General features: G+C 71.7%; 55 protein-coding genes (1 of these 55 running past the window's edge). 22 read left to right on the forward strand and 33 right to left on the reverse strand.

Annotated features, from left to right (window positions below):
* Nucleotides 1-844: NHL domain-containing protein (locus ACZ3HQ_RS07220; RefSeq protein WP_467508708.1), on the forward strand; the 844-nt coding region annotated here is incomplete at its 5' end.
* Between the two features lie 51 nt (nucleotides 845-895).
* On the opposite strand, the gene ACZ3HQ_RS07225 is transcribed toward ACZ3HQ_RS07220, so the two are convergent.
* Entirely contained in the window at nucleotides 896-1402 is a 507-nt protein-coding gene (locus ACZ3HQ_RS07225; protein WP_467508709.1) for a hypothetical protein, read from the reverse strand.
* A gap of 40 nt (nucleotides 1403-1442) precedes the next feature.
* Nucleotides 1443-2537: a hypothetical protein gene (locus ACZ3HQ_RS07230; RefSeq protein ID WP_467508710.1), complete on the reverse strand. Its 1095-nt coding sequence runs from the start codon at nucleotides 2535-2537 to the stop codon at nucleotides 1443-1445.
* 321 nt (nucleotides 2538-2858) lie between these two features.
* Between ACZ3HQ_RS07230 and ACZ3HQ_RS07235 the strand changes: the two genes are divergently transcribed.
* Both ACZ3HQ_RS07235 and ACZ3HQ_RS07240 read left to right on the forward strand, forming a co-directional pair.
* Nucleotides 2859-3578: a hypothetical protein gene (locus tag ACZ3HQ_RS07235; RefSeq protein ID WP_467508711.1), complete on the forward strand. Its 720-nt coding sequence runs from the start codon at nucleotides 2859-2861 to the stop codon at nucleotides 3576-3578.
* Between the two features lie 67 nt (nucleotides 3579-3645).
* On the forward strand, nucleotides 3646-5478 hold the full coding sequence (locus ACZ3HQ_RS07240; RefSeq protein WP_467508712.1) for an FG-GAP-like repeat-containing protein: 1833 nt from the start codon (nucleotides 3646-3648) through the stop codon (nucleotides 5476-5478).
* 247 nt (nucleotides 5479-5725) lie between these two features.
* Here the strand turns inward: ACZ3HQ_RS07240 and ACZ3HQ_RS07245 are convergent, their stop codons facing one another.
* Nucleotides 5726-6583 carry an EamA family transporter gene (locus ACZ3HQ_RS07245; protein ID WP_467508713.1) on the reverse strand — a complete coding sequence of 286 codons (858 nt, stop codon included), beginning with the start codon at nucleotides 6581-6583 and terminating at the stop codon, nucleotides 5726-5728.
* A 103-nt stretch (nucleotides 6584-6686) separates the two neighbouring features.
* Between ACZ3HQ_RS07245 and ACZ3HQ_RS07250 the strand changes: the two genes are divergently transcribed.
* Complete coding sequence (locus tag ACZ3HQ_RS07250; RefSeq protein WP_467508714.1) at nucleotides 6687-7259, forward strand: helix-turn-helix domain-containing protein; 573 nt, start codon at nucleotides 6687-6689, stop codon at nucleotides 7257-7259.
* 67 nt (nucleotides 7260-7326) lie between these two features.
* Here ACZ3HQ_RS07250 and ACZ3HQ_RS07255 read toward each other — a convergent pair whose 3' ends face one another.
* Both ACZ3HQ_RS07255 and pdxR read right to left on the reverse strand, forming a co-directional pair.
* Nucleotides 7327-7551 carry a hypothetical protein gene (locus ACZ3HQ_RS07255; protein ID WP_467508715.1) on the reverse strand — a complete coding sequence of 75 codons (225 nt, stop codon included), beginning with the start codon at nucleotides 7549-7551 and terminating at the stop codon, nucleotides 7327-7329.
* A 147-nt stretch (nucleotides 7552-7698) separates the two neighbouring features.
* A complete protein-coding gene (gene pdxR, locus ACZ3HQ_RS07260; protein WP_467508716.1) occupies nucleotides 7699-9084 on the reverse strand; it encodes a MocR-like pyridoxine biosynthesis transcription factor PdxR in 1386 nt (461 codons plus the stop codon).
* A gap of 48 nt (nucleotides 9085-9132) precedes the next feature.
* On the opposite strand from pdxR, the gene ACZ3HQ_RS07265 reads away from it, so the two are divergent.
* The 3 genes from ACZ3HQ_RS07265 to ACZ3HQ_RS07275 all read left to right on the forward strand — a co-directional run bounded on the left by ACZ3HQ_RS07265 (nucleotide 9133) and on the right by ACZ3HQ_RS07275 (nucleotide 12592).
* Nucleotides 9133-10332: an MFS transporter gene (locus ACZ3HQ_RS07265; RefSeq protein ID WP_467508717.1), complete on the forward strand. Its 1200-nt coding sequence runs from the start codon at nucleotides 9133-9135 to the stop codon at nucleotides 10330-10332.
* A 538-nt stretch (nucleotides 10333-10870) separates the two neighbouring features.
* A complete protein-coding gene (locus ACZ3HQ_RS07270) occupies nucleotides 10871-12094 on the forward strand; it encodes a thioesterase domain-containing protein (protein WP_467508718.1) in 1224 nt (407 codons plus the stop codon).
* Between the two features lie 282 nt (nucleotides 12095-12376).
* A complete protein-coding gene (locus ACZ3HQ_RS07275) occupies nucleotides 12377-12592 on the forward strand; it encodes a hypothetical protein (protein ID WP_467508719.1) in 216 nt (71 codons plus the stop codon).
* Here the strand turns inward: ACZ3HQ_RS07275 and ACZ3HQ_RS07280 are convergent.
* From ACZ3HQ_RS07280 to ACZ3HQ_RS07300, 5 genes are all read right to left on the reverse strand, one after another.
* Nucleotides 12577-13347 carry an SDR family NAD(P)-dependent oxidoreductase gene (locus tag ACZ3HQ_RS07280; RefSeq protein ID WP_467508720.1) on the reverse strand — a complete coding sequence of 257 codons (771 nt, stop codon included), beginning with the start codon at nucleotides 13345-13347 and terminating at the stop codon, nucleotides 12577-12579. The two genes, ACZ3HQ_RS07275 and ACZ3HQ_RS07280, sit on opposite strands and share 16 nt — an antisense overlap.
* Nucleotides 13348-13379: 32 nt before the next feature.
* Nucleotides 13380-14147 carry a glucose 1-dehydrogenase gene (locus ACZ3HQ_RS07285; RefSeq protein WP_467508721.1) on the reverse strand — a complete coding sequence of 256 codons (768 nt, stop codon included), beginning with the start codon at nucleotides 14145-14147 and terminating at the stop codon, nucleotides 13380-13382.
* 287 nt (nucleotides 14148-14434) lie between these two features.
* Nucleotides 14435-14701, reverse strand: a complete 267-nt coding sequence (locus ACZ3HQ_RS07290; protein ID WP_467508722.1) for an SDR family NAD(P)-dependent oxidoreductase — start codon at nucleotides 14699-14701, stop codon at nucleotides 14435-14437.
* 99 nt (nucleotides 14702-14800) lie between these two features.
* Nucleotides 14801-15211: a (R)-mandelonitrile lyase gene (locus tag ACZ3HQ_RS07295; protein WP_467508723.1), complete on the reverse strand. Its 411-nt coding sequence runs from the start codon at nucleotides 15209-15211 to the stop codon at nucleotides 14801-14803.
* A gap of 21 nt (nucleotides 15212-15232) precedes the next feature.
* Nucleotides 15233-16249, reverse strand: a complete 1017-nt coding sequence (locus tag ACZ3HQ_RS07300) for a zinc-dependent alcohol dehydrogenase family protein (protein WP_467508724.1) — start codon at nucleotides 16247-16249, stop codon at nucleotides 15233-15235.
* A 266-nt stretch (nucleotides 16250-16515) separates the two neighbouring features.
* Between ACZ3HQ_RS07300 and ACZ3HQ_RS07305 the strand changes: the two genes are divergently transcribed.
* The gene (locus ACZ3HQ_RS07305) at nucleotides 16516-17409 is read left to right on the forward strand and encodes a helix-turn-helix transcriptional regulator (protein WP_467508725.1); all 894 of its coding nucleotides are present in this window, start codon (nucleotides 16516-16518) and stop codon (nucleotides 17407-17409) included.
* A gap of 97 nt (nucleotides 17410-17506) precedes the next feature.
* On the opposite strand, the gene ACZ3HQ_RS07310 is transcribed toward ACZ3HQ_RS07305, so the two are convergent.
* Nucleotides 17507-18067 carry a hypothetical protein gene (locus ACZ3HQ_RS07310; RefSeq protein ID WP_467508726.1) on the reverse strand — a complete coding sequence of 187 codons (561 nt, stop codon included), beginning with the start codon at nucleotides 18065-18067 and terminating at the stop codon, nucleotides 17507-17509.
* 264 nt (nucleotides 18068-18331) lie between these two features.
* On the reverse strand, nucleotides 18332-18736 hold the full coding sequence (locus tag ACZ3HQ_RS07315; RefSeq protein WP_467508727.1) for a hypothetical protein: 405 nt from the start codon (nucleotides 18734-18736) through the stop codon (nucleotides 18332-18334).
* A 373-nt stretch (nucleotides 18737-19109) separates the two neighbouring features.
* On the opposite strand from ACZ3HQ_RS07315, the gene ACZ3HQ_RS07320 reads away from it, so the two are divergent.
* A complete protein-coding gene (locus ACZ3HQ_RS07320; RefSeq protein ID WP_467508728.1) occupies nucleotides 19110-19736 on the forward strand; it encodes an integrase in 627 nt (208 codons plus the stop codon).
* A gap of 861 nt (nucleotides 19737-20597) precedes the next feature.
* On the opposite strand, the gene ACZ3HQ_RS07325 is transcribed toward ACZ3HQ_RS07320, so the two are convergent.
* The 4 genes from ACZ3HQ_RS07325 to ACZ3HQ_RS07340 all read right to left on the reverse strand — a co-directional run bounded on the left by ACZ3HQ_RS07325 (nucleotide 20598) and on the right by ACZ3HQ_RS07340 (nucleotide 24566).
* Entirely contained in the window at nucleotides 20598-21413 is an 816-nt protein-coding gene (locus tag ACZ3HQ_RS07325; RefSeq protein ID WP_467508729.1) for a PIG-L deacetylase family protein, read from the reverse strand.
* A gap of 42 nt (nucleotides 21414-21455) precedes the next feature.
* Nucleotides 21456-22340 (reverse strand): glycosyltransferase family 2 protein, encoded by an 885-nt coding sequence (locus ACZ3HQ_RS07330; protein WP_467508730.1) that lies wholly within the window; start codon nucleotides 22338-22340, stop codon nucleotides 21456-21458.
* Between the two features lie 26 nt (nucleotides 22341-22366).
* On the reverse strand, nucleotides 22367-23233 hold the full coding sequence (locus tag ACZ3HQ_RS07335; protein ID WP_467508731.1) for a hypothetical protein: 867 nt from the start codon (nucleotides 23231-23233) through the stop codon (nucleotides 22367-22369).
* 616 nt (nucleotides 23234-23849) lie between these two features.
* Entirely contained in the window at nucleotides 23850-24566 is a 717-nt protein-coding gene (locus ACZ3HQ_RS07340; protein ID WP_467508732.1) for a TetR/AcrR family transcriptional regulator, read from the reverse strand.
* A 217-nt stretch (nucleotides 24567-24783) separates the two neighbouring features.
* Between ACZ3HQ_RS07340 and ACZ3HQ_RS07345 the strand changes: the two genes are divergently transcribed.
* From ACZ3HQ_RS07345 to ACZ3HQ_RS07355, 3 genes are all read left to right on the forward strand, one after another.
* The gene (locus ACZ3HQ_RS07345; RefSeq protein WP_467508733.1) at nucleotides 24784-25302 is read left to right on the forward strand and encodes a DUF6232 family protein; all 519 of its coding nucleotides are present in this window, start codon (nucleotides 24784-24786) and stop codon (nucleotides 25300-25302) included.
* Nucleotides 25299-25661 carry a hypothetical protein gene (locus ACZ3HQ_RS07350; RefSeq protein WP_467508734.1) on the forward strand — a complete coding sequence of 121 codons (363 nt, stop codon included), beginning with the start codon at nucleotides 25299-25301 and terminating at the stop codon, nucleotides 25659-25661. The genes ACZ3HQ_RS07345 and ACZ3HQ_RS07350 overlap by 4 nt, the downstream gene beginning before the upstream one ends.
* A gap of 329 nt (nucleotides 25662-25990) precedes the next feature.
* Nucleotides 25991-26356, forward strand: coding sequence for a hypothetical protein (locus tag ACZ3HQ_RS07355; protein WP_467508735.1), 366 nt, complete (start codon nucleotides 25991-25993; stop codon nucleotides 26354-26356).
* 289 nt (nucleotides 26357-26645) lie between these two features.
* On the opposite strand, the gene ACZ3HQ_RS07360 is transcribed toward ACZ3HQ_RS07355, so the two are convergent.
* Nucleotides 26646-27611 (reverse strand): pirin family protein, encoded by a 966-nt coding sequence (locus ACZ3HQ_RS07360; protein WP_467508736.1) that lies wholly within the window; start codon nucleotides 27609-27611, stop codon nucleotides 26646-26648.
* 631 nt (nucleotides 27612-28242) lie between these two features.
* The gene (locus ACZ3HQ_RS07365) at nucleotides 28243-29028 is read right to left on the reverse strand and encodes a pyrroline-5-carboxylate reductase family protein (RefSeq protein WP_467508737.1); all 786 of its coding nucleotides are present in this window, start codon (nucleotides 29026-29028) and stop codon (nucleotides 28243-28245) included.
* Between the two features lie 114 nt (nucleotides 29029-29142).
* Here ACZ3HQ_RS07365 and ACZ3HQ_RS07370 point away from each other — a divergent pair, with 114 nt between their 5' ends.
* The 3 genes from ACZ3HQ_RS07370 to ACZ3HQ_RS07380 all read left to right on the forward strand — a co-directional run bounded on the left by ACZ3HQ_RS07370 (nucleotide 29143) and on the right by ACZ3HQ_RS07380 (nucleotide 31663).
* Complete coding sequence (locus ACZ3HQ_RS07370) at nucleotides 29143-29823, forward strand: ABC transporter permease (RefSeq protein WP_467508738.1); 681 nt, start codon at nucleotides 29143-29145, stop codon at nucleotides 29821-29823.
* Nucleotides 29820-30491: an ABC transporter permease gene (locus tag ACZ3HQ_RS07375; RefSeq protein WP_467508739.1), complete on the forward strand. Its 672-nt coding sequence runs from the start codon at nucleotides 29820-29822 to the stop codon at nucleotides 30489-30491. Before ACZ3HQ_RS07370 ends, ACZ3HQ_RS07375 begins: the two co-directional genes overlap by 4 nt.
* Before the next feature lie 260 nt (nucleotides 30492-30751).
* Complete coding sequence (locus tag ACZ3HQ_RS07380; protein ID WP_467508740.1) at nucleotides 30752-31663, forward strand: ABC transporter substrate-binding protein; 912 nt, start codon at nucleotides 30752-30754, stop codon at nucleotides 31661-31663.
* 1 nt (nucleotide 31664) lies between these two features.
* Here the strand turns inward: ACZ3HQ_RS07380 and ACZ3HQ_RS07385 are convergent, their stop codons facing one another.
* The 4 genes from ACZ3HQ_RS07385 to ACZ3HQ_RS07400 are packed head-to-tail and all read right to left on the reverse strand — an operon-like array spanning nucleotide 31665 to nucleotide 35745.
* A complete protein-coding gene (locus ACZ3HQ_RS07385; protein ID WP_467508741.1) occupies nucleotides 31665-32819 on the reverse strand; it encodes a betaine/proline/choline family ABC transporter ATP-binding protein in 1155 nt (384 codons plus the stop codon).
* Between the two features lie 9 nt (nucleotides 32820-32828).
* A complete protein-coding gene (locus ACZ3HQ_RS07390; RefSeq protein WP_467508742.1) occupies nucleotides 32829-33518 on the reverse strand; it encodes a LutC/YkgG family protein in 690 nt (229 codons plus the stop codon).
* Entirely contained in the window at nucleotides 33515-34993 is a 1479-nt protein-coding gene (locus ACZ3HQ_RS07395; RefSeq protein ID WP_467508743.1) for a LutB/LldF family L-lactate oxidation iron-sulfur protein, read from the reverse strand. Before ACZ3HQ_RS07395 ends, ACZ3HQ_RS07390 begins: the two co-directional genes overlap by 4 nt.
* Entirely contained in the window at nucleotides 34990-35745 is a 756-nt protein-coding gene (locus ACZ3HQ_RS07400) for a (Fe-S)-binding protein (protein WP_467508744.1), read from the reverse strand. The genes ACZ3HQ_RS07395 and ACZ3HQ_RS07400 overlap by 4 nt, the downstream gene beginning before the upstream one ends.
* A 66-nt stretch (nucleotides 35746-35811) precedes the next feature.
* Between ACZ3HQ_RS07400 and ACZ3HQ_RS07405 the strand changes: the two genes are divergently transcribed.
* Nucleotides 35812-36630 carry a pentapeptide repeat-containing protein gene (locus ACZ3HQ_RS07405; protein WP_467508745.1) on the forward strand — a complete coding sequence of 273 codons (819 nt, stop codon included), beginning with the start codon at nucleotides 35812-35814 and terminating at the stop codon, nucleotides 36628-36630.
* On the opposite strand, the gene ACZ3HQ_RS07410 is transcribed toward ACZ3HQ_RS07405, so the two are convergent.
* Nucleotides 36592-38106 (reverse strand): cytochrome P450, encoded by a 1515-nt coding sequence (locus ACZ3HQ_RS07410; RefSeq protein ID WP_467508746.1) that lies wholly within the window; start codon nucleotides 38104-38106, stop codon nucleotides 36592-36594. The two genes, ACZ3HQ_RS07405 and ACZ3HQ_RS07410, sit on opposite strands and share 39 nt — an antisense overlap.
* Nucleotides 38107-38238: 132 nt before the next feature.
* Between ACZ3HQ_RS07410 and ACZ3HQ_RS07415 the strand changes: the two genes are divergently transcribed.
* Both ACZ3HQ_RS07415 and ACZ3HQ_RS07420 read left to right on the forward strand, forming a co-directional pair.
* On the forward strand, nucleotides 38239-38844 hold the full coding sequence (locus ACZ3HQ_RS07415) for a TetR/AcrR family transcriptional regulator (protein WP_467508747.1): 606 nt from the start codon (nucleotides 38239-38241) through the stop codon (nucleotides 38842-38844).
* Between the two features lie 103 nt (nucleotides 38845-38947).
* On the forward strand, nucleotides 38948-39673 hold the full coding sequence (locus ACZ3HQ_RS07420; protein WP_467508748.1) for a DUF2470 domain-containing protein: 726 nt from the start codon (nucleotides 38948-38950) through the stop codon (nucleotides 39671-39673).
* On the opposite strand, the gene ACZ3HQ_RS07425 is transcribed toward ACZ3HQ_RS07420, so the two are convergent.
* The 4 genes from ACZ3HQ_RS07425 to ACZ3HQ_RS07440 all read right to left on the reverse strand — a co-directional run bounded on the left by ACZ3HQ_RS07425 (nucleotide 39641) and on the right by ACZ3HQ_RS07440 (nucleotide 43478).
* A complete protein-coding gene (locus ACZ3HQ_RS07425) occupies nucleotides 39641-40819 on the reverse strand; it encodes a lactonase family protein (protein WP_467508749.1) in 1179 nt (392 codons plus the stop codon). The genes ACZ3HQ_RS07420 and ACZ3HQ_RS07425 overlap by 33 nt on opposite strands.
* A 111-nt stretch (nucleotides 40820-40930) precedes the next feature.
* Nucleotides 40931-42190 carry an aromatic acid exporter family protein gene (locus ACZ3HQ_RS07430; protein ID WP_467509056.1) on the reverse strand — a complete coding sequence of 420 codons (1260 nt, stop codon included), beginning with the start codon at nucleotides 42188-42190 and terminating at the stop codon, nucleotides 40931-40933.
* A gap of 96 nt (nucleotides 42191-42286) precedes the next feature.
* Nucleotides 42287-42781, reverse strand: a complete 495-nt coding sequence (locus ACZ3HQ_RS07435; protein ID WP_467508750.1) for an FBP domain-containing protein — start codon at nucleotides 42779-42781, stop codon at nucleotides 42287-42289.
* A gap of 100 nt (nucleotides 42782-42881) precedes the next feature.
* A complete protein-coding gene (locus ACZ3HQ_RS07440; RefSeq protein WP_467509057.1) occupies nucleotides 42882-43478 on the reverse strand; it encodes a response regulator transcription factor in 597 nt (198 codons plus the stop codon).
* Nucleotides 43479-43755: 277 nt separating this feature from the next.
* Between ACZ3HQ_RS07440 and ACZ3HQ_RS07445 the strand changes: the two genes are divergently transcribed.
* Together ACZ3HQ_RS07445 and ACZ3HQ_RS07450 are read left to right on the forward strand one after the other, a co-directional pair.
* The gene (locus ACZ3HQ_RS07445) at nucleotides 43756-46929 is read left to right on the forward strand and encodes a cytochrome P450 (protein WP_467508751.1); all 3174 of its coding nucleotides are present in this window, start codon (nucleotides 43756-43758) and stop codon (nucleotides 46927-46929) included.
* A 115-nt stretch (nucleotides 46930-47044) separates the two neighbouring features.
* Complete coding sequence (locus ACZ3HQ_RS07450) at nucleotides 47045-48334, forward strand: ROK family transcriptional regulator (RefSeq protein ID WP_467508752.1); 1290 nt, start codon at nucleotides 47045-47047, stop codon at nucleotides 48332-48334.
* Between the two features lie 152 nt (nucleotides 48335-48486).
* Here the strand turns inward: ACZ3HQ_RS07450 and ACZ3HQ_RS07455 are convergent, their stop codons facing one another.
* Nucleotides 48487-49524: a PHP domain-containing protein gene (locus ACZ3HQ_RS07455; RefSeq protein ID WP_467508753.1), complete on the reverse strand. Its 1038-nt coding sequence runs from the start codon at nucleotides 49522-49524 to the stop codon at nucleotides 48487-48489.
* 123 nt (nucleotides 49525-49647) lie between these two features.
* Between ACZ3HQ_RS07455 and ACZ3HQ_RS07460 the strand changes: the two genes are divergently transcribed.
* Nucleotides 49648-49917, forward strand: a complete 270-nt coding sequence (locus ACZ3HQ_RS07460) for a hypothetical protein (RefSeq protein WP_467508754.1) — start codon at nucleotides 49648-49650, stop codon at nucleotides 49915-49917.
* On the opposite strand, the gene ACZ3HQ_RS07465 is transcribed toward ACZ3HQ_RS07460, so the two are convergent.
* From ACZ3HQ_RS07465 to ACZ3HQ_RS07475, 3 genes are all read right to left on the reverse strand, one after another.
* Nucleotides 49918-51153: a ricin-type beta-trefoil lectin domain protein gene (locus tag ACZ3HQ_RS07465; RefSeq protein WP_467508755.1), complete on the reverse strand. Its 1236-nt coding sequence runs from the start codon at nucleotides 51151-51153 to the stop codon at nucleotides 49918-49920.
* A 117-nt stretch (nucleotides 51154-51270) separates the two neighbouring features.
* Entirely contained in the window at nucleotides 51271-51870 is a 600-nt protein-coding gene (locus tag ACZ3HQ_RS07470; protein WP_467508756.1) for a VanZ family protein, read from the reverse strand.
* A gap of 84 nt (nucleotides 51871-51954) precedes the next feature.
* Nucleotides 51955-52644, reverse strand: coding sequence for a DUF4230 domain-containing protein (locus ACZ3HQ_RS07475; RefSeq protein WP_467508757.1), 690 nt, complete (start codon nucleotides 52642-52644; stop codon nucleotides 51955-51957).
* Nucleotides 52645-52835: 191 nt separating this feature from the next.
* Here ACZ3HQ_RS07475 and ACZ3HQ_RS07480 point away from each other — a divergent pair, with 191 nt between their 5' ends.
* Nucleotides 52836-53789: a ribose-phosphate diphosphokinase gene (locus tag ACZ3HQ_RS07480; protein WP_467508758.1), complete on the forward strand. Its 954-nt coding sequence runs from the start codon at nucleotides 52836-52838 to the stop codon at nucleotides 53787-53789.
* Here ACZ3HQ_RS07480 and ACZ3HQ_RS07485 read toward each other — a convergent pair.
* Nucleotides 53786-54157 carry an anti-sigma factor antagonist gene (locus ACZ3HQ_RS07485; protein ID WP_467508759.1) on the reverse strand — a complete coding sequence of 124 codons (372 nt, stop codon included), beginning with the start codon at nucleotides 54155-54157 and terminating at the stop codon, nucleotides 53786-53788. The genes ACZ3HQ_RS07480 and ACZ3HQ_RS07485 overlap by 4 nt on opposite strands.
* Nucleotides 54158-54331: 174 nt before the next feature.
* Nucleotides 54332-54624, reverse strand: the 3' portion of a protein-coding gene (locus ACZ3HQ_RS07490; RefSeq protein WP_161203795.1) for a DUF4235 domain-containing protein. It continues 25 nt past the right edge of the window; the window shows 293 of its 318 coding nt (coding positions 26-318); the start codon falls outside the window, past its right edge — the gene reads right to left on this strand; its stop codon occupies nucleotides 54332-54334.

Consider the following 54624-nt stretch of genomic DNA (forward strand, 5'->3'; position numbering starts at 1 on the left):
CGGCAACAACCGCGTCCGCAGGGTGGCGGCCGACGGGACGATCAGCACGGTCGCCGGCACGGGGGCCGCGGGCTTCGGCGGTGACGACGGCCCGGCTGCCTCGGCGAAACTGAGCGGTCCGACAGGGGTGGCGGTGGACAGCGCCGGTGACGTCTACATCGCCGACTACGGCAACAACCGCGTCCGCAGGGTGGCGGCCGACGGGACGATCAGCACGGTCGCCGGCACGGGGGCCGCGGGCTTCGGCGGTGACGACGGCCCGGCGGCCTCGGCCCAGTTGGACAAGCCGATCGCGCTCGCTGTGGACTGCGTCGACACGCTCTACATCGCTGACTTCACCAACAACCGGGTCCGCAAGATCGCGTCGGGAAAGCTGGCCGGGCTGCCCGAGTCGGGCACGGTGGTCTCCTGGGCCAACGTACGCAGCAGGCTGCGGATGGGGGTCCTGCGTGAGTCCACCAAGGACGGGGCGGAGATCCACCAGACCCTGGCCGGCCCCCGCGATCACCAGCGTTGGCGGCTGGTCGCGGCGGGCCAGGACGACGGCGACATCCTGTACAGGATCGAGAACGTGCGCAGCCGCAAGGTCCTCGAAGTCCTCGGAGCGCAGGAGATGTCCGGCGCGGTGGTCGTGCAACGGTCCTACGAGGGCGGCGCGGCACGCCATCAGCACTGGAGGCTGATCCCGGTGGGCTCCCAGGACGGTGCCCCGCGGGTGTACGAAATCGCCAACCACAAGAGCGGGTTGCTGCTGCGGGTGGACACCAACGCCCGCGCGTCGGTCAAGCAGGACGGAGCGGACGGCGACCACCGGGCGCGTCAGTGGCAGTTGCTCCCCGTATGACCGGCGAGGGGTCAGGGGCGCCATCGCCCCTGACCCCTCGGAAGCCGGGTGTCACTTGGATTGGGGCGGCTTCTCCGCGGTCGCCTTGGGCGCCTGGGGGGCGTCCGGTGCCTTCGGTGCGTCCGGTGCCTTGGGGGGCTTGCTGAAATCGCTCTTGCTGGGCCTGTCCTCCAGGTCCCCGTCCTTCTTCAGACCGAGGTCGTCGGTCACCGTCGTACTCGACTCCCGCATGCCGGCGGACGCCGCCGCTGACACCGAGCCGGGATCCCCCGCGAACCGGGCCTGCGCGCCCGCCGATTCCTGCGTGGCCTGGATGAAGGAGCCGAGGAAGCCCAGGACGGCACGCGCCTCGGGGGACTGCTCCCGCACGATGCTCGCGCGGGAGGAGGCCCCGTGGATGCCGCTGCTGAACAGGCTCGGGACCGTGTCGTCGTACGTGTCGTCGGCGGCGTCCTCGAAGTCGACGCCGGCGCCTGGCTGGGGCTTGGTGCCGTCGGTCGTCACGGAGAAGAGCCCCGTGCCCTTGCCCGCGGAGTTGAAGATGTTGTCGAACACCATGGTCGTCACCTCTGGTCGTCGTGGCGGCGGCGCCGCGCGGTCAGGGCTGCTTGTGCAGCGTCTGCTGGCTGACGGCGAGGTTCTCGCCGTCGAGCATCGTGTGGTGGACCTCCAGGGCGGAGACGACCTCGGCCAGTCCCTTCATGCGAAAGCCCCCGGGCGCCAGATCGATGTCGCCGATGTCGCGGGCGACCAGATGGTCGAGGCCGGGATAGGTCTTGCTCTGCGGGGGAGACAGGACCGCCACCGGCACGGGGTACTGCACCGCGATCAGACCGGAGAAGGTCACCGGGATCTCGTAGGTGTACTGCTTGCGGGTGCGCCGCTGCGACACCATGGTCTGCACGCGGGAGTTCGGCGGGACCTTCCCGGAGATCTGCGACTTCGACGCCCAGCTCGTGGACAGGGAGCCGCCGACGGTGGCCGCGATGCCCAGGGCGAGCTGGGCGTTGAGCGAGGCGTTGCCGGTGGCGCTGCCCGAGGTGGTGAACCCCACCGAGTTCGTCATCCCGTTCGACGAGGAGTTCGTCGCGGAGCTGCTCGCGGACGTCTCACTGGTGTTGGCGTTGTCGACCCCGACGCTGTCCTTGCTGTTCTTGTTGGTGACCGTGTTCGAGTTCCTGTTCGCCGTCCCGTTCTGGCACGACGCCTGGAGCTGCGACTGGAGGTCCAGGCGGAGCTGGTTCTGCAACTGCAGTTGCAGCGACGCTCCGACACTGCCGCCGAACGTGAGCTTCGCGTCTCCGTGGAGCGACCAGGTGACCCCGTTCGACACGGTGAAGTCGACCGAGTCGGTGAAGGTCATCTCGGCCTGGCTGCGGTTGACGTAGGTGCGTGAGGAGAACGTGTCGGGCGGAGGCTGGCCGATGTCGCCGCGCACCTCGATCAGCGGCTCTCCGAGGTTCATGTAGGCGAGCCAGCCGAGCTGGAAGGCAGTGCCGGGGAACGAGCCGAAGCTCGACTTGTTCACGGAGAAGCCGATGGGTTTGTGCTTCACGCCGGAGGGATCGACGTAGACCAGGTTGGGGTGGCCCAGGATGGACTGCCAGGTCTGTTCGATGTCGAGTTCCCGGAGGTTCTTCTTCGTCAGGGGCTGACGCTTGGCCTGCACCAGGCTGTACGCGTTGGAAGGCATCTACCCGTCCTCTGATCATTCCGGATCTGTCGTGCTCAGTGGAAAGCAAACAAAAATTCGCGCACGTTCTGGCAGGCGAAATTAGCACGGGGTTGAAATCGCCGGGAAGATGTATCTGTACATCACACTCAATCGAGTGATCCGGGCCCTGAATTACTTTTCTTCACTCGATCGATGACTTTCCGTAGTCACTGCCCGTGGGTAGTGTGACCTCGATCGTTGTCGAGGATCCAATTCTCGATTCGGCCATCCACATGCTTTCGGACGTCCGTGTGTCCGGAGCATTGTTCTCCCCGTCCAGCTTCAGGTGAGGATTCCGCGATGTACACGCAGGAACGCACAATGATGTCCAATTTGGTAGTCGGCGGCCCGGTGGCGGTGAACAGTTATGACAATGCGACCGTGGCGGCACTCGTCGAGAATCGGCCAGTCATGCTGGTGCACGCTTTCAACGGCGGCTACCTGCGGCCGGCCGAACTGAAGGAGACGAGCCACGACAAGGGGGTCAAACTGGCCACCTCGCTCGACCCGGCCGTGAAGGAGGCGCAGGGCCATCTCTGGTACATCACCCCCGCCGGCTTCTTCGGGCAACGGCCGCTGTACGTCCTCGAGAGCGCCGCGGGCCAGGTGTCGCCCAAGCCGGCCGGTGCGGCCGATGCCGACGCCGGGCGCGGCGACGACGGTGCGCCCAAGCCGCGGCGCCGGCGTATCACCGTCCACCAGGACGCCCCGAAGAGCACCGCCGACACCGTTCAGGTCGGACTGCCGGACAAGGTGGGCGAGTTGTGGCGCGGCAAGAACGGCACGCCCGAGGACACCCAGCTCTGGGTCGTCACGGTGACGCCGTGGGGCGGGATCACCTTCGTGCCGATCACCCACCCCGACACCATCCTCGGCTTCAAGGACCACGCGGTGGCGGCCGACAGCGAAGTGCGCCTCACCTACAACTGGGGCGGGGACTTCACCGGAACGGTCATCAACACCTTCTACCCGCGGCTGCCCAGCGAGTGGAACGTGCCCTACCACCACGTGTTCACGTGATCCGCGGCCGTCGTCGCTCCGCACCCGCCCCGAGTCACCGCCCGCGCCGCCTGGAAGAGGCACCACGATGCCCGTGCCCACGGAAGAACTGAAGCTCCAGATCATCAACGACGCCACGGGGAAGGCCCTTACTGTCGACACCACACGCGCGGACGGAGCCCTCGTGGTCCGCGCGTTGCCCGACGGCGGCCCGGACCCCGACCAATGGCAGCTCATCCCCGTACCGGCTCAAGGCAGCCAGGACGACCAGTCGTACGTCATCCGCGCTGTGGCCGGCGGCAAGGTACTCGAAAATCCCGCGGCCGCCGACCGTGGCGTGCGCCAGGGGAACGCCGCCGCCGGCAAGAAGAACCAGCAGTGGCGCGTGGTCCCCGTCGAGGGCGGACCGGGCCTCTACTGCATCGAGAACGCCACCGACGACACCGTGCTCGACCTCGCCGGCTCCGGCGAGGGGAACGTCCCCGTCGCCCTGCGCGAGTACGACGACAACGCGCAGAGCCAGCGCTGGCGGTTCGTGACGGCCGAGCCCGAGCGCACCAGTGACCCCGCTCTGAGCTGGTCCGCGCTGAGCCACTGGAACGGCCGTCAGTCCTGGCGGCTGGCCCGCTCCGGGGGGCTGCGTCCGGCCCCCGGCGCGACGCCATCCTTCAGCGACCTGCTGCTGGTCCTCCGCGGCTTCGGCAGCGACCAGGACGCGGGGGGCTGGAAGAGCGAAGGGTCACATCAACCTTCCGGGGGACAGCCGGGCTGGTGGGCCGGGCTCGGCGCACGGTTCCTCGCCGACACCGGGGGAGTGGGGCGGGCGGACATCGTGGGGCTGAAACCCGCGAAGGGCGCCGTGACGGCGTCCAGCCGGGGTGACGGCACGTTCGACGACGAGCGCCTCCTGCACCAGGCGGCGCAGTCCGCGAGTCCCTCGGACCTGTGGACACTTGCGGACACGACGGGCACGGGGAAGTCCGACGTCGTCGTACTGGCCGCGGACGGGGTCCGGGTGTCCACGGTGGACGAGAGCGGGACGTTCGCGCCCGCGGGCGGCAAACCTGTCCTCAAGGCGTTCGGTCACGGGGACGGGGCCGGCGGGTGGCTCGCCGACAAGCACCCCCGTTTCCTGGTCGACACCACGGGTGACGGCAGGCTCGACCTGGTCGGTTGCCACGACGACGGCGTCTGGGTCTCGCTCCAGGACGAGGACGGGAAGTTCGCGGCGCTTCCCGACGAACCTGTCCTCAAGGCGTTCGGCCATGGTGAGAAGGCGGGCGGCTGGCTGGCCGACAAGCACCCCCGTTTTCTGGTCGACATCACGGGCGACGGCCGCACCGACATCGTCGGCTGTCACGACGACGGCGTGTGGGTCTCGCTCCAGGACGAGGACGGCACGTTCGCCGAGCCGCTCTATGTCCTCGACGACTTCGGGACCGACCAGGGGTGGGAATCGGCCGAGGAGCACCCCCGGTTCTTGATGCGGACCATCGCGGCCGGAGCGGTGGACATCATCGGGTTCGGCCCGCAGGGCGTCGTGGTCGCACGCGGACTCAGCGACGGCACGTTCGAACCCCCGCGGCTCGTCCTGAACGACTTCGGGCACGCCCAGGGCTGGACGGGCGGCAAACACATCCGGTTCCTCGCCGACGTCACCGGCGACGGCAACCCGGACATCGTCGGTTTCGGCGACGAAGGGGTGTGGGTGGCGCACAACCGCGGCGACGGCCTGTTCGACCAGGCCCAGTTGGTGTGCCGTGGCTTCGGGTACAACGACGACTCGGGCGCCTGGCGGGTCGGCCGTCACCCCCGTTTCCTCGCCGACATCACCGGTGACGGGCGCGTCGACATCGTCGGGTTCGGCGGCCCGGGCGTGTACGTGGCCCGCAACCTCTTCCGCCGGTTCAGGACCCGATAACCCTCAAGGTCCGCACGGCGCCGCGCGAGCGGAACATCGCGCGGCGCCGGCGCACCGCCCGCGGGGCAGGGAAGGGCCGGATCTGAGCCGCGAGAATTCGGTGCGGCGCCCCGTCCTCCACCGACTGCGTGCGAGCGGTACGACTCGGTGGCAACAGTGCCTATCTCGTACTGGCGGCGCTGGTGGCCCTCGCCGTAGGCAGCGAGCTTGCGTGCGTGGCGGTCCGTCGCGTCGGTCGGGTTTCGGGTCATCCGGCGGCCAGGAGCACTGTTCCGGCCAGTGCCAGGCCCGCGCCGACCGCTTGCAGTCCCTGCAGCCGTTCGCGCAGGAAGCCCCGTGCGGCCAGGGCGGTCACCACTGGGTAGAGCGAGGCCAGTACAGCGGCGATCGTGACCGGGCCGTGCTGCGCGGCGATGGAATAGGTGCCGTTGGCGGCGACGTCGGCCAGGCCGACGAAGGCGAGGGCCGGCAGGGAGGCCCACGGGAAGCCGGTGTCCGGCAGCGCGGGGGTGCCGCGCCGCACGGAGACCCAGAGTGCGGCGCCGCCGGCGACCACGTTGGTGACGCGCTGGACGAACAGGGCGAGGAAGAGTGCGGGGATGGTCGTCGACGCCTCGGCGATCAGCGCGAAGACCGTGCCGAAACCGAGCGCGGCCACCAGCGCGAGCAGGACGGCCCTCCGCTGCACCGGGGCGCCCTTGAGCTGTGGTCCGCCCGCGAGCACGACGCCGGTGATGGCGATCAGGATGCCTCCGACCGCCACCGGGCCGGGGCGCTCGCCGAGGGTGAGTCCGACGCCGACGGGGACGGCCACGCCCAGGGTGCCCAGCGGTGAGACGACGCCCATGGGGCCCAGGGCCAGTGCCTGGTAGAACGCGATCATGGCGACCGGTCCCACCAGTCCGGCCGCGACGGCGAACCACAGCCGCGGTCCTGCCTCGCCCCACGCCCCGGTGGTGGCGACGATCAGGCCGAGCGTGACCGCGGAGATCACCTGCGAGACCACGACCACGGTGAGGGCGGGGATGCGGCGCGTCAGCAGCCCGCCGCCGAAGTCGGCCAGTCCGTACAGGACGCTGGTGGCCAGGGCGAACAATGCGGTCACAGCACGCCTCGCAGTGTAGTTCAATGGACGGTCAGGCTGGTTCAGTGTAGTGCAATAAAGTAACTGGACCGTCCAAAATAGTAAACTACTTTGTGGGTGGGCCGTGTCGGACCTTGATCAGTTGACCCAGTCCCTGGCGGGCAACGTCAGGCATTGGCGCAAAGAGCGCAACCTCAGCCTGGACGCGCTCGCCGCCCGGGCCGGCGTCAGCCGTAGCATGCTCGTCCAGATCGAGCAGGCCCGCACCAACCCCAGCATCGGCACCGTCGTCAAGATCGGTGACGCCCTCGGGGTCAGCATCACCACCCTGCTCGACTACGCGCAGGGGCCCGCGGTCCGCATCGTCTCCGCCGAGCAGGCCGTACGGCTGTGGCACACCGATGCCGGCAGCTACAACCGCCTCCTCGCGGGCGCCGAGGCCCCCGGCCCCCTGGAAATGTGGGACTGGCAGCTCATGCCGGGCGACAGCAGCTCCTCCGACCCCCACCCCGCGGGCACGTTCGAACTCATCCACGTCACGGCCGGCGAACTGACCCTCATGGTCGGCGGCAGGACGTTCCACGTCCCGGCCGGCTCCAGTGCCTCCTTCGAAGCCAGCACCGCCCACGCCTACAACAACGCCGGCGACACTCCCACGACGATGATGATGGCCATCTCCGTCCCGCCCTCACGCTGAGTACCCATCACTGGGCGACTCCCCGAGCTCCAGGTGACAGAAGTATTGCCAGGTCAGGCACTGGACCTCATGGCACCGGCACATCACGCTCGCCATGCTCGACCTGGCCGTCCTGGCCGTCCTGGCCGTCCTGGCTGTCCTGGCCGCTCTCGCCGCCGACGCGGCACCACAGCGGCCCGGCCATCCGCACCACCCCGCCCGCGGCAGCGACCCGATTGCGTTGACCGTCCCGGAGGTCCGCCGCCCCTTCGCCGCCCTCCTCCACGGACTTCTCCGTGGTTCCCCGCAGCATCTGGCACGGGTCTGGCACCCCCGTCATCGCTGCCCCAGACCTACGAGTCCGTCTCTCCGGCTGCTAAAGCAGATCGACTCTCCGCCCGCTCACGCATACGGCCTCGGACGAGGCGGAAGGTCACGGCGTACCCGCAAGGGGCGCGGGTCAGGGGAAGCAGGCAGTGAAGGTTGCGGTCAGGGCGTCCAGGGCAGCCGCGTAGGCGTGTTCGGGGGGACGGCCGTAGCCGATGATGACGCCCTGGGCGGTGGAGGGGAGCGCGCGGCGTTCCGACAGGTAGCCGAGGGCGAGGCCGTGTGACTCCGCGACAGTGCGGACATCGGCCTCGGTGGGCCCGTCCGGGGGAAGAACGGCCAGGGCGTGCAGACCCGCGGCGATGCCGGTCAGGGAGACGGGAAAGTCCGCGAGGCGGCTACGGAGCTCGTCACGGCGGCGCAGGTATCGCTGGCGGGAGGCGCGGATGTGCCGGTCGTAGCCATGACGGGTGATCAGGTCAGCCAGGGTCAGCTGGCCAAGATGTTCGGTGTGGTGGTCGGTGTGCAGCTTCGCGTCGACCACCGGGCCGGTCAGACGGGGCGGCAGGACCATCCAGCCGATCCGCAGCGCCGGGCCCAGGGTCTTGGACGTCGTACCCAGATAGGCCACGTCCTCGGGGCCTGCGCCCTGCAGTGCGCCGACGGGCTTGCGGTCGTAGCGGAACTCCGCGTCGTAGTCGTTCTCGACGATCAGACCGCCGCACGAGCGCGCCCAGTCCAGGAGGGTGCGCCGTCGCCCGGGATGGAGCGTCCGGCCGGTCGGGTACTGATGGGCCGGGGTGACCTCCACCGCATTCGCCGTCAGAGCGCCGACGAGATCGGTGCGGGCGCCCAGAGCGTCGACCGGCAGCGGCACCACTCGCGCCCCGGCACGGCGGACCGCCTCGGCATGCATCGGAACACCCGGGTCCTCCATGACGAACGTCCCGCCGACGGCGGCGGCCAGCAGCGTCAGACCCTGCAGATACCCGTTGGTGATCACAATCGAATCCGGATGGGCCGCCACGTCCCGTGCCCGCCCCAGATACCCGGCCAGCGCGGTCCGCAACTCGACGCGTCCCCGCGGATCGCCGTAACCGAAGGCGTCGGCCGGAGCCGAGCCGAGGGCACGCCTCGACGACTCCAGCCACGCCGACACCGGAAACGCCGATGCGTCCGGACTCCCCGGACGCAGATCATGCTGGGGCCGTATTTCCCGCGCCGGTTCGACCGTGGCCACCGGCACGACCCGCGGCAGTAGCGCCACCGCGGTGCCCGAGCCCTGCCGTGCGGTCAGATACCCCTCCGCGATGAGCTGGTCGTACGCCGCCCGCACCGTGCCCCGCGCCAGCCCCAGATCCTCCGCGAGCCTCCGCGTGGCCGGCAACCGTGTCCCGGGCGCCAGTCGCCCCGACCGCACGGCCGCTCGCAACGCCCGCTCCAGACCCGTCCGGAGCCCGTCAGAAGCGTCCAGTTCCAGATGCAGGTCCAGGCCAGAATTGGGCCACTGATCCGCCATGCGATTGGATCTTATCGGCGGCCCAATCGGCTCCCTAGGTTCATCCAGGTGACCTTGATCGAACCTCCGCAGAGCGCTTTTCCCCGGACCGGCCGGCTGCTCGCGACGGCCTACGGACTGACGATCGCGAACCTCTACTACTGCCAGCCCCTCCTCCCGCAGATCTCCCGGTCCATCGGCCCCCACGCGGCGGACCATCTCATCGCCGTCGGCCAACTCGGCTACGCCCTCGCCCTGATCCTGATCGTCCCGCTCGGCGACATCGTCCCCCGCCGCCCCCTGCTCGCCGTCCTGCTCTGCGCCGACGCCGCCGCCCTCGCCCTGACCGCCGCCGCCCGCACCACCGGCCTCCTCCTGACCGCCGGAGCACTCATCGGGCTCACCGCCGCCGCCTTCGTCAACACCCTCATCCCGTACGCCGCCACCATGGCCGCACCCCACGAACGCGGACGCGCCGTCGGGACGATGCTCACCGGCGGACTCACGGGCATCCTCCTGTCCCGCACCATCGCCGGCCTGGTCTCGCAGGCCGTCGGCTGGCGTGCCCTGTTCACCGCGGCCGCGATCAGTACCCTGCTGCTCGCCGTCGTCCTCACCCGCGCCCTTCCACCCGCCCCGCCCGACCTGCCCGCCTCGTACCGGTCCCAGCTCCACGCCACGCTTCGCCTGGCCGCCACCCACCGGCTGCTGCGCCGCCGGGCCTTCATCGGAGGCTGCTCCTTCGCCGCCTTCGGCGTCTTCTGGTCGACCGCGGCCTTCCGCCTCTCCGAACCCCCCTACGGCTACGGTCCCGCCCAGATCGGGCTGCTGGCACTGGCCGGCGCCGCCGGAGCACTCACCGTCCGCCTCATCGGCCGCGCCGCCGACCGAGCCGACCGCGTACGGCTCACCAGGACGGCACTGGTCCTCGGCGTGGCGTCCTTCGCCGCTCTCTGGGCCGGCGGCCATCACCTGGCGTGGCTCCTCATCGGGCTCTTCGCCATGGATACCGCCATCCACGCCACCCACCTGCTGAACATGAGCGTGGTCTACGACATCGACGACGCCCGCGCCCGCCTGGCCTCGGTCTACATGACCGGCTACACCCTCGGCGGCATCGCCGGCGCGGCCCTCGGACCCGCCGCCTACACGGCCGGTGGCTGGACCGCGACCTGCCTCCTCGGCGCCGCCTTCCTCGCGACCGCCCTCACCGCGACCTTCCACCGGACGGAGACTCCGGACGACAAAGTTCCACCACATACCACGTGATCAGCGGTTCATCCCAGGTCAGGGGTGTGACGAACCCTCGGGCGTCAGCAAAGGACGAGGCGTCGGTGAGGGGGGCCGAGCGCCTGGGGGTTCGCGCCGCGTCGCGAGGACGAACTGCAAGGCCGCCCGCCAGCGAGCGCCGCCGCGCTGGGGCGTCATCATGGTCCGCAGTGGCATGGTCGCCAGGCGGCCTTGGGGTTGTTCGACGAGTACGTCGTTGTCGAGCAAGTGCCATCCATCTCGTGGGTGAGAAACGGCTGCCGAGCGCGGCATCGGCGTTCGTGCAGCTCCGAGGGGCCCCGGTGTGCGCGGGCGGAGTGGGATGACTCCGATGGAGGCGGACCGCGTGTCCGCAGCTCAAACGGTTGCTCGACGCGCATAGCCGGAAGGGATATTCACTCTTCGAACTCGATACGATACGGAGAGTGACTGGCGTGTCTTGTTGTCCCGCTGGGAAAAGACGCGACGCCACAAGCCCCGGCCCGGCATGCGATCCGGAAAAGGGCGCCCCGCCCCGTCCTCAGGAAGGGATTCCCCCATGAGCATCACCGAACAGCAGGCCGCCGACGCCTTCGACGCCGGCCCCCCGATCATCCTGGCGCCCGGTCCCCGCACGACGGATCGCATCCCGCCCCCGCCCAACGACGTCTGGGACCTCCCCTACGGCACCGCCTGGGTCTACCACGGCGAGGGCAACGGCCAGCTCACCCGCCCGGTTCTGCTGGCGGACGGCTTCAGCGTCGGCCCCACCGACCTCAGCCTCACCTGGGAACTCCTGGAGTACGGCCCGTTCCCTCTTCTGAGCGAACTCCGTCGCCGGGGCCGCGACGTGGTCCTGGTCGGCTACCACGAGCGCAGCGCGTCGATCCTGCAGAACGCCGAGGCGGTGATGGCGGCCGTCGCCGAGGCGATCGACCGCCGTACCGGCGACCACCCGCTGACCGTCGGCGGCTTCAGCATGGGCGGCCTGGTCACCCGCTACGCCCTCGCCAAGCTGGAGACGGCCGGCATCGAGCACCAGGCGCAGCTCTACTACTCCTGGGACAGCCCGCACACCGGCGCCTCGATCCCCATCGCCCTCCAGGCGTTCGCGCACTACATCAAGAAGCTCAACTCCCGCTTCTCGGACCAGATCAACAGCCCGGCGGCCCAGGAGCTGCTCTTCAAGCACATCGCGAACTGGGACGACACGCCCGCCACCAGTGAGCGGCGCCTGGCGTTCCTGCGCGCGCTGGAGGAGGTCGGCAACTGGCCCCGGTCGAGGCAGCTCCGGCTGATCGCCCTCGCCAACGGCCCCGACACCGGCGCCGGCAACGGCGTGGCTCCCGGCGTCGAAGCCGTCACCGGCAAGGGGCTGGCCGTCACCGGCACCGAGCTGCGGACCCAGTCCGAGGGCAACGACCAACTGGTCGCCAAGCTCCGGGTAGTCACCGTCCCCACCCGCGAGGTCCGCACCAGCGACCTGCCCGACATCGACGGCGCGCCCGGCGGCACTCTCCCCGGCTTCGGCATCCTCGCCGACGCGCTCAACGACATCCAGGGCTTCGGCGTCGTCAACCCGATCCGCGAGCACTGCTTCGTCCCGGCCGTGAGCGCCATCTCCGTACGGGAGCCGGCCACCCACTCCGACCTCTACACCCCGATCAGCGACGAGGAACTGGAGGAGTCGCCCTTCCACGCCGTCAAGCTCGCCTCGCAGAGCGAAACCCACACCCTGATCACTGAGGAACTCTCCACCTGGTTCCTGGACCAACTGCCATAACCCACTGCCGTCAACCGGCGGCTGTCCGAACCCGGTCGCCTCGCTCTCGCACGGCTTGCCGGTGGTCACGGTTGCTTCCGGGCCCGCGGTGGTGGCTCCACGCCTCCGTCGGCGGGCCCGGCACTCCGCGCTGATCAAGCTAGGTGGAGGTCGTCGGGGGCGGAGGGGCCGCCCATGCGGGGTGGGGACCCATCCGGGGTCGACGGCGGTGACGAACAGCTTGCTGTCCGGGTAGGCCGCGGGGGTGTCCTGGTTCCGCGAGGTGATGAGGCCGGCGTCGGCGTGGCCGCCGGTGACGGGGACGGCACCCCGGTTCAGCAGGTCGCGTACGTCGGTGAGCCGGTCGTGACGGCGGGTGTGGAAGACGGCTTCGTGGCCGTCATCGAGCAGAGCCGCGACGGTGTCACGGCCCAGCCCCGTAGCGGCGCCGGTGACCAGTACGCGTGCCACGGGATTTCTCCTCCTCGTTCGGCCGGGGTGGTTCAGCGGGCCACGTAGCCACCGTCGACGGGCAGGGCCACGCCGACGACGTAGGAGGCGGCGGGGCTGTTGAGCCACAGGACGGCTTCTGCGATCTCTTCTGCTGTGCCCAGGCGGCCGATGGGGGCGTCCGCTGCGGCGGCCGCGGGGTCGAGTTCCCCCTTGGCGATCATGTCGGCGACCATCGGGGTCTCGATCGTGCCGGGGCAGACGGCGTTGATCCGGATGCCGCGCGGGGCGTACTCGAGGGCGGCGCTGCTGGTCAGGCCGATGACGCCGTGCTTGGTGGCGTGGTAGGAGGCGCGACCGGGGTTGCCGACCAGGCCGCCGAGGGAGGAGCAGTTGACGATCGCACCGCCCTCGGCCTGGGTGCGCATCTGGCGCAGTTCGTGCTTCATGCACGCCCACACGCCGCGCAGGTTGATCGCGTTGACCCGGTCGAAGGCGGAAGCGTCCTCCTCGGCGGCGTCGGCCAGGGGGATCATGATGCCGGCGTTGTTGAAGGCCATGTCGAGGCGGCCGAAGGAGGCCACGGTCTGATCGATGAGGGCGGCTACCTGGTCCTCGTCGGTGACGTCGCAGGGGACTGCGAGAGCCTGGTGGCCGGCGGAGGTCAGTTCCTCGGTCACCTTGGTCAGGGCGTCTTCGCTGAGGTCGGCCAGGACGACGGCGGCACCGGAACGGGCGTAGGCGCGGGCGGTGGCCAGGCCCATGCCGCCGGCGGCGCCGGTGACGAGGGCGACCTTGCCGGTGAAGTCGTAGGTGGGGTTCATGCGTACGGTTCCTTTCGCGGGCCGCCGGTGAGTCAGACGGTCTGGCCGCCGTCGATGACGAGGGCGGTGCCGGTGGTGAAGGCGGCGTCGTCCGAGCAGAGCCAGAGCACGGCGGAGGCGACCTCCTCGGGCCTGCCGAGGCGGCCGACGGGTTCGTCGGCGATGAGCCCTTCGCGGCCGCCGGGGCGGGTGTCGCCGAAGCGGCGGATCATCTCGGTGTCGATGATTCCGGGGCAGACGGCGTTGATACGGATTCCGTCGGCGGCGTGGTCGAGGGCGGCGGAGCGGGTGAAGCCGATGACGCCGTGCTTGGCGGCGGCGTAGGCGGCCTGCCCCTTGAAGCCCTTGACGCCCGCGCCGGAGGAGACGTTGACGATCGCACCACCACCGTCTTGCCGGAGCATCTGGCGGATCTCGGCGCGGGCGCAGAGGAACATACCGGTCAGGCTGACGCCGAGGATGCGGTCCCAGTCGTCCTTGCCTGTGTCGGCGGCCGACTGGACGGGCTGCTCGACGCCGGCGTTGTTGAACGCGGCGTCCAGCCGTCCGAACCGGTCCACCGTGGTGTCGACAGCCGCCTGCACCTCGTCCTCGCGGGTGACGTCGCAGACGAGGGCGACGGCCTGGCCGCCGGCGTCGGTGACGAGCCGGGCGGTCTCCTTCAGTCCGTCGGCGTCGCGGTCGGCGACGGCTACCCGGGCGCCCGCGCGGGCGAAGGCGAGAGCGGTGGCCCGGCCGATGCCGGAGGCGGCGCCGGTGACGAAGGCGACCTTGCCGGTGAAGTCGTACGTGGTGTTCACGCAGTGCCTCCAAGAGAGAGCGAGTACGGGTGGGTGTCAGCGCCTGGCCGCAGGCTGCTCGCCCCTGGCCTCGGTCGCAGGGGGCGCTGGGCGACGAAGCGCGGCGGGGTGGAGGTGCCAGGCGCGGCGAGCAAGATCAGCGGGACCACGGTCAGCACCGGCGAGCGCCGATCCGGCGGCGACGCCGGTCTCGTAGGCCGAAGTGGTCAGCGACGCGGTCAACGTGGGCGCGTCGCCCGCGAACCGGACGGCGAGGGAGGTGACGATCGGGTTCAGCGTGAACCCGGTCAGCGCCATGAGGAAGAACAGCCGCCTGGGGGACGGGGCTGTACTGCAGGGCCTCGGTCCAGGGCCGCGGTCAGGGCCTGGGGGTCGCGCACGTCGGCGGCGAAGCCGTGAGCACGGACACCGTCCCGGTCCAGCTCGGCGGCCAGAGCGTCGAGGTGGTCCTGGCTGCGGGAGACGAGGGCGATGTCGAAGCCTTCGCGGCCGAAGCGGCGGGCGGTCGCCAGCCCCAGTCCGGAGCCGGCACCGACAAGGGCAAGAGTGGTCACGGTGCGCCTTTCACAAGGGAGATATGAGCGAGGGGACGGCCCAGTGACAGGCACGCTGCGTGCGGCGCGCCGTTCGCGGCGGCGGGCCGGGCCGGGATGTCAGCTCGTGGCCGGCGCGGCGGCGTATTCCTCGTCGGTGACGGGGTTCAGCCAGTGCACGACGTCGTGGTCGGCGTCCGCCTCGTTGATGGCCAGGTGGACCATCAGCCGGTTCGGCGCGGCGCCGTGCCAGTGCTCCTCGTCGGCCCCGAACAGAACGCGGTCGCCCGGCCGGATGACTTCGACCGGGCCGCCGCGGCGCTGACACAGGCCGACGCCTTCGGTGACGAACACGGTCTGGCTCAGCGGGTGTCGGTGCCAGTGGGTGCGGGCGCCGGGCATGAAGTGCACCAGGTTGGCGCTGACGCGGGAGGGCTCCGGGGCTGCGGCGACGGCGTCGATGTAGACATCGCCGGTGAACCAGTCGGCGGGCCCCTTGGCGGTGGCGAGGGAGCTGCGGGTGATCTGCATGAGCGTTCCTTCCGGGGCGTGTCAGGGGGTGAGGAGCGTCTTGATGGCACGGCGTTCGTCCATGGCCTGGTAGCCCTCGGCGACCTGGTCCAGGGGCAGGGTGAGGTCGAAGACCTTGCCGGGGTCGATCGCGCCGGTCAGGACGCGGTCGATCAGGTCGGGCAGGTAACGGCGGACGGGAGCGGGGCCGCCGCGCAGGCCGACGTGGGAGAAGAACAGTTCCTGCCCGTCGATGGCGACCTCGTGGGGGACGCCGACGAAGCCGACGTTGCCGCCGGGCCGGGCGGAGTGCAGCGCCTGGCTCATGGACTGGGCGGTGCCCACGCACTCCAGCACGCTGTCGGCGCCGATCCCGCCGGTCAGTTCCTTGATCCGGGCGACGCCCTCCTCGCCGCGCTCGGTGACGATGTCGGTGGCGCCGAACTCGCGGGCCAGCTTCTGGCGTGACTCGTGCCGGGACATGGCGATGATGCGCTCCGCGCCCATCTCCTTGGCGGCGATCACCGCGCACAGGCCCACCGCGCCGTCGCCGACGACCACGGCGGTCGAGCCGGGCTCGACCTCGGCGGCTTCGGCGGCCCACCAGCCGGTGCCCATTACGTCGGAGACGGCCAGCAGGCCGGGCCAGAACTTCTCGTCCGGTACGCCGTCGGTGGCGACCAGGGTGCCCTGGGCGTTGGGGATGCGGACGTACTCGGCCTGGCAGGTGGACATGAACTCGCGGTTCAGGCAGCTCGACTGGAAGCCGTTTCGGCAGTTCGCGCAGGTGTTGTCCGAGGTGGCGAACGAGCCGACGACGAACTGGCCGGGCTTGACCGAGGTGACCTCGGAGCCGACCTCCTCCACGAAGCCCACGTACTCGTGGCCCATCGGATGGGCCTGCTGGGTCGGCTCCGCGCCGCGGTAGGGCCACAGGTCGGAGCCGCACACGCAGGTCACGGCCGTACGGATGACGGCGTCGGTCGGCTTGAGGATCTTCGCGTCCTCCACGGTCTCGAAGCGGATGTCGCCGGGGGCGTGGATCACTGCTCCGCGCATGAGAAGGGTTCCTTTACGTACGGGGGCGGCCGGCACACACACGGGCGGTGTGCATCGGCCCGCCGGGCTACGGGTGCGGGCCCGGTACCGTGCGGCGCGGAAGTGCCGCGCGGTCCGGGGTGGGCACTGCGTCCACCCCGGCCGGGGTGGACGGTGAGCGCCACGTCATCCAGGTAACCGCCGTATCGCGCGGGCAGCGAGTCACTGACAAGGGGTGTACCGGCAGTGCATCCCTCGGGCGCCGGGCGGGCCGTACCGTCGAAGGCATGGACAACCGTGAAGAGGTCCGCGAGTTCCTGACCTCGCGGCGCGCGAAGATCACCCCCGAGCGGGCGGGTCTGCCCCCCGGCTCCCGCCGGCGGGTGCCGGGCCTGCGCCGTAGCGAGGTCGCCGCCCTGGCGGACATGAGCGTGGAGTACTACGCCAAGCTGGAGCGCGGCCACGTCGCCGGTGTCTCCCCGCCCGTCCTGGAAGCGGTCGCCCGCGCGCTCCAGCTCGATGACGCTGAACGCGCCCACCTGCTGCATCTGGCCCAGGCGGCCGACGGCTCCGACGTCCTCACCCGCCCGAAGCGCCGCCGTACGAAGGGCCAGTGGACGCCGCACCGCAGCCTGCAGTGGATGCTGGACGCCATCACAGCGGGCCCCGCACTCGTCCGCAACGGCCGCATGGACGTCCTGGCCGCCAACCCGCTCGCCCGCGCGTTCTACACCGACCTGTACGCCGCACCCGGGAACCATCTGAACCTCGCCCGGTTCCAGTTCCTCGACCCGGCCGCCCGGCGCTTCTACCCCGACTGGGAACGCTTCGCCGACATGTGCGTACCGATCCTGCGGGCCGAAGCAGGCCGCAACCCGCACGACAAGGGTCTGCACGACCTGGTGGGCGAACTGTCCACCCGCAGCGAGGACTTCCGCGTCCGCTGGGGCGCCCACAACGTCCGCCACCACGGCACCGGCACCAAGCGCTTCCACCATCAGGCGGTCGGCGAACTGATCCTCGCCTTCGAAGACCTGGAAATGACCGCCGAACCCGGTCTCACCGTCACCGTCTACACCGCGGAACCCGGCTCACCCTCCGAGGAGGGCCTGCGCCTGCTGGCCTCCTGGGCCGCCACGCAGGACGCCGGCACAGCCGCAGAAACGACCACCACCAACTGACCGAAACCCCGCGCACCGGCGGCCCGCCTACGGCACTCCGCCTAGGTCGATGGCTGTCACTGAGCGGTCTACTTGGCCGGTACGGACAACCACGATGTCAGCTTCCGCCCTGCCCTGTACGACCCAGCACGGCCCGGAACCGCTCCCGTCCCGCTGTCACGCTGGCCTCCCAAAGACCAGCGGCGTCGCCGGTCGCCGAGCGGGACTGAAGCCGCTGCTCCTCGGCACTGAAGTCGACACCAGTGAGATTCTGGTCCAGCATCCCCATCGCGGTGAGCGCCGCGTGGCCACAGGCCACCGCAGCACGGGGATCTCCGGTGCCGTGGGCCAACAGGGCATACCGCAAGGCGAGGGCTCCGAAGAAGGCGTAGGTGTCAGCGACATCGGTGATCCCCTCCTCGCTCGGCTGAAGTTCGGGGAACCGCTCCAGCACGCTTACTCGCTCAGCAGCGTCGGCCAGCGGCTGGCCTGTGTGCCAGAGGTCGCGTACCGACCGCACGCAAAAGTCCAGGTCGGCCTCCCGCCCTGGCACCCCCGCCCGCAGCCCTATGAACAACGGCGCCATGCGCTCGGCGCAGGCGGCTACGTACAGACGGATCACCTCGCCGCCGCTGTCGCGCAGTGCCTCCGTGACGGTTCCCTCCACCAGCGTCTGCATGTCCCACCCGCTTCTTTCGTCAGCCTGTAGTGGCTGGCTTCGATCGCGCGTTCGCCAAGGCGCGTCCGACCCCTCCAACCTGGGCATCGTCGCAAACCACTGTCCTGTGCTGAGCATGCCCCCGGGCCAACTACGGCGCTCAGCAGGTGCACCAGCGCGAACCAGGTCGTTGAGAGCAGCCGGACACGTCAGTCTGCGGGACGTTTCCGAGGGTTTGACCGGCCCTCGCAAAGCGGAGCTCCGGTGGCTTCAGCGGCAGCGCTCTTACTTCCGCTTGCGTGCCCGCTTCGGCTTCCGCTCAACGATCATCGTCTGAGGCGCGGCAGGCGCCTCGTCCTCAGAAGCCGGCTCAAAGCGACCCGGGATGCTCCTGCGCATCGCCTCGACATACGGCGGAAGCTCGAAGGTCCGCTCGTTTGCGATGGACTGGGCAGGTTCTTGCGCAATAATCCGCCCGGTCGCGTGGAGTACATCCGGATTGTAGGAGCCGCTTCGCTGGATGTCCGGCCCAGAGATCTCGTTGCCGTCGGGTGCCGCCGGGGCTGGCAGAAGGGTGACGTGCATCCAGGGCGCGGCGCTCTCGCGGTAGGAGTGGCCGAGAGGTTCGATGCCACTCTGGTCGGTGAGGCTGAGGCCGGTCACCGTGATCGTGCTGGAGCCGTCGGCCACGGACACCAGGTGGGTACCGCAGTCGAGGCAGAACCCGCGGCGGAGGGTCGGGCCTACGGTCCGGAAGAGACCTGAGGAACTTCGTCCTGCCTGAGTTAGGCCAGTTGCTGATCTTGCGGCACACCGGCATCCGAATCGAGGAACTCCTTGAGCTGGGGCATCACAGCATCGTCAGCTACAGGCCCCCCACCGCCGGGCAGACCGTTCCGCTCTTGCAGATCGCCCCGTCGAAGACGGACCAAGAGCGACTTGTCTTGGTCACGCCGGAACTGGCGGACGTGTTGAGTACGGTCGTCTCTCGAGTCCGAGGCTCGGGCGGGCGAGTACCTGTTCTCGTAGCTATGACCACTACGAACGGGTCTGGAACCCGCCGATGCCGCTCCTGTTCCAGGATCGCTCTGGTGGCTACCTGCGTCCGCTGTCACGAGCGACGATCCGTCGGGAACTCGGCGTCACCATGTTGGCCTCAGGTTTGACGGACAGGGTGGCTGACCCTCTCGTCTTTCAGCCCCACGACTTCCGGCGGATCTTCATCACGGACTCCCTCCTCAACGGCCTGCCACCTCACATCGCTCAGGTCATCGTTGGTCACGACCACACCGGAACGACGCTGGGATATGCCGCGATCTACCCCACTGATGCCATCGAGGCACATCGAGCGTTCATCGCCCGGCGCCGGGCTCTGCGGCCTGCCGATGAATACCGCACCGTCACTCCTGAGGAATGGGGAGAGTTTCTCGGGCACTTTGAGCGCCGCAAGCTCGCCCTGGGCGACTGCGGCCGCGCATACAGAACTGACTGTGCTCACGAACACGCTTGTGTCCGATGCCCCGCGCTGATCGTCCACGCGACAGAACGTCCCCGGCTTGTCGAAATCCGCGACAACCTCCTCACACGCATCGTGGAAGCCGAAAGGGAAGGCTGGCTCGGCGAGATCGAAGGGCTGCCGAGCAGCCTGACCCACGCCGAGGGGAAGCTAGCCCAACTCGAGGGGGCGTAGCTAAACCCTTCTCCAGCACGGCCCAGCATGTTCACAGCACCTCCTGAGGCGAAGAGCCTACAGAGAAGTCCTTGGGCGTAGTTCAGCCAGTCGACAGGCCGGCCTGACATGGAGCGGTACTCGTCTCTCCCATAGTTCAGAGAAGGTAGGTCGCGTACCACTTCGGCTCGCCACCGGGCCCGGTCCAGATCAGGGAGTTGAGGGGAAAGCCCACCCACAGCACCGCGAGCCCGCCGGAAATCCGGAACTCATGGGCACAAGAACACAAATGCGGATCATCCGGGAGACCGGTGACATCCGGCCGCACTGGCAGTGCCCTGTTCGCACCGGCGCCGGAGCAGCAAGTGTGGCAGGCAGAGAGCGAGCGGGCACGGGTTGGATGCCGAGGGCGGGTGATGTGGCGTTCATGCGAGTCCTCGTTTCGGGACTGGCCGGGGCAGGCTACAGGGTAGTGAGATCGGTAGCCTCCGGCAGTTCGGTGAGGGCTTGCCGCCCGGCCGAGCCGGGCTCGGGCGTGGGTGGACGGCGGAGAGCTAGTCGGTGGCCGGAGGCGAGGCCCCCAGTCGAGAGCTCCATGGCCTGCTCGGGTGGCCAGGACACGGATGTAGGTGCCGCCGGTGGCCGGATCGACGGGAAGCGGGCTGAGACGGGGGAGGGGCGCTGCTCAGCGGAGACGTACGGCTTGTCGGGGTCGGAGAGGTGACCGAGGAGCAGCGGTTCGCCGAGCTCCGCCTCCGAGCAAGAGGCAGACCGGGCGGTAGTCGACGCACTGGATCAGGACCAAGGCCCCGTACTCGTCGTCGCTCATCTGCGTGCTGGTTGGCGGGTCAGGGGAGGGCGTGCTGGTCATTTTGCCTTCGATCATGCGGACGGAACCGTGCCGTTTGGAGGTGGGCCGGTCAGGCGACGAGCCTGTGCCGGTTCGCCCGGGGTGGGGCCGACGGACAGCCGGGTGAAGTGTTCGGTGCTGATGATCTCGTTGCGCTCCGGTTCGGGCAGGCGGGCGAGCAGGCCGGGCAGGGGCCGTGGGCGCGCCGCCTCGCTCCGGTGGGCGCAGATCGCGGCCCACTTCACCGCGGCCCACGGTGAGACGTCGACGGTCGTGGTCACGTACGCCTCCGGCACCGCGAGGAGCGTCTTCCCGACGCTCTGCAGGAGCGGGCCGAGCCGGCCCATACCGGATTGTGAGTGCGTTGCCGCGTACAGGGCTGCCGGTTGCCAGGGTTCGCCGGCATCGGGATACAGGTGCGGCAGGCCGGCGGCCTCGACGGCGAGGAGGGTGATCTGGTGGGCGCGCCGGTGGTCCGGGTGCCCGGTGAGTTGGCCCAGGGCGTCGTGTCCGACGACGATGTCGGGCCGGAACTGGCGGATGTGTGCGACCAGGCGGCCGACGGCTTCGTCGAGGGGCGCGTCAACGAGGCGCACGGTGCCGTCGGGTGCCGAGGCGGGGTTACGGGCATCGGCGTAGCCGAGCAGCCGCGGGGCCCCGGCGCCCAAGACGATCAGGGCGTCGGCAAGTTGGGGGGCTCGGTGGCTCATCGGGGCCCAGGTCGCGGTGACGACGCAGGTGCGCGCGTCGGCGGCGTGGTGCTGTGCGAGCACACCGCCGGCCAGCAGGCTCTCATCGTCGGGGTGAGCGAACACTCCCATCAGCGAGGGCATCGGTGGCTGGCTCATGGCGAAGTGGACTCCTCAGGGTGGGCTGACGGGGCAAGGAGGTCAGATGATCGGCGGCCGTCCGGCGGCGGTGAGCCGGTAGATGGTGCGCCAGCTCATCGGACGCCGCCGTTGCGTGCGCCGGCTCGTCCATCCTTCGTAGATGCCGCGCAGCGTCAGGCGCAGTCCGCCGCCGCGCACGGCTCGGGCCAGGGTGATTGTGGTCCAGGCGCTCAGGTAGAGGGGGAGGAGCGGGGCGGGGAGGTTGCGGTGGGCGATCCAGATCCGGTTGCGGGCGGCGAGCCGGTGGTACAGCGCGTGGCGGGCAGGTTCGGTGAGGGGGTGGTGCATGCGGATCGAGGCCGCGTACCAGCCGCTCCATCCCGCCTCATACAGCCGCCAGGCCAGGTCGAACCCCTCGTGATACAAGAAGAGTTGCTCTTCCCACCCGCCTACCGCGTCGAAGGCGCGGCGCCGGACCAGGACGACACCTTCGGCCATCGAAGCGACCTTCCCCGGCCGTCCCGGGTTCGAGGCGCGCAGCCGGGGGACCCAACGGCGCGGCGTGGTCGAATCGTCCGGGCCGGTCAGCCGGGGCTGCACCCAGGCGGCCTCGGGATGTTGCTCGGCCTCGGCGACGAGCCGGGCAAGGATGTCGCGGCGGGGGAAGCTGGCGTCGTTGTCGAGGAAGTACAGCCACTCGGCCGGATCGCCCGCCTCGTGCAGCGCGTCGGCGCCGGCGTTGCGACCACCGGGGATGCCGATGTTCTCGGGCAGGTACACGGTGAGCGCACCGGGTGGCACGACCTCGGGCTTGCAGCCGTTGCCGACCACCACCACCCGCGCGTCGACGCCGCTCTGGGCAAGAAGTGTCGCCTGCGCTGCGGCTTCCTCCGCAGGGCGGTCGTTCATAGTCAGAACGACGACGTCGACACGTGGGCGGGACATGGATTCCTCCAGGCCGTCGGGGCCCGTCAGGGCGTGGGGACGGGGATGTTGGTGAGGTGCTCGGCCTGGTGGGCGACGAGCGGGGCGAGGCGAGGGTGGACGCCCCGGGAGCACGCCTGGAGAAGCTGCCCGAGGGCGATGAGCTCCCCGGTCCGGCCGGCGTCCGTGTCCAGAACGTGGCCGAACTCGCGCCGGATCCGGGCGGCGGTCGTCGGCGCGGCCAGCGAGTACGCGTGAAGCAGCCCCAGGTCGTAGCCCACGGGCAGCCGCCCCCAGTTCTCCCAGTCCAACAGGACCAGGGGCGCACATGTCAGGTTCGCCCAGTGCAGATCGGCATGCCCGGTCGTCGTCTCACGGATCCGGACGGGGGCGATGCCGAGGAAGCGGCGGAAGTTCCGGTCGACCCAGCTCTGCCGCACCGACTCCCGGTCGGTGGGCACCGTCGCGAGCGTCCCGAGCGCGGACTTCAGCTCCGCCCACCACGAGTCGGGCAGTGGGATGTCCTGGTCGAGAGCCGGAGTGCCGCTGGCGACCGGCGGGACGGACACGAATTCGGTGAGCTCCGCCCGGTAGGCGACGTCCGGCAAAGTCCAGTCGAGCACGCCGTGAAGCCGCGGCCGCGGTACCGAACGGGGCACAAGCGTGTCAGCGGTCGCCGTCCCCTCCCACAGCCTTCCGCCCGCCTTACCGGCCTCGGCGGAGACGATGCGCAGCCAGCAGTCCCCGGCCCGTCGCCCCAGGGTGCGGCCCTGCCACCCCCACACCTCCGGCCCCGACGCAACCACCTCAAACTGCTTCGCGGCGGCCGCGTGCGCGCGACGCATCCGGTCCCGCTCGTCACGCTCCACCGGAGCGACGAACACCGCCTCCCGCCCGGCCCGTTCCACCGTCATACCTCCTCCGCAACGACGTCGGCCACAGGACGCTCAACGGGCCTGGGCAGCACCACGTCACGCCCCGGCCACCGGAACACCAGGCGGCAGTTGACCTTGTCCATGACGTCGCCGGGGCGCAGCGCAACGTCGGGCGTGCCGGCCGCGTGGACCATCAGGACGGGATCGGCGTGCTGGTCGTTGGCTTCGGCGCGGATGTGGCGGTCCAGGCCAGGACCGTGGCCACCAGCCGCTCGGCGAGCGCGGGCCCCTGCCCGCTGAACGCGCGCACCCTCCACTCCCACTCCGTGTCTTCCCGGAGGTCGCTGTCCTTGGTCTGTTCCCTGGTGTTCGGTGCTCCTGGGCGGACGGGGGGCGTCGGCTACGCGGCTCGGTTGTCACGGGGGCCCGCGTGGAGGTCATGGACTTCGCCGCAGCCGAGGCCGAGAAGCGGGCTGCCGGTGTCTCGGCTGGCATGGTCTGTTGGGTCTATGCCTTGGAAGGGGGCGACGACGCGCTCGGCTTCGGTGACCAAGCGGGTGGCTGTCTTGTCGGGGTGACCGAGAGCCTTCGCGGTGACGTGGGCCCGGGCTCGGAGGACGAGCTGTCGGAGAGCTGTGGTGGGGAGCTGACCCGCTCATCCCTGTCCGGGGGCTCGCTGCAGGCCGAGCATGGCGAGCAACTCGTCCATCATGTGGTTGAAGAGTGTGACGAAGTCGTCGAAGGCCGTGGCCATGTGGCCGTACACCGCCATGCACGTCAGACCGTAGATCTGCCGCCAGCACGTGATCATTGTGAGTACGACGCCGAGCGGGAATTTCTCGCTGGCTCCCATGAGCTCGCGGTACGCCGTCAGGTTCAGCAGCAGCGAGGGGGCGAGTTCGTCGTCCCTCGGACAGGCAAGGCCAGTCCGGTTCACCAGCTCCGTGAACAGGGAGACGTAGAGCTGGCCCAGTTCGTGCACGAACACGGGGTCGAAGGCCTGTGCCGAAGAGACCAGGCGGGCGTAGCCGGAGCCCATCAGCAGGTCGAACTCGGCAGGGTGCGCGATCGAGTAGTCGAAGAACGCCCGGGTGGCGGCGTACAGGCAGGCGCCGAGGTCCTGGAGGTCCTCGCGTGCGACGGCGTCAGCGACGACGGCCACGCATTCCGCCGTCACGTCTTCGTACACGGCGAGAGCGAGCCCCTTGCGGCCGTCGAAGTACCGGTACAGGGCGGGCGGGGTGACGCCTACGGCGCGGGCCACGGCCGACAAGCTCAGTCCTTCCACGCCGTCGATAGCGATCTGCCTGCGCGCTTCCTTCTTCACGTCACGTGCCAGCTCGGCTCTCAGCCGCTCACGCCGTACCGTCAACTTCGCGCTCCTGCCTCACACCTGCGCCGTACATGGCTTGCCCTGACGTCATGTCAGGTGGTTAATGGTATTCACTCAGTTTCTGTGCTTCACCGACGGGGGACACATGCAAACAGACCAACCTCCCGAGCGCCCCGCTCACGCACCGGCTGTGCCCGCCCAGCCGTCCGCGCCGCCTCCGCTCGTACCCCTGTCGGGGATTGAGCTGGAACTGCGGGTGAGTAAGCGGCTGCTGTGGATCGGCACGGCCGCTTATCCGCTGCACAACATCACGCGCGTACGTACCTCGCTGCTGCAGCCCCGGCGAGGCGATGCGGCGATGCGGTGGATCAAGCACACGGCGGCAGCCGTGGTCGCCGCCTCCCTCACCACCCTCCCCGCCCTGCCCCTGCTGATCGCTTCGAGGGGAGAGGCGGGTGGCGACTACCTCGGGTACGTGTGGCTCTTGGCCTTCGCCGCTGCGGCGTATTTCTTCGTCGAGGCGATGATGGTCTGGACTGCGTCGCCCCAGTACGTCTTGGCCATCGAGACCAGCAGTGCGTCGGCCGCGGTCGTGACGAGCCGGAGCCCGCAGTACCTGGACCAGCTCGTCGGGCAGATCTCCTACGCCATCGAGCACCCCGACACGGAGTTCCAGGTCATGGTGGAACGGCTGACGGTCTCGCCGACCAACTACCACTTCGGCGACAAGGTGAACATGTACGGCGGGAGCGGAAACGTGGGGATCGCGGTATGACCGGCAACAGCTACCACTACGGCGACAGCGTCAACATCCACGGCGGCCGGGGCCATCAGGGCATCGTCAAGACGCAGATCGGCAGCGACACATCCGGCCGGGTGGACCCCGTTGTCCTCGCGGCCCTCGCCGAACTGCATGCGCAGATCGTAGAGTTGCGCGCCCAGCCCCAGGTACCGCGGGCAAGCGCGGCGATCCTGGACGAGTACCTGCCTGCCCTCAGTGACACCACCACCGTCCCGCCGCAGGAGCGGCATCGGGCGCTTGTGGCCATCGCCGGGGTCGCCGCCACCGTGGGGGCGGTGGGGCAGCCGGTCGCGCAGGCCGTGCAGGCACTCATAGGGATGCTCGGCGGGTAGGACGCACGTCCCTGACAGGTGCGATGTGTGATCGATCCTGCCCTGCAGGCGCGCCCGAGGCCGCCTGGAGGCCGAACGGGGCCCCGGTGGGGTGCCCGCATCAGCCCCTCGCACCTCCACGCCGATCCCGCTCCGCCGGCGGAGCGGGCCCGCCGCCACCCCTGCCGGTGCGAGACGGCGCCGCAGGCGGTCCGGGACGGTCGCCCGCGGTCATCAGTGACAGCTACGCACACTTTCCGGCCGGCTGCGGGCCACACCGCTGCGCATGTGCGCACCCCCGGCTCGCCGATCCCACATTTCACCCGCTTTCGTTGAGAGGAACTCCAGCCGTGCCCGCACTCGCGAAACGCCTCACCTCAACCTTGTCGGTGGCCGTCTTGGCGGCTGCCCTGACCATCAGCACCGCCGGCCCCGCAAGCGCCCATACCTGTCCTTCCGCGCAGTCCCCCGTCGCCCGTGGAGGAAAGGCCAGTTGGCACCTCACCTGCACCAGCCGGGGCCTGAAGATCTACGGATGGGTGGAGGACACCCTTCCGGACAGCCGCTGCGCCACCGTCACTGCCAGCTCCGAGGACGGGCCCGGCAGGATCGACATGTGGCAAGCCTGCGGATACGGGGTCCGCACGAACTTCGACACTCTCTTCCCCGGCAGCCGGAAAGCCGAGGTGATCCTGCGCATCATCGACACCGACTAACGCCGACAACCCCAACGAGCCGCCCCCAGGCCGGGCGGAGGCGGGGTGTTGGTCGCGGACACCCAGTGGTGCGGTGCCCCTCCGGATGACCCGGTCCGGCTGCCGGCACCTACTTCGTCTTCTTCATCGACTGCTCGACCCGCTGCCGCTCTAGTACTGCTTCCTGCTGTCTCCGGCCCTGTCCGGCGCGGGCCCCGCCTTGCTTTCCGGCAGATGTGTCATGCAATGGTGTTGCTCATGCAGGCACAGTGAGCCGGGCGGGGTGTGCTTCAGCTTGAGAAGACCCAGCTCAGCGCACTCGTCCTCGTGCTTTCAGTGGCACAGAAGGTAGTTGGGGCGCGGGAAGCCGGTCCCCGTCGTATCCCTTCACCTCTCCGAATCGCGAACCCTCCATCCAGTCCTCCCGCGCCCGACTGATGTCGTCCTGCGTACGCCCGACGAAGTTCCACCACATGATCAGCTCCTCCGCGAACGGCTCGCCGCCCAGCAGCATGATCGAGGCGTCGGTGTCCGCGTGGAGGGGGAGGGACGTGCGGCCGCAGCCGAGGTAGAGCATGGAGCCCGGGGTGACGGGGACGCCGTCCACGTGGACCGAGCCGGACATGGAGAGGACGCCGTACTCGAAGTCGGGGTCGAGGGGGAGGCGGGTTCGGGCGCCCTCGGTGAGGGTGAGGTCGGCGCCGGTCAGAGGGGTGTAGGTGGTGCCGGGGGACGTCGTGCCGTCCAGGGTGCCCAGGATCACCGTGGCCGTCAGGCCGGGGGCCGTCACCGTCGGCAGCTCCGCGTGGTACTCGAAGTGCGGGTCGGTGTGGCGGTGTTCGTCCGGGAGGGCCACCCACAACTGGGCTCCGTGCAGGTAGCGGGCGTGGGGCTTCGGACTCTCCTCGGAGTGGCTGATCGCCCGGCCCGCCGTCATCAGCCCCAGCTCGCGCGGCCGGATCGTCTGGAGACTGCCCGTGGAGTCCCGGTGCAGCACCTCGCCCTCGTGCAGCCAGCTCACCGTCTGCAGGCCGATGTGCGGGTGCGGGGGCACCTGCATGCCGGGCTCGTCCGCGATGTCGTCCGGGCCGTAGTGATCCACGAACGCCCATGCGCCGATCATCCGACGCCCCAGGTTCGGCAGCAGCCGGCGGACCTCCGTGGACTCCCCGAGCTTCACCGTACGGGGGCTCAGCAGTTCACGGACCGGCTCGGCGACGACAAACCCACGGCCACCGCATGCGCGCGGCTCCGGCGCGAGGTCAAGGTTGCTCATACGGCCAACCTAGCGCTCCGCTCACCCGGTGGCGGGACCGAGCCCCTCACCCGCCCGTCAGCCGTGGCTTCCGGCGCCGGCCGGGGGAGTCCCTCACCTGGCCAAGGCCGCCGCCCTGTCGGCCGCGTGGCGCGGGCCGAGTTCTCAGCCGCACCGGCGCCCCGGCCCTCTCGGTCATGGCCCGCAGGACCGCCGGGGGGCGAGTCCCTCACCCGGCCGGTGCCTCGGCGCGGGCCGCCCGAACCGATTCCCTCGCCCGGCCAAGTGCCTCGGCTGCGCGGCACCCCAAATACCCCGCGCCGCCAGCACCTGGCCCTCCCGGCCGTGGCTTGCGGGGTCGACGGAGTCGATCCTTCGCCCGGCCAGGTTCCCCAGGCCGGGGGTTGCCCGAACGGATTCCCCCGCCCCGTCAAGTCCCTCGGCCGCAGGCGCCCGAGCCGGGTTCGCTCGACCCTGCCCGTTCCCGCACCCCTCGGCCGTGGCTCCCGGCGTCGGTCGAACCAGGCCCTTCACGCTGCGCGTTCCCGTGCCCGTCGGCCGTGGCTCCCGGCGTCGGTCGAGCCAGGCCCTTCACGCTGCGCGTTCCCGCACCCCTCGGCCGTGGCTCCCGGCGCCGGTCGAATCAAGCCCCTCACCCCGCCAGTTCCCCCGCCCTCTCCGCCGTAGCCTCCAGTGCCGCTCGGACCGATTCGCCCACCCGGTGTTCCCGCAGGGTGGCGATGCCCTCGGCTGTCGTGCCGTTCGGGGTGCTGGCCTGTCGGTACACGGATTCCGGGGTCACGTCCGGCTGGGAGAGGACGTCTGCCGTGCCCCGGAGGACCTGGGTGGTCAGGAGGAGGGCGTCGTCGGGGGTGAAGCCCGCCGCTCGGGCGAAGTCCGTGAAGGAGCGGGAGAGGTAGGCGACCAGGGCCGGGCCGCTGCCCGCGACGGCGGTCGCCGCGTCGAGGAGGGACTCGTCCTGGACCACGAGGACCTTGCCGATCACCGACAGCGCGCCCTTCGCCCGCTCCACACTGCGGGCGGGGACCTGGTCGCCGGGGCAGAGGACCGTCATGCTCTGGCCCACCCGCGAGGCGAGGTTCGGCATCGCGCGGAGGACCGTGCCCGTGCCCAGGGCCGACGCGAGGGTCTCCAGGCGTACGCCCGCCATGATCGAGACGACGGTCGCCTCCGCGCACGCGCCGGGCGGAAGGCCCTCCGCGAAGGAGTCGAACGCCTGGGGCGGGATGGCGAGGACGAGGAGGTCGTCCGGGCGTGGCTCGTACGCGGCGGCCACCTTCGCGCGGCTGTCCAGGGAGGCCCGGCGGTCCGCCGAGGGTTCCACGATGACCACCTCGGCCTGCGGCATCCCGTCCAGCAGGCCCCGTACGATGACCGACCCCATGTGGCCGGCACCGACGACGACGATCCGTTCCACAGCCGCCACACTCCTCGCTTCGGATGCCAGAAGTGATACCAAAGGGGGCGTTCCGGCCCCCGTACGGGCCACCACAACGCGCCGACCCGCTGCCCCGGCCGGTGCAATGGACGGGTGACCGCCGCCCCGGACGACTGCCTCGCGCGCAACGAGTGGATCTGCGGTGACTATCTGAGCACCCGCCGCCAGATCCTCCTCGACGCGGTCGGCCAGCACCTGGAGCTGACCGCGCTGTCCGTGCTGATCGGGCTCGCCATCGCGGTGCCGCTCGCCGTGCTCGCCCGCCGCTGGGGATGGGCCGCCGGGCCGGTGCTCGCCGTCACCACCGTGCTCTACACCATCCCGTCCCTGGCGATGTTCTCCCTGCTGCTCCCCGTGTACGGGCTGTCGGCCACCCTCGTCGTCGCCGGGCTGGTGCTGTACTCCCTCACCCTGCTCGTGCGGAACATCCTCGCCGGGCTGCGCGCCGTGCCGGAGGAGACCCGGCAGGCCGCGCGCGGGCTCGGCTTCGGGCCCGTACGGCTGCTGCTCACCGTGGAGCTGCCGCTCGCGCTGCCCGCCGCGATGGCCGGGCTGCGCATCGCCACCGTCTCGGCGGTCTCCCTGGTCACCATCGGCGCGATCGTCGGCTTCGGCGGGCTCGGCAATCTGATCTACGCGGGCATGAACACCTACTTCAAGGCCCAGGTCCTCACCGCGTCCGCGCTGTGCGTGCTCATCGCCGTCGCCGCCGACCTCCTCCTGCTGGGCGTGCAGTGGCTGCTCACCCCGTGGGCGAGGAAGGGCCGTACATGAACGTGCTCGGTTCCACCTGGGACTGGCTCGCCGACCCCGCCCACTGGTCCGGCGACGACGGTGTCTGGCACCGGCTGCTGCAACACCTGCTGCTCACCGTGGTCTGCCTGCTCGTCAGTTGCCTGATCGCACTGCCCGTCGCGCTCGTCCTCGGGCACCTCGGCAAGGGCGGTGCGCTGGCCGTCAACATCTCCAACGTCGGCCGGGCCGTGCCCACCTTCGCCGTGCTGGTGCTGCTCCTGCTGACCCCGGTGGGCAAGTGGGGGGAGGGGCCCACCGTCGTCGCCCTGGTGCTGTTCGCCGTGCCGCCGCTGCTCACCAACGCCTACGTCGGTATGCGCGAGGTCGACCGGGGTGTGGTGCAGGCCGCGCGCGGCATGGGGATGACCGGGCGGCAGACGCTGGTCCGGGTCGAGGTGCCGCTCGCGCTGCCGATGATCCTCACCGGGGTACGGATCGCCGCCGTCCAGCTCGTCGCCACCGCCACCATCGCCGCGCTCGCGGGGGGCGGCGGCCTCGGCCGGATCATCACCGCGGGGTTCAACCTGGCCAGCACCCCGCAGGTGGTCGCGGGCGCCATCCTCGTCGCCGCGTTCGCCCTGCTCGTCGAGGGCGTCTTCGAGGTCGTGGAACGGCTCGGCCCCGCCTGGGCGAGGGGCGGCCGATGAAGCCCCGTCCGGGTGAGCGGCCCCCGGCGAAAGCCCGGCCGGGCGACCGGCCCCCGGCGAAGCCCCGGCCGGGTGAGCGGCCTCCGGCGAAGCCCCGGCCGGGTGAGCGGCCTCCGGCGAAGCCCCGGCCGGGTGAGCGGCCCCCGGCGAAAGCCCGGCCGGGCGACCGGCGCCCGGCGAAGCCCCGCCCCGGCGACCGGCGCCCGGCGAAACCCCACCCGGTCGCACCGCGACCGACGAGCGCTGCCCTCGTCGCCGCCATGCTCGCCACCCTCAGCGCCTGCGCCACCGGCCCCTCCCTGGAGAACCAGGACGCCGTCACCGCGCCGCCCGGCGACAGCCACCACCTGGTCATCGGCTCGGCCGGCTTCACCGAGAGCGACCTGCTCGCCCAGCTCTACGCCCAGCTCCTGGACCAGGCGGGGTACCGGACCTCCCTGATCACCGTCGCCAACCGGGAACTGTACGAACCCGCCCTGGAGTCCGGGCAGATCGACGTCGCCCCCGAGTACGCGGCCACCTTCGCCGACTGGCTCAACGCCAAGGCCCACGGCGCCGACGCACCCCCGGCCGGCTCACCCGACCTCGCGAAGACCATGAAGAACCTGCGCGCCCTGGCCACCCCGCGCGGCCTCACCGTCCTCCCGCCGGGCCGGGCCGTCGACCAGAACGCCTTCGCGGTCAGCGCCTCCTACGCCCGCCGCCACCACCTCAAGACCCTCAGCGACCTCGGGGCCTCCGGCCTCAAGGTGCGCCTCGCGGCGGGCGACGAGTGCGTCAAGCGGCCGTACTGCGCGCCCGGCCTGGAGAAGGTGTACGGGATCGACATCACCGCCGTCGATCCCAAGGGCGTCGGCACCACCCCGGCCAAGCAGGCCGTGCAGTCCGGGCGGGACCAGATGGTGCTGACCACCACCACGGACGCCACCCTCGGCTCCTTCGGTCTGGTCCTGCTCGCCGACGACAGTCACCTCCAGAACGCCGACTACATCGTCCCCGTCGTCAACCGCGCCCGCGCCGGCAGCGAGCGGGTCGCCAAGGCGCTCGGCAAGCTCAACGACGTCCTCACCACGAAGGACCTTGCCGACATGAACCAGCAGGTCGACAGTTGGCGCAGGCTGCCCGCCGACGTGGCCCGCACCTATCTGAAGGACAAGGGCCTGGTCAAGTGACCTACGCGTCCGACACCGAGTCGAACGGCACCTGACCCCGCGCCACCCCCAGCATGTCCGCGTCCACCGACCGCCGCAGCGCCTCGTGCAGCTTGGCCGGGGTCAGCACACCCAGCAGGCGGGCGCCGTCCAGTACCGCGACCCACCCGGCGTCGTACTGGAGCATCACGCCGAACGCCTGCTTCAGCGGGGCGCCCACCGGCACCCACGCGGTCATCCGGTGGGCCAGCTCACCGACCGTGCCGCCCGCCGCCAGTTCCTCCAGGCCGACCCAGCCGTGCAGGTCACCGTCCGCGTCCAGGACGACCGCCCAGCGGGCGCCCTCCTCGCGCAGCCGGCGTGCCGCCGACGCGGCGGGCTCGTCCGGGCGGGCCACCGGGGGCTGTTCCAGGTCGTCCGGCTCGATCGCGGTCACCGACAGCCGCTTGAGCCCCCGGTCGGCGCCGACGAACCCGGCGACGTACGGGGTGGCGGGGGCGCCCAGCACCGCGCCGGGGGTGTCGAACTGCTCGATGCGGCCCTCGCCGTACACCGCGATCCGGTCGCCGAGGCGGACCGCCTCCTCGATGTCGTGCGTGACCAGCAGCACCGTCTTGCGCACCGCCTGCTGCATGCGCAGGAACTCGTCCTGCAACTGCTCGCGCACCACCGGGTCGACGGCGCCGAACGGCTCGTCCATCAGCAGCACCGGCGGGTCCGCCGCGAGCGCCCGCGCCACCCCGACGCGCTGCCGCTGGCCGCCGGAGAGCTGCTCGGGGTAGCGCGCGCCGAACGTCCCGGGGTCCAGGCCGACCAGGTCCAGCAGCTCGGCCGCGCGGGCCCGCGCCTTGGCCCGCTTCCAGCCGAGCAGGGACGGCACGGTGGCGGTGTTGTCCAGCACGGTGCGGTGCGGGAAGAGGCCGACCTGCTGGATGACGTACCCGATCCGGCGGCGGAGCCGGACGGGGTCGACCCGCGCGATGTCCTCGCCGTCCACGACGATCCGGCCCGCGGTGGGCTCGATCAGCCGGTTCACCATCATTATGGTGGTCGTCTTGCCGCAGCCGGACGGGCCGACCAGCGTGACGAGTTCGCCCTCGGACACCTCGAAGGAGAGGTCGTCCACGGCCGTTGTTCCGTCCGGGTAGCGCTTGCTGACCTGCTCGAACCGGATCATTCCCCCACGCTAGCCGGGGTCCCGTCCGGCCGCCCGGTCCCGCCGACCGAAGGGATGACCCCCGGCGAGCACGACCTCCAGCGTGCGCGGCCCGTGCACGCCCTCCACCCGGTTCAGCTCGATGTCACTGGTGGCCGAGGGACCGGAGATCCAGGTCAACGGGCGGGTGGGGGAGAGGCGTTCGAGCGCCTGCGGTACGGACGCCACGACCTGCTCGGGCACCCGGACCACACAGATGTGGTGGTCGGGCACGAGGGTGATCCGGCGGCGCCCCTGGCCGGGCCCGCCGTCCAGCACGAGGGTGCCGGTCTCCGCGACCGCCACCGCGCAGCCGGTCACCACGCTGTCCACCGCGTCCAGCTCGTACGGGGTGCTCTCCGCACGGTCGAGGACGGGAACCGGGTCGGCGTCCGCGAGCCACGCCGACGGGAGCCCGTCCGGTACGAGCACGGACCTGGCGCCCCGCGCCGCCAGCAGCCGGGCGATCAGCGCGGGCAGGTCCGCCTCCGCGCACCGGTGCACCACCGCCCGGTAGTCGGCCAGGTTCTCCGCCAGCAGCTCCACCGTCTCCTCGACCGTGCGCGCGCCGTGCTCTCGCGCGTAGTCGCGCGGGATCGCCCGGTCGTACGGCGGGTCGTCCTCGGGCACGTCGGCCAGCGCGCGCCGGACCCGGCCCAGGACGCGTTCCCGGTCGCTCACTTCGTCTCCTCCTTGCCGCCTCGGGTGCGTTGCCACCAGTCCCGGAACGGCTCGGCCGGCACCTCCGGCAGATCGCGCGTCCGGGTCCACGCCGCGCCGGGCCCCGGCAGGGTGCGCGGGCGCAGGCGGCGGGCGCGGGAGGCGAGGCGCTGGCCGGTGCGCAGGGCGCCGGGGTGGGTGAAGGTCCAGCGGGCCGCCAGCATGGCCGCCCGTTCCGCCGCATGTGCCCTCGCCGGCCTCAGTACGACCCGGTTGCCCCCGCGCACCGCCGGGCCGCCCTCCACGACCCGCTCGCGCAGCCGGACCAGCACCTCGGGGATGTCGATGGCGACCGGGCACACCTCGTAGCAGGCCCCGCACAGCGAGGACGCGTACGGCAGCGAGGCGTCGATCTCGCTCGCCGTGCCGCGCAGTTGGGGGCTGAGGATGGCGCCGATCGGGCCGGGGTACACCGAGCCGTAGGCGTGGCCGCCCGCGCGCTCGTACACCGGGCAGACGTTCAGGCAGGCCGAGCAGCGGATGCAGCGCAGCGCCTGGCGGCCGACCTCGTCGGCGAGGGTGTCGGTGCGGCCGTTGTCCAGCAGCACCAGATGGAAGGTCCTCGGTCCGTCGCCGTCGGTCGTGCCGGTCCACATGCTGGTGTACGGGTTCATGCGCTCGGCGGTGGAGGAGCGGGGGAGGGTCTGGAGGAAGACCTCCAGGTCACGCCAGGTGGGGACGACCTTCTCGATGCCGACGACCGAGATCAGGGTCTCCGGCAGGGTCAGGCACATCCGCCCGTTGCCCTCGGACTCCACGACCACCATCGTGCCGGTCTCCGCGACCATGAAGTTGGCCCCGGACACCCCCACCCTGGCCCGCAGGAACTTCTCCCGCAGGTGCAGCCGCGCGGCCTCCGCCAGCTCGGCCGGGCTGTCGGACAGCCCCTCGGGCGCCGGGCGCCCCCAACCGGCCATCGCGGTACGGAAGATGTCGCGGATCTCGGCCCGGTTGCGATGGATGGCCGGGACCAGGATGTGCGAGGGGCGGTCCTCGCCCAACTGCACGATCAGCTCGGCCAGATCGGTCTCGTAGGCCCGGATGCCGGCCGCCTCCAGCGCCTCGTTGAGCCCGATCTCCTGCGTGGCCATCGACTTGACCTTCACGACCTCCGACTCGCCCGTGTCACGCACGAGTCGGGTGACGATCCGGTTGGCCTCCGCCGCGTCCGCCGCCCAGTGGACGGTGCCGCCCGCCGCGGTGACCGACTCCTCCAACTGCTCCAGATAACGGTCGAGACGGCGGAGCGTGTGTTCCTTGATCCGGCTGCCCGCCTCGCGCAGCTCCGCCCAGTCGGACACCTCCGCCACGGCCGCCGCGCGCTTGGCGCGGATGGTGTGGGTGGCGTGCCGCAGATTGCCGCGCAGGATGCTGTCGTCCAGCGCTTCCCGTGCCGCCTCGGGGAAGGCGGGCATTCCGACGAAAGTCTCGTTCACCGGGGCGGTTCCTCCTCCGTGCTCGCCAGGATCTCCGCGATGTGCACCGGCCGCACTGCAGAGCCCGCCCGGCTCATCGTGCCACCCAGGTGCATCAGGCACGAGTTGTCGGCCGCGCACAGCACCTCGGCACCGGTCGACTCGGCGTTGCGCACCTTGTCCGCGCCCATAGCGGCCGACACCCCGGCGTTCTTCACCGCGAAGGTGCCGCCGAACCCGCAGCACTCGTCGGCGCCGGGCAGCTCGACCAGCTCCAGACCCCGCACCGCCTCCAGCAGCCGGCGCGGCCGGTCGCCCAGGCCCAGCGAGCGCAGGCCGTGGCAGGTGGGGTGGTAGGTGACCTTGTGCGGATAGACGGCGCCGACGTCGGTGACGCCCAGCACGTCCACCAGGAACTCCGTCAGCTCGTACGTCTTCGGCACCAACGGCGCCAGCACGTCGGCCAGTTCATCGCCCCGCCCCTCGGCGCGGGCCCGCTCGCCCAGCCTCGGGTACAGCTCCCGGACCATCGCCGCGCAGGAACCCGACGGTGTGACGATCGCGTCGTACTCCCCGAAGACCTCCGCGTAGTGCCGGGCCAGCGGTTCCGTCTCGTGCCGGTAGCCGGTGTTGTAGTGGGCCTGGCCGCAACAGGTCTGCGCCAGGGGGAAGTCGACGTCGACGCCGAGGCGGCCGAGGAGTCTCACCACGGCGCGGCCGGTGTCCGGGTAGAGCGTGTCGTTGACACAGGTCAGGAACAGGGCGACACGCATCGCGGCTCCTCGGGCCTCGAAGATCGGACAGGCGCCAGCGTAGCCAGAGCCCGTACCCTGGCCGCGATGCCCGATCACATACCCCTCCTCCGTGCCGACTGCGCCGACTGCTTCGGCCTCTGCTGCGTCGCCCTGTCCTTCGCCCGCTCCGCCGACTTCGCGCACGACAAGCCCGCCGGCAAGCCCTGCGCCAACCTGCGCGAGGACCACCGCTGCGGCATCCACACCGAGCTGCGCGCCGAGGGCTACGCCGGGTGCACGGTGTACGACTGCTTCGGCGCCGGCCAGCGCGTCTCCCAGGTCACCTTCGGCGGCCGGGACTGGCGTACGGGCGGCAAGAAGCACGCCCGGCTCATGTTCGAGGTGTTCCCGGTGGTCCGGCGCCTGCACGAGCTGCTCTGGTACCTCACCGAGGCGCTCGCTCTCGACGCCGCCCGGCCTCTTCATCCCGAGCTGCGCCGCACGCTGGAGCACACCGAGCGGCTCGCCGCGCAGGAGCCCGAGGAGCTGGCCGCGCTGGACCCGGCCGAGCACTGGCACGAGGTGGCGGAACTTCTGCTGCAAGCCTCGGAGTTGGCTCGCAAGGGCCACAGGAAGGGCCGGGACCGGCGGGGCGCGGACCTGATGGGCGCACGGCTCAAGGGCGCCGATCTGCGCGGGATCAGCCTGCGCGGCGCCCGCCTGATCGCGGCCGACCTGACCGGGGCCGACCTGCGGCATGCCGACCTGATCGGCGCGGATCTGCGGGGCGCCGATCTGACCGACGCCGACCTCACCGGGGCGCTCTTCCTCACCCAGCCGCAGGTCAACGCCGCCCGCGGGGGACCCGGTACCCGGCTGCCGGGCTCACTCGTCCGTCCCGTGCACTGGGCAGCGGCCCGCTGAACCGGCGTCCGGCTCGGGAGCGCCGGCCGGTGCGGCGGCGGGGGCCCTGCGGCGCTCCAGGCCCAGGCGCAGGCCGTCCGGCATCAGGGTCAGGCGCTCGGTGACCTTCAGACGGTAGCCGGGGTCCGGGATCAGCTCGTAGCGCCGCAGCAGCAGGCCGAGCACCAACGTGGCCTCGTGCAGCGCGAACTGGCGTCCCACGCAGGCCCGCGCGCCGGTGCCGAAGGGCTTGAAGGTGTGCGGCGGGCGGGCCCGTACCGCCTTGGCGTCGAAGCGGTCGGGGTCGAACCGCTCGGCGTCCTCGCCCCACACCTCGGGGTCGCGGTGCAGCATCGGCGTGAGCACCAGCGCCCAGCCGCCCCGGCGCATCGGGTGCTCCCCGGCCAGCACGGTGTCCTCGGTGGCCTCGCGGGCGAAGGCGGGCGCGGTCGGCCACAGCCGCAGCGACTCGTCCAGCACCCGGCGCAGATAGCGCAGCCGGGCCACCTGGTCGTACCCCGGCTCCGGGGCGTCGCCCCAGACGCGGTCCACCTCGGCGCGGGCGCGGGCCGCCACCTCGGGGTGCTTGGCCAGGTAGTACAGGGCGAACGACAGCGCCCCGGAGGTGGTCTCGTGGCCCGCGACCAGGAAGGTGATCACCTGCTTGCGGACGTTCTCCGCCGACAGCCGCTCGCCGGTCTCGGGGTGGGCCGTCTCCAGCATGCGGTCCAGCAGGTCGCCCTCGCCGCGCCCCGCCTCACGGCGGGCGGCCACCAGGGCGTCGACCGTGTCGTCGAGGTAGGCGATGTCGGCGGCGTTGCGCCGGGCGGCCCTGCGCTGGAGCGCCGGGGGCATCGGCACGCTGTTGAGCCGCTGGGCGTAGGCGAGGGTGCCGACCATGGCGGTGACGAAGGGGTGCGGCCGGTCGCGTTCGAAGGAGCCGAAGTCGTGCCCGAAGCCGGTGCGGGCGATGGTCTCCAGCGTCAGCCGGGTCATGTCGCCGGGCACGTCCACCGTGCGCCCGGCGGCCAGCTCACGGTCCCAGTGGCCGGTCAGCCGGGCCGCGACCGCCAGCATCATCGAGTGGTACCCGGCCATCGCCTCCCGGCTGAAGCCGGGCGCGAGCACGTCGTGCGCCAACTGCCAGTTGGGCTCGTGGTTGTACGCCGTGAACAGGCCGTCCCCGGCGACCGGGCGCAGGTTGGCCACCCCGAGCCCGACGTGCTTGGCGAACCGGGTCTCGTCCGCCATGTCCGCCGCCAGCTTCGCGCCCCACAGGAACACGAACTCCCGGTTCAGCACCCGGCGCCGGAAGATCGGGCCGAGTTCGCGGGCGAGCCGCATCGAGTCCTGGAGCGGGGTGCGCCGGTCGACGCCCAGGACGTCGCCGAGCAACGGCAGCCTGCGCGGCGGATGCGGGATGCGCTCCAGCTCCGGCCAGCCCTGCTCGGCACCCCGGAACCCCTTGGGCAGTGCCGCCCCCGCCGTCCCGTCCATGACGCGATCTCCCTTGATCCGGTGGCCTGTTGCCCGTCCACCACCCGCGTGTTGAACGCGAGTTCAATAGTGCTGGCAGTCTGGTCCGCCTACTGAACCCGCGTCAAGCAACGGGTCCAGTAGGGTGACGGCATGGCCGCCAACCAGGGGGAACGCGCCCGGCGCCGACTGAGCACCGAGGAGCGCCGCGAGCAACTGCTGGCGGTCGGGGCGCGGTTGTTCTCCGAGAGCCCGTACGACGACGTGTGGATCGAGCGGGTCGCCGAGATCGCCGGGGTGTCACGCGGTCTGCTGTACCACTACTTCCCGACGAAGCGGGACTTCTTCGCCGCCGTGGTGGAGCGGGAGAGCGAGCGCATGCTCCGGATGACCGCGGCCGTGCCCGGTGTGCCGGTCCGCGAGCAGCTCGGCGCCGGTCTGGACGCCTACCTCGGGTACGTCGAGGCGCACGCCCACGGCTTCCGCGCCTTCCACCGTGCCGACGCGGCCGGCGACCAGGTGGTACGCCGGGTCTACCAGCGGGCGTTGGCCGCGCAGGAGCGGCAGATCCTCGCCGCGCTGGCCGCCGACCCCGAGTTCGGGACCGCCTTCGAGGGCTCCCCGCAGGCCCGGCTCGCGGTGCGCGGCTGGCTCGCCTTCACCACCGCCGTCTGCCTGGAGTGGCTGCGCGAGGGTGAACCCGGCCGGGAGCAGGTGCGCGAGCTGTGCGCGCGGGCGCTGCTCGGCGCCATCGCCTGACGGCGCGTTTCCTCTGTGGTGCGTCACTCGAACGGGGTGGCGTGGTTGGCGTACGCCCGGATCTTCGATAGGTTAGGCAAGGCTTACCTAAGGAGGACTCGGGATGGGTGACACGCAGGACTGGGCGGCAGGACCCGGAGCGGCGGAGCGGGCGCGGTCGGTCCTTGCCGTCGCGTGGTCGTGCGCGGTGACCGCGGACGGCGCCCGCGAGGAGTACGCCGGCGCGCACACCGTGACCGGCGACGGCGGGGTGCTGCTCGACGTGCCGGAGGACAGCGCCCTGTTCGCCGCCGCGCTGTGCGCCCCGCGCGGCGAGCCCACCGCCGTGCTGGAGTTCGCCGACGTGGCACCCGTGCCGGTACGCCGGCGCATCCGGGCCCGGCTGTGGCTGGCCGGCTGGTTCTCCCGGCGCGGCGCGCGGCTGCTGTTCACGCCCACCCGCGTGGTGCTGCGCCGGCCTACCGGAGCGGTGCTGATCGAGCCGGCGGAGTACGCGGCCGCCCGGCCCGACCCGCTGGCCACCGCCGAGGCGCAGTTGCTCACCCACCTCGCCGACTCACACCCGGACGCCGTGGAGCGGCTCACCCGGCTGGTCCGGCCGGAGAATCTGCACGCCGCGACCCGGGTGGCGCCGCTCGCGGTGGACCGGCACGGGCTCACCCTGCGCATCGAGCGTGCCCGGGCGCACGGAGACGTACGGCTGGCTTTCCACACGCCCGCCGACGACGTCGCGCAGCTCACCGAGCGCATGCACGCGCTGCTCACCCAGGCCGGTGCCGCCGCCTGCCCGCGCGCCCTACAGCGGCACCGCGCAGACGGCGACCGGTGACGCGAACGGCTCACCCGCGCTGCTGAGCGCTCCCGTACCGGTGTCGACGTGGAACACGCTCACCGTGCCGGAGCGCTGGTTCGCCGTGAACAGCAGGCGGCCGTCCGGCGCCAGCGCGAGCTGGCGGGGGAAGTCCCCGCCCACCGGCACCGTGTCCAGCAGCCGCAGCCGGGCGCCGTCCTCCTCGACCGCGTACCGGGCGATGGTGTTGTCCCCCCGGTTGGCGAGGAAGGCGAAGCCGCCGTCCGGCGTCACCACGAACTGTGCCGGGTAGTTGGTAGCGTCCCCGGTCGCTCCGGAGGACTGCGGCTCGCCCACCGTCAGCCGGCCGGTCGCCGGGTCGTACGCGCAGACGGCCACCGTGTCGTCCACCTCGTTGGCGAGGTACGCGTACCGCCCGTTCGGATGGAACGTCAGATGGCGCGGGCCCGCGCCCGGCCGGGTGTGCGCCTGGGACACCTCGGTCAGCGTGCCGTGCCCGGTGTCCAGCCGGTAGGTGTAGACGGTGTCGGTACCCAGGTCGACGGAGAGCACATGGCCGCCGTCCGGGCTGGTGATGAACTGGTGTGCGTGCGGGCCCTGTTGACCGGGTCCAGGCGCCGGGCTGGAGTGCGTGACCAGTGCGGTGCGCTCACCCGGCGCGCCCGAGGCGTCGAGGGGATGCACGGCGACGCTGCCCGAGCCGTAGTTCGCGCTCAGCAGCCAGCGGCCGCTCGGGTGCACCGACAGATGGCAGGGCCCCGAACCACCGGTGCCCCGGCTGCCCAGCACCTTCCGGTCCGCCAGCCGTACGGCCGTGACCGCGCCGACCTCGCGCTCGTCGACCGCGTACAGGGTGTGCCCGTCCGGGTGGACGGTGACGTACGACGGGTCCGGGATCTCGGCCAGTGGCTGCGCGTCGGTGACCGTGCCCGTGGCCGGGTCGTACCGCGCCACAAAGACGCCCTTGCCGCCGCCTTCGACGGAGGTGTAGGTGCCCAGGTACAGCGGGCGGGGCCCCGGTTCGGCCTTCTGACGGTGGGGCACCGGGTCCGGGTCCGGGGGCGGCGCGGCGGGCGCGGGCACCGTCACGACGGCGGCCGTACCCGCCACGGCGCCGACGAAGCGCCGCCTGCTCCAGCCGCCCTGGTCCGTCCTGTTGTCCATGCCGCCCCCTGAGTACTCACCCGTCACCGTGGTCCCGGCCACCCTGTCGCGGACCTGCCTCCGGAGGCAAGGCGGGGGCGTGCTCACCCGTGGGTCGCGCCGGGTGTCCCGTCACCCGGAACGCCCGCCGACCCCCGTACGGTTCCGCCACAGGTCCTCCTGCACGCCGAGGCGCTGGCGCAGGCGGTTCACGCGGGGCATCTTCGCGCGCTGCTGGCGGGAGACCCGGTCCAGCTCCTCCAGCAGGCGGCGGCTGCGGTGCTCGGTGTCCAGCTCGTCGATGATCCGGGTGACCTCGGTGAGGACCGCGCCGAGCAACTGCCAGTCCTCCCGGTCCTCCTCGACATGGGCGAGGAGCTGCTCCGCGAGCCGGTCGCGGGTGGCGGCGGCCGTATGCAGCTCGGCGGTCAGCCGGGCCTCGGCCGACTCGGCGTTGGCGCTCAGGTCGGTAGTCACCAGCACGGCGAAGCTCACCACCGCGTCCGCGATCTCGGACAGCACCTGTTCCACGGTCTGCCCGATCGGCGGCGGGAACAGCTCCTGGGCGCCCCGCTCCTTGGCCAGGTCCGTGAAGGAGCGGGCCAGTACGCGCAGGACGACCGTGCAGATCTCCAGCGTGTCCAGGCCGGTGCGCAGCACCACCCGGTGCAGCAGGCCCTCCTTGACGCGCGGGTTGAGCCTCAGGCTCTCCTCCGCCTGCCGCAGGGCCGCGTCCACCTGGATGATGTCGTGGTCCAGCCGGCGCGCCTCGTGCAGTCGTTCGGCCGCCCGCTGCCAGGGGATGGTGCCCGCCGCCTCCTCACCCATCCGGAGCATGAGCTGGCGCAGCCGGCGGGCCAGCCACTCGATCGACCGCCCGGCCGCGTCCACCCACACCGGGGGCGGCAGCAGCAGATTGCAGGCCATGCCGATGATGGCGCCGATCAGGGTCTCCACGATCCGCGCCCACGCGGTGAAGCCGACCGTGGTGACGCCGAGCACGAGCATCGCGCTGATCGCCACCTCGTTCACGTACTCGTCCACGCGCACCAGGTGACCCACGCTCAGCGCGGCCACCAGCAGCAGGGCCAGGCTCCACCAGGTCAGGCCGACCAGGAGGCTGAAGACGATGGCGACCAGCACGCCCGTCACCACGGCGTTCACCCGGCGGATGCCGTTGGTGAGGGTGGCGAAGAAGGTGACCTGCACGACCAGCAGGGCCGTCAGGGGCGCGGTCAGCGGCGCCGGTTCCGGACTGAGCTTGAGCGCGATCACATAGGCGACCGTGGCCGCGGCGGCAGACCTGAGTGTCTGGACGACCACCGGCTCCCGGCGGCGCGCGACCAGGCGCCGCAGCGCGTCGGCCCACTTGCGTCGCGCTTGCGCGTCCATCCACTTCCGTACGTCTGGCATCCTTTGGCGTCTTCCCTTTCCGTGACCGTGCCGAACGGGGCCGTTCGAGCACCGTGTACGCGAAAGGGGCGGCCCTCAGGCGTACAGGCGATCGACGAAGGCGCCGAGGTTGCCGCTCGCGCGGGCGATCTGCTCCTCCGTCGTGAGGCTCTCCTCGAACCGGCTCCCCGACTCCGGCACCTTCTTCCCCCGGACATACAGGGAACACGCCAGGTCGGCGCACATGTACACGCCGACGGAGTTGCCCTCGCGGCCCGCCGCCCCCGCCTTGCGGGCGGTCATCAGCGAGACCCCGCCGCCGCGATGGGTCGTCAGACACACCGAGCACATGCTGCGGTGCTGGAAGCCGCGCCGGACCGTCGGGTGGCGCAGGGCGATGCCGACGAGACCCGTGCCGCGTTCGAGGACCAGGTAGCTGCGGTCGGGCGCGCCCGGATCGCGCCAGCCCAGGAAGTCGAGGTCGTCCCAGGGGCGTTCGCCCAGGTCGCGGGGGACGGTCAGCCGCTTGGCGTCGCCCTTGGAGCAGTTGACGAAGGAGGCGCGGATGTCCTGCTCGGTGAGGGGTCGCATCGGGGGTTCCTTCTGTTGTAGCCATGAGCCTAGGAGGTCTAGGTTTACGAGGGTATAGAGCGCCGTTGTCCGGGCCAAACGGTTTTCCGCGCGCCCGTTCCTAGCCGGGTGCGGCTCCCCGTACCCGAGGCGGCCAGACGCCCGGCGCGAGCACGCCCAGGGCGTAGGCGCGGGCGACCAGCTCGGTGCGGTTGGCCGCGTGCCAGCGGGCGGACAGACGGCGCAGGTGATACGCGACACCGTCCCGGCTCAGGCCCAGCTCGCGGGCGGCCCGCCCGGTCGTGGCACCCTGGGCCAGCAGCGCCAGCACCGCGCCCTCGACCGGGGTGACGGACGCGGGCTCGGGGACGGACTCCGGCTCGCTCTCCCCGAGCACCCGGAGCATCACCAGCAGCGCCGGGGTCTCGTCCGTGGAGTCGCTCACCGGGTCGGCGGTCAGCTCCCCGTACCGCTCCGGCCCGCCGGGCGCGCTCCAGCTCACCGACACCTGGTAGCGGGAGCGGTGCCGCAGCCGCAGCGCCTGCGCGATCCGCTCGACCTGGCCGGCCTCCTGCGGCCGGAACAGCTCCAGCACGTCCCGGCCCCGGAGCTGCCCCGGTGACGTACCGCACTCGGCGGCCATCGCCGGGTTGGCCAGCAGCACCGTGCCGTACACGTCACAGACCGCGACCGGCACCGCGACCCGGTCGAAGAGCATCAGGGCCCGGTTGCGCCACACCACGGCATCCGCCAGCCCCCACTCCACGCCAGCCTCCCAGATGCCGAACCGTCCCCGCCATCCAAGACGAAAACCCAGGTCAGCGGCAACTTGGGGGGCATCCCGGAGCCGGTGCGCAAGTGCGCGCGCCCACTTTCCACTGCACGTTCGTGTAGTGGCCCGGCACGGGCGCGCCCCGCCGCTGGAGCACGCTGGAAGACGCGCACCCCCCACGCGAAACGCCAGTCCCCGCCCCGCGAAAGGCAGTTGCCGCGCCATGCCCCCCACCGCACCGCACCCCGAGCCCCCCGCACTCACCGGCGTGCCGGTCGTCGACATCTCCGCCACCGGGCCGACCCGCACGCCCATCCAGCAGGTCATGGAGCTGATGCGGACCCACGGGCCGGTGCTGGTGCGCCGCCTGCACGGGCGCGACGCGCTGTTCGTCTCCGACGCCGACCTGATCGCCGACCTCGCCGACGAGGACCGGTTCGCCAAGCACATCGGGCCCGCGCTGGAGAACGTGCGCGCCTTCGCCGCCGACGGCCTGTTCACCGCGTACAACGACGAGCCGAACTGGGCCAAGGCCCACGACATCCTCATGCCCGCCTTCGCGCTCGGCTCCATGCGCGCCTACCACCCGGTGATGCTGAAGGTGGCCCGGCGGCTCATCGAGGCGTGGGACCGCTCCGCCCGCGCCGGGCAGCCGGTCGACGTCCCCGACGACATGACCCGGATGACGCTCGACACCATCGGCCTGGCCGGGTTCGACTACGACTTCGGCTCCTTCGAGCGGGCCGAGCCGCACCCCTTCGTCCAGTCGATGGTGCGCTGCCTGGAGTGGAGCATGACCCGCCTGGCCCGCGTGCCGGGCGGCGACCACACCGAGGCCGACGCCGCCTTCCGCAAGGACGCCGACTTCCTCGCCGGGGTCGTGGACGAGGTCATCGCCGCCCGCACCGGCACCGACCAGAGCGAGGCGACCGACCTGCTCGGGCTGATGCTCACCGCCCAGCACCCCGCCGACGGCACCACCCTGGACCTCGCGAACATCCGCAACCAGGTCATCACCTTCCTGATCGCCGGCCACGAGACCACCTCCGGCGCGATGTCCTTCGCCCTGTACTACCTGGCCAAGCACCCCGCCGTGCTCCGCCTGGTCCAGCGCGAGGCCGACGCCCTGTGGGGCGACACCGCCGACCCCGAGCCGTCGTACGACGACATCGGCAGGCTCACCTACACCCGGCAGGTGCTCAACGAGGCGCTCCGGCTGTGGCCGACCGCCGCCGCCTTCAGCCGGGAGGCCCGCGAGGACACCCTGCTCGGCGGGCGGGTGCCGCTGCGCGCCGGGCAGGCGGTCAGCGTGCTGGTGCCGATGCTGCACCGCCAGCCCGTCTGGGGTGACAACCCCGAGCTCTTCGACCCCGACCGCTTCACCGCCGAGGCCGAGGCGGCACGTCCGGTGCACGCCTTCAAGCCCTTCGGTACCGGTGAACGCGCCTGCATCGGGCGGCAGTTCGCGCTCCACGAGGCGACCATGCTGCTCGCCATGCTGGTCCACCGCTACCGGCTGCACGACCACGCCGACTACGCGCTGGACATCAAGGAGACCCTCACCCTCAAGCCCGAGGGCTTCACCCTCACCCTGACCCCGCGCACCGGCGCCGACCGCGTCCACTCCCCGCTGCCCGGCGCCGCCGCCGTGACCGCCGCCGAGGACACCGACGCCGCCGCGCTCCCCGCCCGCGTGCGCCCCGGCACCGCCGCGCTGTTCCTGCACGGCAGCAACTACGGCACCTGCCGCGAGTTCGCCGGACAGCTCGCGGACGAGGCCGCCGCGCTCGGCTGCGCCACCGAGGTCGCCCCGCTGGACGCCTACGCAGACGGCCTGCCCACCGACCGGCTCGTCGTCATCGCCGCCGCCTCCTACAACGGCCGCCCCACCGACGACGCCGTCGCCTTCGCCGCCTGGCTGGAGGGCGACCACGACCTCACCGGGGTCACCTACACCGTGCTCGGCGTCGGCGACCGCAACTGGGCCGCCACCTACCAGCACATGCCGACCCGCATCGACGCCCGCCTCGCGGAAATGGGCGCCACCCGGCTCACCCCGCGCGCCGCCGCCGACGCCTCCGGCGACCTCACCGGCGCCGTCCGCGACTACACCACGGCCCTGCGCGCCGCCCTGCTCACCGAGTACGGCGACCCCGACGCCACCGCCCCGGCCGACGAGCCCGAGAACGCCTACGACGTCCGCGCCCTGACCGGCGGCCCGCTGGACGCCCTCGCCGAGCGGCACGAGCTGGTCCCGATGACCGTCACCGAGGCGTACGACCTCACCGCGCCCGGACACCCGCGCGTCAAGCGGTTCCTGCGCGTCGCCCTGCCCGACGGCGTCACCTACCGCACCGCCGACCACCTCACCGTGCTGCCGGTCAACGCCCCCGAGACCGTGGAGCGGGCCCTCGCCGCCCTCGGCGCCGACCCGTACACGGTGCTCGACATCCGCGCCACCCGCCCGCGCCGCGACGGCCTGGCCGTGGACCGCCCGCTCACCGTGCGCGAACTCCTCACCCGGCACGTCGAGTTGCAGGAGCGGCCCACCGCGCGCCAGCGCGAACTCCTCGCCGCCGCCAACCCCTGCCCGCCCGAGCGCGCCGCCCTCGCCGCCCTCACCGGCGACGACCCGCGCACCCTCCTCGAACTCCTGGAGGACCACCCCGCCCTGCGCGAGGCCCTCGACTGGCCCCGCCTGCTCGACCTGCTCACCCCGCTGCGCCCCCGGCACTACTCCATCTCCTCCTCCCCTGCCGCCGACCCGCGCCACGCCGACCTCATGGTCTCCGTGCTCGACGCCCCCGCGCGCTCCGGCAACGGCCGCTACCGGGGCACCGGTTCGGGCCACCTGGCCGGCGTGAAGCCCGGCGACACGGTGTACGCCCGGGTCCAGCCGTGCCGGGAGGCGTTCCGCACCGACACCTCCGCCCCCGTCGTGCTGATCGCCGCCGGTACCGGTCTCGCGCCGTTCCGCGGGGTGGTCATGGACCGGGTGGCAGCCCGCGCCCAGGGGGCCGAACTCCCGCCCGCGCTGCTCTACTTCGGCTGCGACGCCCCCGACGCCGACTATCTGCACGCGGCCGAGCTGGGCGCCGCCGAGGAGGCCGGAGCCGTCTCGCTGCGCCCCGCCTTCAGCGCGGCCCCCGTCGACGGCGCCGAGTTCGTCCAGCACCGGATCGCCGCCGAGGCCGACGAGGTCTGGGGGCTGCTCGGCGCCGGGGCGCGGGTCTACGTCTGCGGCGACGGCGCGCGCATGGCGCCCGGCGTCCGCGAGGCGTTCCGCGTCCTGTACCGCGAACGCACCCCCGGCGCGGACGAGGCGGCGGCGGCACGCTGGCTGGACGAGCTGGTCGGCGCCGGCCGCTATGTGGAGGACGTGTACGCGGCCGGCTGAGCCGCACCCGCACGGCCTGGAAATCTCACAGCATGAAATAAGGGGGCCCGCGAAGTCGTGCCCGGCCTGTGCCGAAGGGTATGTTGCAGGTCGGGCACGGGTCGGAAGGGGCCACATGGCGGGTCGGAACGGGCGCACGGTACGCGATCTGAGGCGGGGCAACCGCACGGCCGTGCTGCACAGGCTGTACTTCGACGGCCCCCTCAGCCGCTTCGAACTGGGCCCGGCCACCGGACTCAGCTCCGGCTCGGTGAGCAATGTCGTGGCCGACCTCGTCGCGGACGGACTCGTGGAGGAGGCCGGCAGCGTCGACTCCGACGGCGGCCGCCCCCGCACCCTGCTCCGGGTCGCCCCGCACAGCGGCCAGATGATCGGCGTGGACGTGGGGGAGACCCGCGTCCGCGTCGAGCTGTTCGACCTCGCCCTGACCGAACTCGCCCGCGCCGAACGCCCCTTGACCCGGCCCGGCTACGACGTCGACGACATCACCGGCCACATCCGGGACGGGGTGGCCGAGGTGCTTGCGGCCGAGGGCGCGCGACCCGAGCGGCTGCTCGGTGTCGGGGTGGGCGTGCCCGGCATCGTGGAGCACACCGCCGACCGGGGGGCCGTGGTGCACGGCCAGACCATCGGCTGGGACGCCGTCCCGCTGGAGCGGCTGCTCCGGGCCACCTCCGGGCTCCCCGAGAGCGTGCCGTACTTCATCGACAACGGCGCCAAGACGCTCGGCCAGGCCGAGATGTGGTTCGGCGCCGGGCGCGGCGCGCGCAACGCCCTGGTGGTGCTCTTCGGCTCCGGCGTCGGCGCCTGCCTGGTCACCCCCGAGGTGGAGCACGGCCGCGCGGTGGAGTGGGGGCATCTGACGGTACGGGTGCGCGGACGCCGCTGCCGGTGCGGGGCGCCGGGCTGCCTGGAGGCGTACGCCGGTGCCGAGTCGCTGCTGGCCCGCTGGCGCGAGGAGGGCGGACGGCCGCCCGAGGGCACCGACGAGGAGACCGCGCTCACCGCCATGCTCGCCGCCGCCTATCCGGCCCACGGCGCGGAACCCGACCCGGTGGCGCTCGCGGTGCTGGAGGAGACCGCCGAGTACCTGGGCGCGGGCCTGTCCGACCTGATCAACCTCTTCCAGCCCGAGCGCATCCTCATCGGCGGCTGGGCCGGGCTCCAGCTCGGCACCCGCTTCCTGCCCGCCGTACGCCGGCACGCGGCCACCTACGCGCTTCGGCACCCGGCGGACCGGGTCACCATCGAGCTGGGACGGCTCGGCCCGGACGCGGTCACCGTCGGCGCGGCCATCCTGCCGCTGGCCGACTTCTTCAGCCGGGGCGGCCGCCGCGCCGAACCGGTCCCCGAGGACCGGCCGCCCGCCTGGCGGGCCGCGCTGGACGAGCGCACCCCGCGCTGAGCCCGGACACGAAGATGCCCCGGCCGTGACGGGGGAATCACGACCGGGGCGGTCCGTCGCGGACGGGGTCCCGAGTCAGGGCGGGCCCGCGCCCACGTCTGGTTCAACGGACAACCACGGGTCGGCGTTCCCGGACGGTGCCGTGATCCGGGTCACGCGAGGTCAGGCGTGGGTACGCGCCCCTCACGGGTCCAGTCCAGCAGCTCGTCCGCCGTCCAGGTGTTGACCACCCGCCCGGCGGGCACCCCGCACTCCTCGGCGCGGGCACAGCCGAGGATCTGCCAGTCCAGTTGGCCCGGCGCGTGCGCGTCGGTGTCGATCGAGAACAGCGTCCCGGCGTCCACCGCCTTGCGCAGCAGCCGTTTCGGCGGGTCCAGCCGCTCCGGACGGCTGTTGATCTCCACGGCGGTGCCCGCCTCGGCGCACGCGGCGAACACCTCGTCCGCGTCGAAGGCCGACTCGGCCCGCCCGCGCCCGGTGAGCAGCCGGCCGGTGCAGTGGCCCAGCACGTCGGCGTGCGGGTCGGACACCGCGGCCACCATCCGGCGGGTCATCGCGGCGGCGTCCATCTTCAGCTTGGAGTGCACCGACACCACCACGACGTCCAGCCGCTCCAGCAGCTCCGGCTCCTGGTCCAGCGAGCCGTCGTCCAGGATGTCGCACTCGATGCCGGTGAGCAGCCGGAACGGGGCCCAGCGCTCGTTCAGCGTCTCGATCAGGCCGAGCTGCTCGCGCAGCCGCTCGGGGGAGAGGCCGCGGGCCACGGTGAGGCGGGGGGAGTGATCGGTCAGCGCGGTCCACTCGTGGCCCAGCTCGGCCGCCGCCCAGCCCATCTCCTCGATGGGGCTGCCGCCGTCCGACCAGTCCGAGTGGGTGTGGCAGTCGCCGCGCAGCAGCGCCCGCAGCTCCTCGCCGCCGTCCGCCGTCAGCGGGCCCCCGGCGTCCTCCTCCAGCGAGCGCAGATAGGCGGGGGTCTCCCCGGCCACCGCCTCCTCGATCACCTTCGCGGTCTTCGGGCCGATCCCCTTCAGCGTCTGGAGCGTCCCCGTGGAGACCCGCCGGGCGACCTCGTCCTCGGGGAGATCCTTCAGTACGCGCGCGGCCGTGCGGAACGCCCGCACCCGGTAGGTGGGCGCGAGCGAGCGTTCCAGCAGGAAGGCGATCCGGTCCAGCGCCGCGACGGGTTCCATGGCCACCTCCCGGCTCCGTAGGGACCTCCAGGGTTGCCCACCGGGGCGGTCCGCGCACGGTGGCGGCCCGGACGGCCCGTGCGGACGCGCCTTCCCCGCGCCTCGCGTTCTACGCTCGGAGACATGACCGAACAATCAGCTCCGTACATGTCCAATCCGCGCATCCGGGTGCTCGGGGTCTGTGAGGGCCGGCCGGGTTCGCCGCCCTTCCGGGTGATGGAGATCGACGGCGAGGTGATCGGCGAGGTCACGTCCATCACGGGGGTGCTGGAGGCCGCCGCCGCCCGCGGCATCGTCATCCACGATCTGGACGACCCCGACGTGGTCCGCTGGGTCGGCGGCGACAAGTTCACCTGGCGGGTGCGCGGCGGCACCCGCCGAGGCCGCGGATAGCTAGCCCACCGTCCACTTCTGGGCGGCGGTGCCGTTGCAGGTCCAGAGCTGGAGCCGGGTGCCGTTGGCCGAGTTGGCGCCCGTCACGTCCAGGCACTTGTTAGCCTGCGGGTTGACGATGTCGTTGGCCGAGGACACCACCCACTTCTGGTTGGGGCTGCCCGCGCAGTCCCACAGTTGCAGGGGCGTACCGTCCGCCGTGCCGTTGTCCTTCAGGTCCAGGCACTTGCCGAGCGCGCGGATCGTGCCGTCCGAGCCGACGGTCCACTGCTGGGCGGCCGAGCCGTTGCAGTCGTAGAGCTGTACGGGGGTGCCGTTGGCGGAGTTCGCCGCGGCCACGTCCACGCACTTGCCGGCCAGGCCCCGGATGGCCGTGCCGCCCGTCGAGCCGCCGCTGGTGGTCACCGACACCGAGTCCACGACGAGCTGCGCCGGGAACTGGGTCGAGCCGTCCGGGTCGCCGGGCCAGTAGCCGCCGACCGCGAGGTTCAGGATCAGGAAGAACGGCTTGTTGAACACCCAGGTCCTGCCGCCCAGGTCGGCCGGGGTGCGCCGCTGGTAGACGTTGCCGTCCACGGTCCAGGTGATGGAGTCCGGCGCCCAGTCGACCGCGTAGGTGTGGAAGGCGTCCGCGAACGCCTGCCCGTTCGGCAGCGAGTAGCCCGCGCCGATGCCGCCGGAGCCCGAGTAGCCGGGGCCGTGGATGGTGCCGTGCACGGTGGAGGGCTCGAAGCCGACGTTCTCCATCACGTCGATCTCGCCCGAGTCCGGCCAGTTCACCGGCGTGCCCAGCATCCAGAAGGCGGGCCACATGCCCTGCCCGCGCGGGATCTTCATCCGGGCCTCGACGTGCCCGTACTGCGCGTTGAACTTGCCCGAGGTGTTCAGCCGGGCCGAGGTGTACTGGCAACTGCCGTACCAGCACTGGTAGTTCGCCGGATTCTCGCGCTTCGCGGTGATCACCAGGTGGCCCTGGCCGTCCAGCGCCGCGTTCTTGGTGCCCGAGGTGTAGTACTGCCGCTCGTGGTTGTTGACGTTGTCTCCGGTCTCCAGCGTCCACTTGGAGCCGTCGACGGCCGAGCCCGCGGGGCCGTCGAAGGAGTCCGAGAACGTCGCCGCCGCGACGGCCGGTGCGGCGGCCGTGTCGGCCCTCGCGGGACCGACGGCCGCCGCGCCGACCAGCGCGGCGGAGAGAGCGGCAAGGAGGCATCTGCGGAGCAGGCGTGGGGATGCCATGACTCTCCGTTTCACGTGGGGGGAGTGATGCCTCCTGTTGTAGAGACCGGGACCGGGGCCGTCAATAGCTTGGTACAGACCAGTGGTCGGCCGGCCGGGCAAACCGGCTGAGGCCACTCACTCCTGGACGACCTTGGGCCGCCGCGCGTGCACCGCCCGCCCCAGCCGGCGCCCCAGCAGCAGCCAACCCAGCAGCGCGCCCGTGGTGTTGAGGATGACGTCGTCGATGTCGAAGGCCCGCCCGTTGATCAGCGCGCCCTGGGTCAGCTCCACCATCAGCATCACCAGCGCGGTCAGGAACAGGACCTGGAGGATGCCCCGCGCCCGGGGAGCCAGCACCGGCACCAGCACCCCGAACGGGACGCCCAGCAGCACATTGCCGCCGATCTGCTTCAGGGCGTCGCGCACCGTCCCGTAGTCGAAGTACGCCTTCAGGGAGTTGCCCGGCCGCATGTTGCTGTGCGTCAGCGCCTCCGACGCGGGCGACGGCTCCAGGGTGACCCGGGCCAGCGCGATGGCGAACGCCACCATGAACACGAACGCCAGCAGCATGATCGGCAGCCGGATCGGCAGCGGCAGCGGCTTGCGCTCCGCCACCTCCGGCGCCGGCTCGGTGACCGGCTCCGGCTCGACCGGCCCCGGCTCGGTCTTCTCCGTGCGCCCCCGCCGCAGAGGGGCGCGCAGTACGGTCGGCAGGCGAAGGGCGGTTCGGGCCATGCGGTGGTCCTCCAGTCGTGAACATCCCCGTGAGAAGCAGCGAGTGCCCGGTAACCGGCCGGTGATGCCGGGCCGGGCAAAGCGTCAGGAGCCGTACGAGACGCGTACGTCCTTGAAGCCGAGGGAGCGCAGCAGGCCCTGGAGCATGCCGGTGGTGTTGGACTCGGCGCGCGCGGTCAGCTCGCTGTCCCGGGCGGCCTCGCCGATGTGCTTGACGGCCAGCTTCTGCACCGCCTGCTCGCCGTTGGGGTTGTCCGAGAACAGATCGCCCAGCCGGTCCAGCAGGCCGCGCTGCTTGGAGACGGCGTAGGAGCGGTCCGGGTCCAGCGCGGGCTTGCCGAGCTGCGCGTGCGGCAGCTTCAGCACGGCGGAGGTGCGGTCGTCGTTGACCGTCACGTCCTTGTCGCCGACCTTGCCGAGGTCCACATAGGCGTCCACGGTGCCCGCGCCGACGTACAGCGTCCGGGTGCCGCGCAGCGCGTCGGGCAGGTACTTGGCGTTCTTCTCCAGGTCCACCACGACCTGGAAGTTGCCGGAGGCGGCCTGGTAGCGGCTCATGTCCTGGATGGACTGGAGCAGCGCCGGGCCCGAGCGGTCGCGGGACTCGGTGCCGAACAGGTCCTTGATGCCGGGCAGCACGGCGAGCCGTATCCCGGCGAACAGCAGCACCAGCACCAGGGCGATGCCCGCCAGTACCTTGACCCAGAGCGGTGTCCGCCGCCGGGGCCGCTGCTGGACCTCGGTCGTGCCGCCGGCCGTAGTCGTCTTCTCCACGGTTCTCCCTTCCCCCTCCTCGGATGCCCGCCAAGTAGGCGAACAGGCGCGCGAGTTGACCATCCCCCACCGCTGACGTACGTACCCCTGCCGCTCCCGTACGAGACCCGTCACGCCTGCCGTCCGGGCCGGGGGACAGGGGGCCGGTAGCATGGCCGCCCAGCCCGTACCGATCATGCGAGGAGCGGATCGTGCGAGACATCGCCGTCTTCAGCGGCAGCGCCCACCCCCGGCTGGCCGAGGAGGTGTGCGCGCACCTGGGCGTCACGCTCAGCCCGGCGCGGGTCAGCAGGTTCGCCAACGACTGCCTGGAGGTACAGCTCCGGGCCAACTGCCGGGAACGGGACGTGTTCCTGATCCAGCCCCTGGTGCGGCCGGTGCAGGAGCACCTGGTGGAGCTGCTCATGATGTGCGACGCGGCCCGTGGCGCCTCGGCGGCCCGGATCACCGTCGTCATGCCGCACTACTCCTACGCCCGCTCGGACAAGAAGGACACGCCCCGCATCTCGCTCGGCGGCCGCCTGGTCGCGGACCTGCTGGTGGCGGCGGGTGCGAGCCGGGTGCTCACCATGACCCTGCACGCCCCGCAGGTGCACGGCTTCTTCTCGGTGCCGGTCGACCACCTGCACGCGCTGCGCGAACTCGCCGCGCACTTCCGGCAGTACGACCTCTCCCGCACCACGGTCGTCTCCCCGGACCTCGGCAACGCCAAGGAGGCCGCCGCCTTCGCCCGGCTGCTCGGCGCCCGGGTCGCGGCCGGCGCCAAACAGCGGTTCGCGGACGACCGGGTCAGCATCAGCTCGGTGATCGGCGACATCACCGGCCGGGACGTCATCGTGCTGGACGACGAGATCGCCAAGGGCAGTACGGTGCTCGAACTGCTGGACAAGCTGCGCGAGTTGGGCCCGCGCTCGATCCGGGTCGCCTGCACCCACGGCCTGTTCGCGGCGGGCGCGCTGAAGCGGCTGGGCGAACAGCCGGACGTGCTGGAGATCGTCTGCACCAACACCGTGCCGGTGCCGGAGGACGAGCGCACCGACAAGCTCCAGGTGCTGTCCATCGCGCCGGCCCTGGCGGAGGCGATGCGGCGCATCCACGACGGGGAATCGGTGAGCGCGCTGTTCGAGCAGCCGGCGGAAGCCTAGGGCGGGTCCGCGAAGTCCCCCAGCGCCGACTCCAGGGTCGGGTGCGGGGGCAGCACGCGGGTCAGACCCGTGACCCGGAGGACGCGCAGGGTCAGGGGGTGGGCGCAGACCAGATGGAGCCGGCCGCCGCGCTCCAGGACGCGGTGCCGGGCCCGGTCGACCAGGCGCAGCCCCGAGCAGTCGAAGAACTCCACGGGGCGCAGATCCAGCACCAACCGGGCGCGTTCGCGGCCGGTGAGCCGGTCCAGCAGGGGTGAGATCTCCGCCGCCGAGGCGATGTCGATCTCACCCCGTAACTCCAGCACGGTGTGCCCGCGCTCCTCGCGCACCCGCAGATGCCGGCTGAACGGGGTGGGTTCCTCCCGCACGACGGCACCACCTCCCACCCGCGCCCACGACGGACCGTGCCGCGTGGCTACTCACTCGACAGGAGGAATTTGAGCATGTTCGCTTGACATATGTCTTCGGATTTGACGGAGCCGGTTCGAATCTGAGTGTTTGTGATCGGCCAGCCGTCCGAAGGCCGGGGCCGACCGGTTGGTTCAGCGCTTCGCCGGAGCCGCGTTCGGGTGCGGCCAGGTACCCGTGGAGCGGGCGACCGCCTTGGCGCGCGTACGGTCCACCACACTGCGGGCCACCGCGAAGATCGCGCCCTGCACCGCGGCCGCCAGCAGGATCTCTCCCCAGCCGCGGTCCGGGTCCAGCGGGTCGGGCGCCTCCTCCTCGTGCCGGATCACCATCCACGCCTTCCGGAACGCCAGCCCGGCCAGCGCACCGCCGGCCCAGCTCAGCGCGAAGCCCACCGGTTTGTGCAGGAGGGGCGCCTTGATCTTGC

The organism is Streptomyces sp. NPDC018263 (assembly GCF_055562575.1).

What these genes read in the sequence shown, in the direction of transcription:
- ACZ3HQ_RS07225 (WP_467508709.1), bottom strand. Translation starts at nt 1,402, where the DNA reads ATGGTGTTCGACAACATCTTCAACTCCGCGGGCAAGGGCACGGGGCTC.
- ACZ3HQ_RS07230 (WP_467508710.1), bottom strand. Translation starts at nt 2,537, where the DNA reads ATGCCTTCCAACGCGTACAGCCTGGTGCAGGCCAAGCGTCAGCCCCTG.
- ACZ3HQ_RS07235 (WP_467508711.1), top strand. Translation starts at nt 2,859, where the DNA reads ATGTACACGCAGGAACGCACAATGATGTCCAATTTGGTAGTCGGCGGC.
- ACZ3HQ_RS07240 (WP_467508712.1), top strand. Translation starts at nt 3,646, where the DNA reads ATGCCCGTGCCCACGGAAGAACTGAAGCTCCAGATCATCAACGACGCC.
- ACZ3HQ_RS07255 (WP_467508715.1), bottom strand. Translation starts at nt 7,551, where the DNA reads ATGCTGCGGGGAACCACGGAGAAGTCCGTGGAGGAGGGCGGCGAAGGG.
- pdxR (WP_467508716.1), bottom strand. Translation starts at nt 9,084, where the DNA reads ATGGCGGATCAGTGGCCCAATTCTGGCCTGGACCTGCATCTGGAACTG.
- ACZ3HQ_RS07270 (WP_467508718.1), top strand. Translation starts at nt 10,871, where the DNA reads ATGAGCATCACCGAACAGCAGGCCGCCGACGCCTTCGACGCCGGCCCC.
- ACZ3HQ_RS07280 (WP_467508720.1), bottom strand. Translation starts at nt 13,347, where the DNA reads ATGAACCCCACCTACGACTTCACCGGCAAGGTCGCCCTCGTCACCGGC.
- ACZ3HQ_RS07295 (WP_467508723.1), bottom strand. Translation starts at nt 15,211, where the DNA reads ATGCAGATCACCCGCAGCTCCCTCGCCACCGCCAAGGGGCCCGCCGAC.
- ACZ3HQ_RS07300 (WP_467508724.1), bottom strand. Translation starts at nt 16,249, where the DNA reads ATGCGCGGAGCAGTGATCCACGCCCCCGGCGACATCCGCTTCGAGACC.
- ACZ3HQ_RS07305 (WP_467508725.1), top strand. Translation starts at nt 16,516, where the DNA reads ATGGACAACCGTGAAGAGGTCCGCGAGTTCCTGACCTCGCGGCGCGCG.
- ACZ3HQ_RS07310 (WP_467508726.1), bottom strand. Translation starts at nt 18,067, where the DNA reads ATGCAGACGCTGGTGGAGGGAACCGTCACGGAGGCACTGCGCGACAGC.
- ACZ3HQ_RS07320 (WP_467508728.1), top strand. Translation starts at nt 19,110, where the DNA reads ATGCCGCTCCTGTTCCAGGATCGCTCTGGTGGCTACCTGCGTCCGCTG.
- ACZ3HQ_RS07325 (WP_467508729.1), bottom strand. Translation starts at nt 21,413, where the DNA reads ATGAGCCAGCCACCGATGCCCTCGCTGATGGGAGTGTTCGCTCACCCC.
- ACZ3HQ_RS07330 (WP_467508730.1), bottom strand. Translation starts at nt 22,340, where the DNA reads ATGTCCCGCCCACGTGTCGACGTCGTCGTTCTGACTATGAACGACCGC.
- ACZ3HQ_RS07335 (WP_467508731.1), bottom strand. Translation starts at nt 23,233, where the DNA reads ATGACGGTGGAACGGGCCGGGCGGGAGGCGGTGTTCGTCGCTCCGGTG.
- ACZ3HQ_RS07350 (WP_467508734.1), top strand. Translation starts at nt 25,299, where the DNA reads ATGACCGGCAACAGCTACCACTACGGCGACAGCGTCAACATCCACGGC.
- ACZ3HQ_RS07360 (WP_467508736.1), bottom strand. Translation starts at nt 27,611, where the DNA reads ATGAGCAACCTTGACCTCGCGCCGGAGCCGCGCGCATGCGGTGGCCGT.
- ACZ3HQ_RS07375 (WP_467508739.1), top strand. Translation starts at nt 29,820, where the DNA reads ATGAACGTGCTCGGTTCCACCTGGGACTGGCTCGCCGACCCCGCCCAC.
- ACZ3HQ_RS07380 (WP_467508740.1), top strand. Translation starts at nt 30,752, where the DNA reads ATGCTCGCCACCCTCAGCGCCTGCGCCACCGGCCCCTCCCTGGAGAAC.
- ACZ3HQ_RS07385 (WP_467508741.1), bottom strand. Translation starts at nt 32,819, where the DNA reads ATGATCCGGTTCGAGCAGGTCAGCAAGCGCTACCCGGACGGAACAACG.
- ACZ3HQ_RS07400 (WP_467508744.1), bottom strand. Translation starts at nt 35,745, where the DNA reads ATGCGTGTCGCCCTGTTCCTGACCTGTGTCAACGACACGCTCTACCCG.
- ACZ3HQ_RS07405 (WP_467508745.1), top strand. Translation starts at nt 35,812, where the DNA reads ATGCCCGATCACATACCCCTCCTCCGTGCCGACTGCGCCGACTGCTTC.
- ACZ3HQ_RS07410 (WP_467508746.1), bottom strand. Translation starts at nt 38,106, where the DNA reads ATGGACGGGACGGCGGGGGCGGCACTGCCCAAGGGGTTCCGGGGTGCC.
- ACZ3HQ_RS07415 (WP_467508747.1), top strand. Translation starts at nt 38,239, where the DNA reads ATGGCCGCCAACCAGGGGGAACGCGCCCGGCGCCGACTGAGCACCGAG.
- ACZ3HQ_RS07420 (WP_467508748.1), top strand. Translation starts at nt 38,948, where the DNA reads ATGGGTGACACGCAGGACTGGGCGGCAGGACCCGGAGCGGCGGAGCGG.
- ACZ3HQ_RS07425 (WP_467508749.1), bottom strand. Translation starts at nt 40,819, where the DNA reads ATGGACAACAGGACGGACCAGGGCGGCTGGAGCAGGCGGCGCTTCGTC.
- ACZ3HQ_RS07430 (WP_467509056.1), bottom strand. Translation starts at nt 42,190, where the DNA reads ATGGACGCGCAAGCGCGACGCAAGTGGGCCGACGCGCTGCGGCGCCTG.
- ACZ3HQ_RS07435 (WP_467508750.1), bottom strand. Translation starts at nt 42,781, where the DNA reads ATGCGACCCCTCACCGAGCAGGACATCCGCGCCTCCTTCGTCAACTGC.
- ACZ3HQ_RS07440 (WP_467509057.1), bottom strand. Translation starts at nt 43,478, where the DNA reads ATGCTCTTCGACCGGGTCGCGGTGCCGGTCGCGGTCTGTGACGTGTAC.
- ACZ3HQ_RS07445 (WP_467508751.1), top strand. Translation starts at nt 43,756, where the DNA reads ATGCCCCCCACCGCACCGCACCCCGAGCCCCCCGCACTCACCGGCGTG.
- ACZ3HQ_RS07450 (WP_467508752.1), top strand. Translation starts at nt 47,045, where the DNA reads ATGGCGGGTCGGAACGGGCGCACGGTACGCGATCTGAGGCGGGGCAAC.
- ACZ3HQ_RS07455 (WP_467508753.1), bottom strand. Translation starts at nt 49,524, where the DNA reads ATGGAACCCGTCGCGGCGCTGGACCGGATCGCCTTCCTGCTGGAACGC.
- ACZ3HQ_RS07460 (WP_467508754.1), top strand. Translation starts at nt 49,648, where the DNA reads ATGACCGAACAATCAGCTCCGTACATGTCCAATCCGCGCATCCGGGTG.
- ACZ3HQ_RS07465 (WP_467508755.1), bottom strand. Translation starts at nt 51,153, where the DNA reads ATGGCATCCCCACGCCTGCTCCGCAGATGCCTCCTTGCCGCTCTCTCC.
- ACZ3HQ_RS07470 (WP_467508756.1), bottom strand. Translation starts at nt 51,870, where the DNA reads ATGGCCCGAACCGCCCTTCGCCTGCCGACCGTACTGCGCGCCCCTCTG.